Origin of the sequence: Pseudomonas capeferrum, assembly GCF_013523055.1 — a bacterium.
Lineage (GTDB): Bacteria > Pseudomonadota > Gammaproteobacteria > Pseudomonadales > Pseudomonadaceae > Aquipseudomonas > Aquipseudomonas capeferrum_A.
Window position 1 is genome coordinate 113,093 of record NZ_JAAMQM010000013.1, and the last position, 57,671, is coordinate 170,763.

Annotated in this window: 42 protein-coding genes and 2 pseudogenes (2 of these 44 running past the window's edge); 18 read left to right on the plus strand and 26 right to left on the minus strand. The window is 64.0% G+C overall.

Annotation, left to right across the window (positions count from 1 at the left end; genetic code table 11):
* The 11 genes from pilO to mnxG form a co-directional block, all read right to left on the minus strand.
* On the minus strand, positions 1-77 hold the start of the coding sequence (gene pilO / locus G7009_RS16140; RefSeq protein ID WP_181131057.1) for a type 4a pilus biogenesis protein PilO. 475 nt of this gene lie to the left of the window's left edge; the window shows 77 of its 552 coding nt (coding positions 1-77); its start codon is at positions 75-77; the stop codon falls past the left edge of the window.
* On the minus strand, positions 64-606 hold the full coding sequence (locus G7009_RS16145) for a PilN domain-containing protein (RefSeq protein WP_181131058.1): 543 nt from the start codon (positions 604-606) through the stop codon (positions 64-66). The genes pilO and G7009_RS16145 overlap by 14 nt, the downstream gene beginning before the upstream one ends.
* Before the next feature lies 1 nt (position 607).
* Positions 608-1,390 carry a hypothetical protein gene (locus tag G7009_RS16150; RefSeq protein ID WP_181131059.1) on the minus strand — a complete coding sequence of 261 codons (783 nt, stop codon included), beginning with the start codon at positions 1,388-1,390 and terminating at the stop codon, positions 608-610.
* The gene (locus G7009_RS16155) at positions 1,371-3,059 is read right to left on the minus strand and encodes a GspE/PulE family protein (RefSeq protein WP_181131060.1); all 1,689 of its coding nucleotides are present in this window, start codon (positions 3,057-3,059) and stop codon (positions 1,371-1,373) included. Before G7009_RS16155 ends, G7009_RS16150 begins: the two co-directional genes overlap by 20 nt.
* 68 nt (positions 3,060-3,127) lie before the next feature.
* Positions 3,128-3,661 (minus strand): response regulator, encoded by a 534-nt coding sequence (locus G7009_RS16160; protein WP_181131061.1) that lies wholly within the window; start codon positions 3,659-3,661, stop codon positions 3,128-3,130.
* Between the two features lie 263 nt (positions 3,662-3,924).
* On the minus strand, positions 3,925-4,569 hold the full coding sequence (locus G7009_RS16165; RefSeq protein ID WP_181131062.1) for a SurA N-terminal domain-containing protein: 645 nt from the start codon (positions 4,567-4,569) through the stop codon (positions 3,925-3,927).
* Between the two features lie 11 nt (positions 4,570-4,580).
* Positions 4,581-6,116, minus strand: a complete 1,536-nt coding sequence (locus tag G7009_RS16170) for a cytochrome c/ABC transporter substrate-binding protein (RefSeq protein WP_181131063.1) — start codon at positions 6,114-6,116, stop codon at positions 4,581-4,583.
* A gap of 5 nt (positions 6,117-6,121) precedes the next feature.
* Positions 6,122-6,793: an SCO family protein gene (locus G7009_RS16175; protein ID WP_181131064.1), complete on the minus strand. Its 672-nt coding sequence runs from the start codon at positions 6,791-6,793 to the stop codon at positions 6,122-6,124.
* Positions 6,790-7,458: an SCO family protein gene (locus G7009_RS16180; RefSeq protein ID WP_181131065.1), complete on the minus strand. Its 669-nt coding sequence runs from the start codon at positions 7,456-7,458 to the stop codon at positions 6,790-6,792. The genes G7009_RS16175 and G7009_RS16180 overlap by 4 nt, the downstream gene beginning before the upstream one ends.
* The gene (locus G7009_RS16185) at positions 7,455-9,431 is read right to left on the minus strand and encodes a cytochrome D1 domain-containing protein (RefSeq protein WP_181131066.1); all 1,977 of its coding nucleotides are present in this window, start codon (positions 9,429-9,431) and stop codon (positions 7,455-7,457) included. Before G7009_RS16185 ends, G7009_RS16180 begins: the two co-directional genes overlap by 4 nt.
* Positions 9,432-9,450: 19 nt before the next feature.
* Entirely contained in the window at positions 9,451-15,303 is a 5,853-nt protein-coding gene (mnxG, locus tag G7009_RS16190) for a manganese-oxidizing multicopper oxidase MnxG (protein ID WP_181131067.1), read from the minus strand.
* Positions 15,304-15,531: 228 nt separating this feature from the next.
* Between mnxG and G7009_RS16195 the strand changes: the two genes are divergently transcribed.
* The gene (locus tag G7009_RS16195; protein ID WP_181131068.1) at positions 15,532-16,110 is read left to right on the plus strand and encodes a nucleotidyltransferase family protein; all 579 of its coding nucleotides are present in this window, start codon (positions 15,532-15,534) and stop codon (positions 16,108-16,110) included.
* A gap of 741 nt (positions 16,111-16,851) precedes the next feature.
* Here the strand turns inward: G7009_RS16195 and G7009_RS16200 are convergent.
* Positions 16,852-17,865 carry an XdhC family protein gene (locus G7009_RS16200; RefSeq protein ID WP_181131115.1) on the minus strand — a complete coding sequence of 338 codons (1,014 nt, stop codon included), beginning with the start codon at positions 17,863-17,865 and terminating at the stop codon, positions 16,852-16,854.
* A gap of 474 nt (positions 17,866-18,339) precedes the next feature.
* Positions 18,340-20,016 carry an MFS transporter gene (locus tag G7009_RS16205; protein ID WP_181131069.1) on the minus strand — a complete coding sequence of 559 codons (1,677 nt, stop codon included), beginning with the start codon at positions 20,014-20,016 and terminating at the stop codon, positions 18,340-18,342.
* Positions 20,017-20,608: 592 nt separating this feature from the next.
* Between G7009_RS16205 and G7009_RS16210 the strand changes: the two genes are divergently transcribed.
* From G7009_RS16210 to G7009_RS16235, 6 genes are all read left to right on the plus strand, one after another.
* Positions 20,609-21,460: a LysR family transcriptional regulator gene (locus tag G7009_RS16210; protein WP_181131070.1), complete on the plus strand. Its 852-nt coding sequence runs from the start codon at positions 20,609-20,611 to the stop codon at positions 21,458-21,460.
* Positions 21,461-21,577: 117 nt separating this feature from the next.
* Positions 21,578-22,573, plus strand: a complete 996-nt coding sequence (locus G7009_RS16215; protein ID WP_181131071.1) for an aldo/keto reductase — start codon at positions 21,578-21,580, stop codon at positions 22,571-22,573.
* A 266-nt stretch (positions 22,574-22,839) separates the two neighbouring features.
* The gene (locus G7009_RS16220; protein ID WP_181131072.1) at positions 22,840-23,169 is read left to right on the plus strand and encodes a cupin domain-containing protein; all 330 of its coding nucleotides are present in this window, start codon (positions 22,840-22,842) and stop codon (positions 23,167-23,169) included.
* Positions 23,170-23,354: 185 nt separating this feature from the next.
* On the plus strand, positions 23,355-25,568 hold the full coding sequence (locus G7009_RS16225; protein WP_181131073.1) for a TonB-dependent receptor: 2,214 nt from the start codon (positions 23,355-23,357) through the stop codon (positions 25,566-25,568).
* Between the two features lie 252 nt (positions 25,569-25,820).
* Positions 25,821-28,238 carry a glucose/quinate/shikimate family membrane-bound PQQ-dependent dehydrogenase gene (locus G7009_RS16230; protein ID WP_181131074.1) on the plus strand — a complete coding sequence of 806 codons (2,418 nt, stop codon included), beginning with the start codon at positions 25,821-25,823 and terminating at the stop codon, positions 28,236-28,238.
* Positions 28,239-28,348: 110 nt separating this feature from the next.
* The gene (locus tag G7009_RS16235) at positions 28,349-29,641 is read left to right on the plus strand and encodes a carbohydrate porin (RefSeq protein WP_258197954.1); all 1,293 of its coding nucleotides are present in this window, start codon (positions 28,349-28,351) and stop codon (positions 29,639-29,641) included.
* Between the two features lie 495 nt (positions 29,642-30,136).
* Here the strand turns inward: G7009_RS16235 and G7009_RS16240 are convergent, their stop codons facing one another.
* Positions 30,137-31,069: a DUF808 domain-containing protein gene (locus G7009_RS16240; RefSeq protein ID WP_181131075.1), complete on the minus strand. Its 933-nt coding sequence runs from the start codon at positions 31,067-31,069 to the stop codon at positions 30,137-30,139.
* A gap of 636 nt (positions 31,070-31,705) precedes the next feature.
* Between G7009_RS16240 and G7009_RS16245 the strand changes: the two genes are divergently transcribed.
* The 6 genes from G7009_RS16245 to dkgB all read left to right on the plus strand — a co-directional run bounded on the left by G7009_RS16245 (position 31,706) and on the right by dkgB (position 38,900).
* Complete coding sequence (locus G7009_RS16245; protein ID WP_181131076.1) at positions 31,706-33,052, plus strand: hypothetical protein; 1,347 nt, start codon at positions 31,706-31,708, stop codon at positions 33,050-33,052.
* A 20-nt stretch (positions 33,053-33,072) separates the two neighbouring features.
* Positions 33,073-35,304: an Ig-like domain-containing protein gene (locus tag G7009_RS16250; protein WP_181131077.1), complete on the plus strand. Its 2,232-nt coding sequence runs from the start codon at positions 33,073-33,075 to the stop codon at positions 35,302-35,304.
* A 39-nt stretch (positions 35,305-35,343) separates the two neighbouring features.
* Positions 35,344-35,829 carry a curlin gene (locus tag G7009_RS16255; RefSeq protein ID WP_375139561.1) on the plus strand — a complete coding sequence of 162 codons (486 nt, stop codon included), beginning with the start codon at positions 35,344-35,346 and terminating at the stop codon, positions 35,827-35,829.
* 14 nt (positions 35,830-35,843) lie between these two features.
* Positions 35,844-37,289, plus strand: coding sequence for a curlin (locus tag G7009_RS16260; protein ID WP_181131078.1), 1,446 nt, complete (start codon positions 35,844-35,846; stop codon positions 37,287-37,289).
* A gap of 337 nt (positions 37,290-37,626) precedes the next feature.
* On the plus strand, positions 37,627-37,965 hold the full coding sequence (locus G7009_RS16265; protein ID WP_181131079.1) for a hypothetical protein: 339 nt from the start codon (positions 37,627-37,629) through the stop codon (positions 37,963-37,965).
* A gap of 131 nt (positions 37,966-38,096) precedes the next feature.
* Complete coding sequence (dkgB, locus tag G7009_RS16270) at positions 38,097-38,900, plus strand: 2,5-didehydrogluconate reductase DkgB (protein ID WP_181131080.1); 804 nt, start codon at positions 38,097-38,099, stop codon at positions 38,898-38,900.
* Between the two features lie 102 nt (positions 38,901-39,002).
* Here the strand turns inward: dkgB and pgm are convergent, their stop codons facing one another.
* The 6 genes from pgm to G7009_RS16300 all read right to left on the minus strand — a co-directional run bounded on the left by pgm (position 39,003) and on the right by G7009_RS16300 (position 49,051).
* On the minus strand, positions 39,003-40,640 hold the full coding sequence (gene pgm, locus G7009_RS16275) for a phosphoglucomutase (alpha-D-glucose-1,6-bisphosphate-dependent) (protein ID WP_181131081.1): 1,638 nt from the start codon (positions 40,638-40,640) through the stop codon (positions 39,003-39,005).
* Positions 40,641-40,728: 88 nt separating this feature from the next.
* Positions 40,729-42,990, minus strand: a complete 2,262-nt coding sequence (locus G7009_RS16280) for an ATP-dependent DNA helicase (RefSeq protein ID WP_181131082.1) — start codon at positions 42,988-42,990, stop codon at positions 40,729-40,731.
* Entirely contained in the window at positions 42,987-44,639 is a 1,653-nt protein-coding gene (locus tag G7009_RS16285; RefSeq protein WP_181131083.1) for a VRR-NUC domain-containing protein, read from the minus strand. Before G7009_RS16285 ends, G7009_RS16280 begins: the two co-directional genes overlap by 4 nt.
* Before the next feature lie 90 nt (positions 44,640-44,729).
* Positions 44,730-46,109, minus strand: coding sequence for an aminotransferase-like domain-containing protein (locus G7009_RS16290; RefSeq protein WP_181131084.1), 1,380 nt, complete (start codon positions 46,107-46,109; stop codon positions 44,730-44,732).
* A complete protein-coding gene (locus G7009_RS16295; protein WP_181131085.1) occupies positions 46,109-47,545 on the minus strand; it encodes a hypothetical protein in 1,437 nt (478 codons plus the stop codon). Before G7009_RS16295 ends, G7009_RS16290 begins: the two co-directional genes overlap by 1 nt.
* A gap of 483 nt (positions 47,546-48,028) precedes the next feature.
* Positions 48,029-49,051 (minus strand): zinc-dependent alcohol dehydrogenase family protein, encoded by a 1,023-nt coding sequence (locus tag G7009_RS16300; RefSeq protein ID WP_181131086.1) that lies wholly within the window; start codon positions 49,049-49,051, stop codon positions 48,029-48,031.
* Between the two features lie 201 nt (positions 49,052-49,252).
* Between G7009_RS16300 and G7009_RS16305 the strand changes: the two genes are divergently transcribed.
* On the plus strand, positions 49,253-50,167 hold the full coding sequence (locus G7009_RS16305; RefSeq protein WP_258197955.1) for a LysR family transcriptional regulator: 915 nt from the start codon (positions 49,253-49,255) through the stop codon (positions 50,165-50,167).
* Between the two features lie 60 nt (positions 50,168-50,227).
* Here G7009_RS16305 and G7009_RS16310 read toward each other — a convergent pair whose 3' ends face one another.
* From G7009_RS16310 to G7009_RS28245, 3 genes are all read right to left on the minus strand, one after another.
* Positions 50,228-50,503, minus strand: a complete 276-nt coding sequence (locus G7009_RS16310; protein ID WP_181131087.1) for a hypothetical protein — start codon at positions 50,501-50,503, stop codon at positions 50,228-50,230.
* A 156-nt stretch (positions 50,504-50,659) separates the two neighbouring features.
* Positions 50,660-50,977, minus strand: a complete 318-nt coding sequence (locus tag G7009_RS16315; protein ID WP_181131088.1) for an EthD family reductase — start codon at positions 50,975-50,977, stop codon at positions 50,660-50,662.
* 402 nt (positions 50,978-51,379) lie between these two features.
* Positions 51,380-51,646, minus strand: a complete 267-nt coding sequence (locus tag G7009_RS28245; protein WP_375139562.1) for a LysR substrate-binding domain-containing protein — start codon at positions 51,644-51,646, stop codon at positions 51,380-51,382.
* 412 nt (positions 51,647-52,058) lie between these two features.
* Between G7009_RS28245 and G7009_RS16325 the strand changes: the two are divergent.
* The 4 genes and pseudogenes from G7009_RS16325 to G7009_RS16340 form a co-directional block, all read left to right on the plus strand.
* Positions 52,059-52,352, plus strand: a pseudogene (locus G7009_RS16325) (efflux RND transporter permease subunit); the annotation flags it as partial.
* A 353-nt stretch (positions 52,353-52,705) separates the two neighbouring features.
* Positions 52,706-53,608, plus strand: coding sequence for a helix-turn-helix domain-containing protein (locus tag G7009_RS16330; protein ID WP_181131090.1), 903 nt, complete (start codon positions 52,706-52,708; stop codon positions 53,606-53,608).
* Positions 53,609-53,745: 137 nt separating this feature from the next.
* Positions 53,746-55,392 (plus strand): flavin-containing monooxygenase, encoded by a 1,647-nt coding sequence (locus G7009_RS16335; protein WP_181131091.1) that lies wholly within the window; start codon positions 53,746-53,748, stop codon positions 55,390-55,392.
* 48 nt (positions 55,393-55,440) lie between these two features.
* The gene (locus tag G7009_RS16340) at positions 55,441-56,445 is read left to right on the plus strand and encodes an alpha/beta fold hydrolase (RefSeq protein ID WP_181131092.1); all 1,005 of its coding nucleotides are present in this window, start codon (positions 55,441-55,443) and stop codon (positions 56,443-56,445) included.
* Positions 56,446-56,979: 534 nt separating this feature from the next.
* On the opposite strand, the pseudogene G7009_RS16345 reads toward G7009_RS16340, so the two are convergent.
* The 3 genes and pseudogenes from G7009_RS16345 to G7009_RS16355 all read right to left on the minus strand — a co-directional run.
* A pseudogene (locus G7009_RS16345) lies at positions 56,980-57,221 on the minus strand (DUF2274 domain-containing protein).
* Positions 57,218-57,400, minus strand: a complete 183-nt coding sequence (locus G7009_RS16350; protein WP_181131093.1) for a hypothetical protein — start codon at positions 57,398-57,400, stop codon at positions 57,218-57,220. Before G7009_RS16350 ends, G7009_RS16345 begins: the two are co-directional and overlap by 4 nt.
* Before the next feature lie 58 nt (positions 57,401-57,458).
* On the minus strand, positions 57,459-57,671 hold the end of the coding sequence (locus G7009_RS16355) for an SMP-30/gluconolactonase/LRE family protein (protein ID WP_181131094.1). Its footprint extends 666 nt past the window's final position; only the last 213 of its 879 coding nucleotides appear in the window; the start codon falls outside the window, past its right edge; it ends in the stop codon at positions 57,459-57,461.

Below are 57,671 nucleotides of genomic sequence, written 5' to 3' on the forward strand. Positions count from 1 at the left end.
AGCAGCAAGACCGTGGCCAGGCCGACGCGCCCCAGGCGCCGAGCGTGTTCGTGGAGAATCAGGCTAGGGACGCGCATGGCCTGTCTCCCAGGTCGCGGACAAATTGAACTGCACCGGATGTTCGGGTTGCTTGGCGACGATCTCGTGGTTGAGCAGCGAGACATCGCGCAGCTCGCCACTGCTTTCCAGCCGCTGATGGAAGCGCAGCATCGCCTCGAGGCTGCGCGCTTCGGCCGCGATACGCACCTGGCCCTTGCGGGCGTCCGGGGTCAGGGTCAGCAGCGCGACGTCCTCTTGGGGCAACGCTTCCAGCATGGCGAACAGTTGCTCCCATGGCCGTTGCAGCTGCTGCGAGACGTGACGCATCTGCGCCAGGTGTTCGGCCTGCTCGCGACTCGCGGCACTGTTGCGCGCCACATTGCTGGCGGGACGTCGTCCCAGTTGCTGCTCCAGCCGATGCAAGGACGCCTCCCGCTCGACCTGTTCCCCTTGCAGCAGGTAGAGGGCCGCCAGCACCGCCACCAGCAGTGCGCAGCCGATGGCGAGCACAGCCCACCCCAGCACGCCGCTGCGCCGCGGCTGGAACTCCAGGTCGAGGCAACGCACCTCAGGCCACCGCTCGCCACATGGCGCACAGAGGGTCCGCGTCAGTGGCTTGTTGGCACAACTGCACGGCTGGCAGGCTTGGCAGGTCCTGGCGGCCGGGGGCATGCAGGTAGACCCGTGGCAGATGCTCGCCATACAACTCGCAGGTCCGCTCGATCAGCGCTTGCAAGGCCTGGTCGCTGTCGGCGCAGCCTTGGGCCAGAACCTGCTGCCAGGCGCCACCGGCGGCCAGCAGCAAGACGCTGCGCCGAGGTTCGGCGAGGACGAAGAGAAAATCGCCCTTGCCCAGTTGTGTCGAGCAACGGTTGAATGCGGCCATCAGGTAAGGCTGTACGGAGCGCAGGTTGAGGTGGCTTTCCTTGCCCAGCGCCTGCAGCCCTTGCAGCAGTGCTTCGGGCAAGGCCGTGGCGATGCGCGCGGCACCGGCCGGCCCTGGCGACAACACGATGCGCCAGTCGTCCAAGGGCTGGCCATAGAGGTTTTCGAAACAGGCCCGGGCGTACCCCTGCAGCTCCTGGGGATGGCCGATGGCGTCGCTCCAGGGCACCAGGCAAAAGCGGCTGTAGCGGGCCGACAGCAAGACGCGCAGTTGGGCTTTTTGTACGCCGAACTCATCCAGCAGAACGCGCAAGGTCTCCAAGGCCGCGGCCCAGGCCGGTCGCGCCCCATCGCAGGCAAAGGCGCGGCTGCCCAGCCACTGGTGTTCGCGGCGATGCCAGCGACCCAGGCCAACCCCGTCGGCGCCGAGCACGGCACAATAACGATCAGGCGATAAATGTGACACGGTTGATCTCCTCAAGCGTGGTACGGCCCTCGCGGACCAGGTCCAGGGCGCTGCTGCGAAGCAGGCGCAGGCCGCGCTGGCAAGCCGCGGCCTTGATCTGCGACAAAGGACGGCGTTCGACGATCATCTGCCGCAGGTCGTCGTCCAGGTGCAGCAGCTCGGCGATGGCGGTACGTCCGCGATAGCCGCTGCCGCGGCATTGGCCACAGCCTTGGACCCGCACGAAACGCCAGCCCTGCACGGCCTCGCGGTTCAACCCCGAAGCCTGCAACAGCTCGTCGTCCGCCTCGCAGTCGCTGACGCAGTGGCCGCAGGCCAGACGGATCAGGCGCTGGGCCAGCACTGCGTTGAGCGCGGAGACGAAGCTATAGGGGTCGACCTGCATCTGGCTGAAGCGGCCGATCACATCGAAGACGTTGTTGGCGTGGATGGTGGTGAACACCAGGTGCCCGGTCAGCGCCGATTGCACGGCGATCTGCGCGGTATCCGGATCGCGGATCTCGCCGACCAGGATCTTGTCCGGGTCATGCCGCAGGATCGAGCGCAGGCCACGGGCGAAGGTCAGGCCTTTCTTTTCATTGACCGGAATCTGCAGCACCCCGGGCAGCTGGTATTCGACCGGGTCCTCGATGGTGATGATCTTGTCGGTGCCGTGGTTGATCTCGCTGATCATGGCGTAGAGGGTGGTGGTCTTGCCGCTGCCGGTCGGCCCGGTGACCAGGATCATGCCGTAGGGCTCGGCCGCCAGCCGGCGCAGGTTGCGCAGGGTCTGGCCCTCGAAACCCAGGGCCTGCAGACGCACGCCGTTGGCTCGATCGGCCAGGTCCTGCTTGTCGAGCACCCGCAGCACCGCATCCTCGCCGAAGATGCTCGGCATGATGGAGACACGAAAATCGATCTGCCGACCGCTGATGGCGACCTTGAAACGTCCATCCTGGGGCACGCGCTTTTCGCCGATGTCCAGCTCTGCCATGACCTTGATCCGCGAGATCACCTGGTCGGCGAACGCGGCGCCACTGGCTTTGCCGGCGCCATTGAGCACCCCGTCGATGCGGTACTTGATCACCAGGCCACCGCCGGTCATGCCCAGATGGATATCACTGGCGTGCATCTTCAGGGCGTCATAGAGGGTCGAGTTGACCAGCTTGACCACGCGGCTCTGGTCCTCGCTGATGCTCGCCAGCGACAGGCTCTGCAGGGCGTCGGCCTCGGCCCCGGGCTCGGCGTCGTGGCCCAGTGAATCGACGGCGTGAAAGCTTTCTTCATGTCGGGCCAGGAAAGCCGCCAGCTCGGCGGGATGCGCGAGGAACAGCGGCGCGTCTCCCAGGCTGTCATCGATCCAGGCCAGCCGGGTGATGTCGAAGGGATCGGCGAACACACCGATGACCTGCCCGGCATCCTCGACCAGGACGAATTCGCGTTTCAGGCACTGAGCGAGGCTGATCCGTTCGAACAACGGGCGGCTGGCGAACAGCGTCTGGCTGTCGAGTACCGGGTAATGAAGGGTGATGCCCAGGCGTTGGGCAAAGATATCGGCGCCATCGCCACTGAGGCGCTCGAGACAGGCGAGCAAGCGCTCGCTGCCGGCCTGGCCGCGAGCCTGGGCCAGCAATTCGCGAGGGTACCCCGGCAGTAGGGCCTGGGTGGCTGGGACAGACACTGTGGACATGGCCTGCGACTCCGTTCGGGGGCGCGTCGCAGGCTGGCTCGGTAAGGCCGGGGTGGCTGCGGGCGCCGTTATTCCCCGGTGAGCAGTCGGTCGTCGTCAGGTTCGGGGGGCTTGGCGCCATTGCGTCGGCGGTCGGCCAGGACCCAGCTGCCATCGTACAACTGCAAGGGGAACGATTCGTGGTTCCTCTGGCGTCGCTCGACGAAACCCTCGGCCTTGCTGTCCGCTGCCTGGTGCTGGCGCTCGATGCCCATCAGGTCGAATACCGCGCGCGCCAGCTCCGCCATCGGGAACGGCTTGAACAGGACATGGCTGACACCCAGCTCGGCGGCCCGCTCACGGACCTCGACGGTCGGGTGGGCGGTGATCAGCACGAAATGACAGTTCCTGTTCTGGCGTACGGTCTCCAGGACCTGAAACCCCTCCATGTCGGGCAAACGATAATCCAGCACGATCACGTCCGGTGCCAGGTCTTCGGCCTGGCCGATGCCAGCGGCACCGTCGTGGGCAACATGGACGTCCAGGCCTTGTACCTGCAGGTAAGCCTGCAGGTTCTGTGCAAGGGTCCGCTCGTCATCGACTACCAATACTCTGTTCACCAAGGTCGACTCCCAAGAACTGCCCGGTTTCCCGGTCTGCGAAGTGCGGCCTTGTAGAGGCTTGAGCAGGCTTCGTGCCAGGCTTGATCACTCATTTAGCACCACTGTAAGTCGTTGTTTTGGCTGGACGTGCTATCCATGTCCCATTACTGCGCTGCCCCCAGAAACGGGGAATGATGGCACAATGCCCCTGCACCGGGACCCATTGTTGGGGAATCAATGCCGTGAGGTTCAATGCCCGCTTCGTCGCATCGGACCGATCAGGCTCAACCACCCCGTTGCACCTGCGCCGTTTCGCGCAGTTGCTGTCGCACGGCTTGGCGCGCCTCGCTCCGCAGCCGATTGACGAGCGCTGTCCGAGCCAAGACCAGGCCGCGTTCCTGTTCGACCAAAGCGCTATCACTTTGGTTCGTCCTGGCGACCAGTCTTTCGCGGTTCGCCTGGTAATAGGCCTGGACCTGTGCGTCGGTCGGTGGCTCGATCGCCGTAAGCTCGGTATACACCTGCTGCGCCGCCATTTCGTGACGAGTGTAGTCGGCAAAGGCTGCCCTATCGAAGCCCGCTTCGGCCAGGCGCCGCTCGAACACCGCTGGGTCGCCGAACACCTGTTCCAGCTGCGTCAGGTACGCGTCGAGCGTGGCATCACTGACCTGCACGCCGCGCCGCTGGGCCTCTTGCCAGAGCAGCTCTTTGTCGATCAGTTCGTCCAAGGCCTGCTCGCGCAGGTGTCGGTACAGGCTGGGGCTGCGGATGCTCGCCACCGCCCTGCCCTGGGCCTGCAGGTATTCGGCGAAATAACGCTCCAGGCGTAGCACGCTGATCTGCACACCATTGACCCGGGCCACGGGCATGTCATCGGCCCACCCCAGGGGCACGAGGCCCAACATCAGGCAAAGCAGCAGGATTGGCATGGGAAGCTCCTTCAAGGTATGTCCGGTGCCGGCCGATAGGGCGCGACGGCGCGAAACCGCGGTCCCGGCAGGTCGACCGCTACGACGTGGGCGCCCGCCAGGCCATGGCGCAGGCCCGGACCGAAGCTCAGCGCCGGGGTCAGGCCGGTGGGTACGTCGTGCAGGCCCTCGAGGACGCGTACAAGGTGTTCGCGGCTCGTATCGCGCCCCATCTGTTTCAGTGCCTCGGTAAGCAGCTTGAGCGCGCACAGCGTGCCCACCTGCAAGGAAGCCTGGCGCCCATCCAGACCTTGGCGTCGCTGCATGTCGGCCAGGCTGGCGCGACCCTGTTCGGTCCAGTCGCCCGGCACGAAGGGATAGGCCAGGAACAGTCGCTGCGACCAGTGTGCCGGCAGACCTGGAAGAGCCCCGGCGACCTGGCTCGAGGCCGCGAACAGGTAGGGCGATCGTCCCGCCGCCTGCAAGGCGTTGGCCAGCTCGGCGAAGCCCCCGGCACGACCGACATAGAGGATGCCCTGCCCTTCGACTGCCCGCCCATCGAAGGCACGCAGCGGCGGCGGTGCCCAGCCCAGCAAACGCAAGCGCTGCCATAACGACTCGGCCAATGCGCCCTGGTCATCCCCGGCATACACCACCTGGAGCGCCCCCGGGCCCAGGGCGAGCGCCTGTCGGCCATGCGCGGCCAGGCTGAGCAATTGTTCGCGCAATCCGGGCAAGGGGTCGAAGATCTGCGGGCTACCGCCGCTGCGCGGAGTACTGCCGATCAACGGAACGCCAGCGCTTTCCAGCCGCTGGCTCAACACGCCATCGAGCAGGGGTGCCAAGGGGGCGATGAGGGCAAACACTTCTTCGCCATCGAGCAGCCGCGCCAGTGCCTGCTCGGCACTGGCCTGATCCGGGCCTGGGTCGAGCGTCACCAGGTGCAGGCGCCGACCGTGGATGCCGCCCTGCAGGTTGAGCTGTTCGAAGCCATCTTCCAGCACGGCGCGCACCACGCGCCCCGCTTCGGCCAGCGGCCCCTGGCTTGGCAGCAGAGTCCCCAGGCGCAAGGTCGCTTCTTCAAGACCGGGGTCACGCTCCTCGCCAAGGCGTTTCAGATAGGCGGTGAGGTTGCGCTGATCGGCCATGCTCAGGACGAAGCGTGGCATGGCCGGGTCCAGACGGTTGCCGGCCGGGTCGAGACCCTGCCCGATGGCACGCGCGACACTGGCATCGCTGTAGGCGGGATAACGACGACCGTTGACCTCGCGCTCGCCCTGCCCCAAGGCAAGGCGCTGCCAATCGAGGGTCGGCGGGCGCACGCCCCCTTCGGCGCGTCCGCGCCCATCGAAACCATGGCAGCTGGCGCAGGGCAGCACACTGGCCGGCACCGTCATGTCGCTGGCGCCCACTCGTGCGACCACTTGGGCATCGCTGCTCGACACGCCCTCGCGAAACAGGCGCTTGCCCGCCTGTTCCTCGGCGCTCAGGTCGAGGGCCAGGGCGGAGCCGCACCCCAGGGTACCGTAGAGCGCCATTCCCGCCAGGCATGCGAGCAGTCGGCGCATGGCGCTCACCGATCCGCCAGAGGCTGGGTCAGCAGCCGCATGCGCTGGGCGATCGCCGCTGCCGGGGCATCCGGGCGAATCTTGCTCCAGCGCTTGCCGGGGACATCCCCGGCGATCAACTGCGTCGAATGCTGCTCGGGACTCGGCAGGAAATGCCCCAGGCGACCCAGCACCAGGTCCACGCTGGCCTTGTCACCGGTGAGGAACAGCCAGTTCGCGCCGTCCACCCCCTGTTTCTCGGCGAAGGCCTTGAGCACCGCCGGGGTGTCATTCCCCGGGTCGCTGCTGATGGAAATGAACGTCACCTGGCTCGCCAGCTCCGGCCCCATGGCTTCGCGCACCTCGCGCAATTTGCGGGTAATGAGGGGGCAGGCTTCGTTGCAGTGAGTGAAGATGACATTGAGCATCACTACCTTGTCCTTCAACACATCGCTGTAGAAGCGCAGCTCGCGGCCGTTCTGGTCCTGGAGCACGGTATCGGTGAACCAGGTCTGCGCGTCGCGGGTGCCGCCCGGGCTGCCCGCGACAGGCTCGGGCGTCGCAGCAGGGGGCGCGTGGCCCTCATGGGCGAGCGCCACGCAAGAGAGGATCCACAGGCAGCCGACCAACGCCAGCCAGTCGATGCCTCGCATGTGGCGGCCAGGCCTCGCGGCGCGGTGTTCGTTCAGGCTACTCATGGTCGTGGCTCCTGATGGTCCGGCGTCCCGGCGATCGCGGTGTGACTGGCGTGCACGCGCCTGGCGCTGAGGCGATCGATTTCGCTGATCAATACCGCCGGGTCGGTGAAGCCGTAGTAGCGTGTCCAGTGGCCAGTGCGGCCGTCCCCCACCAGGATCAGCGGCGGATGCTGGCCGAGGTTGGCGCTGAAGCTGCCGAGGCCCTTCAGGGTCTCGGCGATGGCATAGGGCGTGCCGGTCAACCAGCTCCAGCCCGGCCCATGCTGGAATGCCTTGGCATAGCCAGCCAGGCGCTTGGGATCGTCACGCTGCGGGTCGACGCTGATCGACACCAGCTGTACCTCCTCGCCGACCCGTCCTCCCAGCGTCCGCTGGACCTTGGACATGATCGAGGAGACCACCGGGCACACCGTGGTGCAGCTGGTGTAGATGAAACCCATGACTACCAGGCGATCGCCTACCAGCTCCTTTTCCAGGCGCACCGGCATGCCTGCCTGGTCGAGCAGGGAAACGTCGGCAAAGCGCACGCTGGTTTTTTCCTGGTGAGCCTCGGGCGCGGCATGGTTGGCGTGCGCGGCGGGGTCATGACCGCCGTGCGCCAGCGCCAGAGGGCTGGTCAGCAACAGGCTCAAACCAAGCAATCTGCAAGACGAGACGGCGTTCATCGCATACTCCTGGGTTGCGCTTGGGAAACGGTAGGCACCGCGACCGGCAGGACGCGCAGGCTGGTGTAGTTGTTTTCGGCAAACTTGGCTCCCAGAGAGGGCGCCTGCACATGCAGGTACCAGGCACCGGCCTCGGCCAGTCGCAGCGACGCCTGGTAGACCCCCTCGCCGACTTCGTCGAGCGGCACGCTGCGCGCCAGGGACGAAGGTGCCAGGAAGTAGCGCAGGCTGATGTCGCGCAAGCCCAGGCGCGGCTTGCCGTCGTCATCGAGGATGCGCACCTTGGCCGTGAAGAGGCTGTTCTGCGGTAACGGTTTGTCGGCACCGATGAATTCCACGCGCGCGCTCTTGTGCTTGCTGGCGCCGGGCACGTCGACGATCTGCGTGCTGAAGCAGTGGATGATCTGTGGCTGGTTGAGCAGGAACGCCACATCGAAGGTGCCGGCGGCCGGCATCTTCACCGTCGAGCCGTATACCCCCGGCGCCAGCTCGCGCAGGCTGCGATCGATGACGATGGCCGCCCGCGCGTGGCTGCCACGGTTGTTATAGCCCGACATCGGGGCATTCATCCCCTCGGCGTAGAAGTAGGTGGTGTTATCCACCGGGTTGACCACGAACACCGAGTTGTCGTCACGGGCCACGCTCAGGCCCTGGGCCAACGGCAGGTCGCCGGCCTGGCGCGGCGCCGCGGGGCCGGCCTCGAAACCCTGCACGATCGGCTCGCGGCCTTCGCCCAGGCTGCCCAGGTTGATCATGCTGACCTTCGGCGAAGCCAGGCCGCGCACGTAGGCGTAGCCCTTGGTGAAGGTCAGTTGGTAGGGCTCGGCGGCCACGGGGATACTATGGATCAGCCGATCGGTGCTGGCGTCGATCACCAGCGCCTGGTTCTCCAGGGTATTGAGGACGATGCCGTAGCGTCCGTCGCCGCTGAAACGCATCGGCCCCAGGCCCTGTTCGGCGGTGACCGTATGCCGCGGCGTATGCTTCTGGGCATCGATGACCCGCACCGTGCCTTCCTCGCCATCGGTCACGTAGACCGCCTGGGACAGCGCCGAGTAGCTGACCGACAAGGGACGCGGCCCAACCGACAGGGTCTTCACCAGGCGCATCTGGGCGGCATCGATGACGCTCAGGGTGCCGCTGTCGCGATTGCTGACGAAGGCGTAGCGGGAATCGGCGCTGAAGGCGATCTCGTGATGTCCCGAGCCGGTGGCGAAGAATTTCAGGGTGCTGCGGCTATGCACATCGATCACCGTGACCCCACCGCGCGCGGGATCCTTGCTGTTGTTGCCCACCCACAACCGCCGCAGGTCCGGCTGCAAGGCGACCCGCACCGGTTGCTCGCCGGCGGGCAAGGTGGCCACGCGACGGAAGGTCTCGGTGTCGATCACCGCCACCTCGCCGCGCTCGGGCATGGACACGAAGACCTGCTTGTCATCGCTGCCGGCGACCCAGTCCATGGGCCGCCCCGGCAGGTCGATACGGGCCAGGGTGCTGGTCACGCCCCCGACCGATACCGTGGGATCGACCACCGTCAGGCTGGCATCATTGTTCAGCACCAGCAGGAAGTAGCTGTTGAGGTCGAGCAAGGGCCGCGCGCCGATACTGCTCTTGAGGAACAGCGCCACCCTGGCCTTGCAGCTGCTGTCACGATCTGCGCTGGCCGGCGCCGACTGCGCGGGGTCCAACCAGGCCCCCGGCGCCATGCCCGACAACGGCTGACCGCTGCGTTCGTCACTGACCTTGAAGCGGATGTTGGCAAAAGCGCCAGCCCGCAGTTCGCCACCCTCCAGGGGGCGTGCCTCGAATTCCACCGTGACGCCGTCACGGCTCAGCCGGTGCAGGCCCTGGGGATCGGCGAGCGGCTGCAGCAGCTCGCGTGGATCGCCCCAGAACACGGCACAAGCTACCCCCAGTCCGATCAGCGCCGCGCCCAGCACCCCCAGGTACGCGGGTCGATTCTTCTTGTCCATGCCCGGTACTCCCCCTTGTCTACTGCGCCACGGCCGTGGTCGGCGGTGCTTCGTTGGTCACCCGCAGCAGCCCCCACAACCCCGAGGCATTGCCGTAGGCGGCGTAGTCGCGGAATACATAGTCGCCCGGCACCGCGTTCATCCCCCCGGCGCTTGGCAACATGAAGCTGAAGTGCGCCGCGGGCAGCACGCTTTCCTGGGCGCCGATGTAGATCGACATCGGGTTGTAGCCAAAGCGCACCGAGCCGATCCCCGGCAGGCCCAGCGGATGGCCATCGAGGTCATTCTTCTCGGCCTGGTAGGCATGCAGCGGCCACAGGTGCCCATCGAGCTGGTAGGTGATGCCACGGCTGCCGCCACTGGGCATCAGCACATGGCTGCGCAGCGGCTGACCAGGCTTGGCCCAGAGCACCGGTGTCTGCGGGTCGCCGCCGACCAGGGCGTTGCTGTAGGCCATGTGGGCATTCGGTACATCGGCGAAGCCGTTGCCGTTGGCGTGGCCGAACGGAGCGTCCGGCGCCAGGCCGAAGCGCAGCCACAGCGGCTCGGTCTTGTAGTTCAGCGCCATGTTGCCGTTGTCTTTCGGGTCGCCTGGCACGCCATTGCCTTCAGTCGCGATGCCTTCCACCGGCCGCCCGTCGGCCCAGCGCATGTTCAACGCCCGCTGCCACACGGTGACGAAGTCGCGGTAGGCCGGCTGACCGCTGACCTGTACCGTGGCCGAAGCGCGACTGGCGCTATCCTCGGTCCAGGTAGCCGTCTGCGGCAGGATGGTCATGGCGCCCACCAACCCCTTCTGCGGTTGCTTGATGACATCCGCCGGGGTCAGGTTGAGCCCGCCGAACTCGATCGCCGTGGTGTTGATGTTGTCCACGGTGCGGCCCAGCTGGATCACCGGCTTGCCTTCACGCTCCAGGTGCCCGGCGTAGTATTGGTACACCTTGCTCGGGTAGGCTCCGGTGCTGCCGGCACGCGGGGGCACGGTCTGCGACGGGTTGAGACCGATGTTGGTGCCGTCGGACTTGGTGATGTCGTAGCTGAGCAGCTGGGCGTGCAGGCCGATATGGCTGGAAGGCCGCATCAGGTTGTTGTTGAACGCCGTGGAGCCTTCGCTGCCGTTACGATCGCGCTTGACCAAGTTCTGCATCACTGCGGTGCTGGCCAGGTCCGGCATCACCAGCGGCAGACGGTTTTCCAGGGTGACACTGATGCAGTCCCCTGCGTTGGCGCGCAGGACCAGGGGCTCGACCGGCACGCCGGGCTTGAGCTTGCCAGTGATCGGGTCAAGGTCGGCCTTGCGCACGTAGAGCACGGCGGTCGGGTCATGCAGCGGAGCACTGTGGCCGCCGACCGTGAAGCTGATGCCCTCCTCTTCGTCGAAGACGGTGGTTTGCGGGATACTGGTCTTGCGACTGTTGAACACCAGGGTGCCGCCATTGGCCTTGAGCGGTCCGCCGACATGCTGGCCGATGCCGGCCGGGTCGCTGATGCTCACCCCGTGACGGTTCTCCAGAATGTCGTTGGCCAGGGCGGCGACGATCTCGTAGCTGCGCTTGACCGTGGGACGCGTGCCGATGCCGTTGGGATTGGCCGTGGTGCGTGGGCAGATGCCGTCGAAGGCGACCGTGTTGCGCATGGCCACCGGTTGCGGGTTGTTGGACAGCGCGAACAGGTCGCCGCGCTGGGCGGTGTAGTTGCGCATGACGCCCCAGATGCCGTTCCAGTAGCCTTCCAGCGAGGCATCGAGGGCGTACAGGTAGTCACCATTGATGGCGGCGGAGCTGGAGATCATCGACACCGGCGCCATGAAGCCCATCTGTTCGGAGATACCGATCATCTGCGAGGCTTTCCAGCCCGAGTTGGAGCTGCTGCCGAAGCCGGAGCCGTTCTGCAGCCATTTCACGCCGTGCAGGGTGACGTTGTGTTCCTCCTCGTGTCCGCCGGCGTGCATGCGCAGACGCACGTTGTCGCCCGAATAGGTGCGCAGCATCGGCGTAAAGGGGTCACCGGGTTCGCTGCCTTTGTTGATGTGCGGTGGGAACAGCGTGGTGCCCCCGGTCGGCCCGACGGCCGAGGTGATCGCCGATGGCGCCAGGTTCATCGCCGGAATCGCCCGGTCGGTACGGCTCTGCATGGCATAGGCCAGGTCTCCGGCCAGGCCATCGGCCTGCATGCCCCGCTTGCCGTCCGGAGCGACCTTGTTGGGGTCGAACACCCGCAGCGCCAAGGGTTCGTTGCGGTAGTTGACGACGAACATGCCGGGGTCATCCACCGAGATCGCCTGTGGGCATGGCCGGGTCGGGCAGCCTGGGTTGAGGCCACCACGGGATTCGACCACCGACTCCAGCAGGTTCGAGGCCTTCTGCCGCACAGGGGGGTTGATGGCGTAGCGGAAGCTGTCGGGCGTGGCCGGGTAGGACTGCGGGTTGGGCACCCCATCCGGGCCGGCGCCGACATACACGCCCGCCTCATAGGCATGCTGGAAGTCGCTGTATTCCAGGAAGAACTCGCGATAGCTGTCGTTGCGGCCGTCGCCATCGTGGTCCCCGGTCTGGATCACCGCTTGCCACGAGGTCGGACCACCGTCCTGGCGGGTTGCCGGGTTGTACAGTTTCTCGCCGGTCTCGGCGTGGTACCAGGTGGAGTTGGCCGGTTCGGCCAGCACCGTGGCATACAGGCCCAGTTGCTGATGGGTCGATGGGCCGAGGTGGTCGTGGGTGAAGATGGTCCCCAGGCCACGGTCGACGTTGTGGACGTTGACCAGCGGGTCGGCGAACCAGCGCTGCATGGCCGTCCGCGCACCCAGCCAGTCACCCCTGCCGAAGCGGCCGAAGTAAGGATGCTGCTTGGCTTTCGGGCATTCGGCGCTGCCGTCGCGAGCATCGCTTTCGGTGCAACCGTTGAACGCGCGGATGGCGTGAATGCGTTCGACCACGCTACCGGGCGAAAGGATGCCGTCCTCGTAGTTCCAGCCGTTGGCCGCGCCGTCCGCCGCAGTCAGGTCCCACTTGGGCAGGTGGATATGCTGGCCGATCACGTCGGTCGGGGTGCGGACCTGGTAGTCGTCCATCTCGTAGACCGAAGGGATCAGGTTGGTGTGCTGGTACTGGGTGCAGTCGAAGGTGTTCATGCGCATCACCAGCGGCTCTGGCGGACGCTGTTTGGTGATCACCGGCCAGGCGTCTTCCCAGAGTGCGATGATGCGCGCTTGCGGGAAGTGGTAGCCGACTTTGTTGTACACCGCGTCGAACTGGATGTTGGCCCCCTTGTAGATGCGTGGGCGGTCGGCCGTGAAGGTGGATGCGCCGCGGAAGTTGATAGCGCCCTGGCCTTCGCCGCTGAAGTACTCGCCCGCGCCGGAAGACTGGGTCAGGCGTTTGCCGCGGTCGTCCATGCACGGCTCGTAGAACGGCGCGCCGGCAACGGGTGGCGCACCGTTGGTGCGGAAGTTGCGCGGTACCGGCTGGCTGCCCGGGACAAGGGCGTAGCTAGCGTGTTCGGCCTTGGCATGGAACCGCATCGCCGCCTGCTCGACCTCGGTGCCCTGCTCGGGCAGGTAGATGGGCTTGGCCTTGTGCACGACCTTGGAGAAGTCCAGCGCCGTGGTGGTGGTGACGGCCTCGCCGCCGGCCGATACGCCATCGAGCACGTGGCGGCTCAAGCCTCCGTCCCAACCTTCGACCTGGTTCGGGTCCAGGTTGGCCCACAGTGCATTGCCGCTGGCCTTGAGCTGGCGAGCCATTTCAGGGTCGAGCATGTCCAGGGGCGGGGTGGGCGGACGTTGGCCGACGCTGCTTTCCATGCCACCGATCCAGAACGGATAGCCAGGGTTCTTCAGGCTGCCATCGGCATTGCGGTTGCTTTCGCTGCGATCGACCAGGACCAGCGAACCGATGGCCCGTGGTTCGACGGATTCCTGCTCATGGTCGTCGTCCTCGCCCTCCTCTTCATCGTCGTCGTGATTGGCGATCATCGGCTCGGCCAGCTTGGGTATGACGGCGACCTTGCCGGGCATGGGCGCCATGGCCTTGCCGGGCAATGGCACGATCGCCGGGATCGGCGTACCAGCGACGATTTCCCCATCCGGCAGGGCGCGGGCGCCCGCGGCCGGCTTGCCGTTGCGCAAGGCGAACGGCGTGCTGTGGTAGCCATTGGCGCTGTCGCCACTGACGGTCAGACGCGTGCCTTCCTCGAACACGTCATGTATCCGCCACATGGCCCACATGCCTTGGGCGAAGTGCGGGTAGAAGTGGCAGTGGTAGATGGCATCGCCCGCCACGCGGTTGCGGTTGCCCGAGCCGCCGTTGGCGATTTCGTAGGTGTAGCCCGTGCCTGGACCGATGCCTTGTGCATCGATGTAGTCGGAGTTGTCGTCATGCGGGTTGAACAGCCACTGGTGGCCATGCAGGTGGAAGATGTGCTGTTCATGGCCGTTGTGGGTGTTGCGGAACTTGGTGAAGTCGCCGATATAGCTGTGGTGCACGTTGGCCGGCTCGGCCGGGTACAGGGCCATGCTGGCCTTGACGCCCACCGCGCTGGCGGGCGGCGTCTCGCCCGGGCGGATGCTCTCCAGGCCGACGTTGGCGGGCACGTCGACCAGCATGCCGACGTCGCCGACGGTATGCGCGCTGAGGAAGAACTCCTCGTAGGCGCACGACAGGCAGTCATGCATGGGCCCGACGCCGAGGCGGTTGGCCACGACCTCGGCGCCCATGCCACCGGAGCCATAGTTGATCATGAACGAGTCGCGGGCGGGTTCCAGCACATGGCCCATCACCGGGTCGGCCCAGTAGCCGGGGAAGGCCTGGGTGGCCGCGACCTCGTCGGCGAACTGCGAGGCGAAGTCGCGGAAGGCCTCGAGGCGGTTGGGTAGCGCCGGATTGCGTTTGCCGAGCTTTTCCAGTGGGTAGGTCGAGGCGGGGAAACTGCCGTCGGCGTTAGGGCCCATGACGATGGCATCGGTGTCGCTGCTGACGATCTGGTTGCCGTCGAGCATGGCGATGATCGGCAGGCCGGCCCGGCCCTCGCTGATCCAGGGTTCGACCTGCGGGTAGCGGGCTTCGTAGTTGACTACCGGTTGCCCGGTTGGCGCGCGACCGGTACTGGCCAGGCGCATTTCCTCTTCGGTGAGGGTATTGCGGTAGATACGACCGCCCTTGGGCACCACGACGACTTGGCCGAACAGTCCGTTGGCGACGTTGCCCGCCCCGCCCTGGCCACCGAAGGTAGCGCCCAGGCTGGTGGCGGCGAATGCGCCTTCGCGTTCGGCGTAAAGGGTATAACCGCGCGTACCGCCGGGGGCGATCAGGAAGTTGCCGTTGCGTCCCGCGTTGGCGGCGATGTCGGCGATGCTATTGACCGCCTGCATGCCGTTGACCTGGAAACCTACGTGACGGTCGGTGACCTGCTCGTCGGCGACGAAGTGTTCATCGCCCTCGTTTTCGATCTCCGGCCCCTCTTCCTCTTCTTCGCCTTCGACCTCGTTTTCTTCATGATCGAGACCGTGCTTGTTCGGGTTGGCCTGGTAGGCCAGCAGGTTGGTCAGGTTGACTGTCAGGCAGTCACCCGCGGCGACGCGCAGCACGATGGGGCGGGGACGCTTGTCCGGGCGCAACGTCACCTTGCCGGGGATCGCGGCGCCGCCTCTGGACAGCGGCACCAGGTGCTCGTCCACGACGTCCTGCTGGAGGGCGAATATCATGCCATTGGCATTCTGCGCGCCGAGACGGTTGAACATTAGTGGTTGGTCCAATGCGACGACGTTGGCTACCACGGTGCGCTGGCACTGCACAGCCGCCTCGCTGGTCGCCTGCCAGCCGAACATGGCCAGCACGAGTGAAGTCAGGACCGAGCCTTTCAATGGGGTCATCATGCTGCACCTCCAGGACTCAGGGGATCTGAGGCAGCTGGAGCAAGCGCCGTGCCATAAATAAAATTCTTTTATATCAAGTAGTTGTGATGACAACCGAAACGAGTTGGGGAGCTTCCCCCATGGGGTGCCCCTGTATTGGGGGGTGTCAGGGACGGTGTTTTCGAAAGGTTTCGCTGGCGCCGGGAACCCTTCAGACTGGCGTCAATGCTTCGAAGAGAGGAAAGAATGATGGAGACGATTACCGGACTGGTTCTGGCGGCGGGATTTTCCCGACGCTTCGGCGCGGACAAGCGAAAGGCCCCGCTGCCGGGGGGCCAGACCTTGCTCGCCACCAGCCTGTCGCAGGTCCTGGCCCGCTTGCCGGAGGTCTGGGTGGTGCTACGTCCCGAGGATGACCGCCGCGCCCTGGGCATTGCCGATGGCGTGAACCTGGTGCGCGGCGAATCCGCCGCCTTGGGAATGGGCCACAGCCTGGCCAGCGGCATCGAAGCGCTCGACCAGCATTCGAAGGCGAACGCCGTGGCCATCTTCCTCGGCGACATGCCCTGGATCGCTGACGAAACCCTGGCCCGGCTGTTCGCCGAGGCTGGGGCGGAACGTATCGTAGTGCCGGTTCACCAGGGTCAGCCGGGGCATCCGGTCATCTTCGGGCGTCGCTTCTGGCCCGAACTGCGAAGACTGACCGGCGATGAAGGCGCCAGAGCCGTGGTCAAGGCCCATCCGAACGCGGTGATTCGCGTCGAAGTAAGCGATCCAGGCGTACTGCGAGACGTGGATGTGCCCGCCGCTTTGATTACCACCTTGTAGGAGATCACCCAGCTCGTTGCGCTGCCCTGTCGCTCAAAGAACGTTTCTTGAGCCACCGCCGTACCTGTGGAGCAACTTTCTTGCTCAAAATTCGAAATGCATGCGTTCCCTGGACTGTCCTCAAAAAGTTGGACCCCCCATCTATCCCTTGGGGACAGTCAATCCCTGTGGGAGCGGGTTTACCCGCGAAGCAAGCCACGCGGTGAATGGCACGGGCTTCGCCCGTGTTCGCGGGCAAGCCCGCTCCCACAGGGATCACGCACTGGCAGCGACCGCCATCGCTATCGCGGGACCGCTGGCCGGGTCAGTACTCTGTGGGAGCGGCGGTTCGCCGATGCGACTTGCCCGCTAACACGGGCGAAGCCTGTGTCATCTACCGCGTGGCTTGCTTCGCGGGTAAACCCGCTCCCACAGGGAGCACGCACTGGCAGCGACCGCCATCGCTATCGCGGGACCGCTGGCCGGGTCAGTACTCTGTGGGAGCGGCGGTTCGCCGATGCGACTTGCCCGCGAACACGGGTGAAGCCTGTGTCATCTACCGCGTGGCTTGCTTCGCGGGTAAACCCGCTCCCACAGGGATCACGCACTGGCAGCGACCGCCATCGCTATCGCGGGACCGCTTGCCGGGTCAGTGCTCTGTGGGAGCGGCGGTTCGCCGATGCGGCTTGCCCGTTAACACGGGCGAAGCCCGTGTCATCTACCGCGTGGCTTGCTTCGCGGGTAAACCCGCTCCCACAGGGATCACGCACTGGCAGCGACCGCCATCGCTACCGTGGGACCGCTTGCCAGGTCAGTGCTCCTACGCCCAGCGACACCATTCTTCAACGCCACCAGTTCGGCCATGAACGACAGGGCGATCTCCACCGGCGTGTAACTGCCGATATCGAGGCCGATAGGCCCGTGCAATCGAGCGATCTCGTGAGCTTGCAAGCCCAGCTCGGCCAGGTATTCGCGTCGGCGCGCGCTGGTCTTGCGCGAACCGATGGCGCCTACGTAGAAGGCGTTGGACTTCAACGCGGTGAGCAGAGCCATGTCATCCAGCCGAGGATCGTGGGTGAGGGTCACGATGGCCGTGCGCTCGTCGGGATGGATAGACAGCACGGCGTCGTCGGGCATGCCCGCGATCCAGCGCACGTCCATCCCTGGCCACTCTGCGGCGAACTGGCTGCGCGGGTCGCAGACCAGGACTTCGAAGCCCAGCATCAGCGCCATCTCGGCAACGTAGCGGGAGAGCTGGCCCGCGCCGATCATCATCAGCCGCCAACGCGGGCCGTACACCGCGCGAACCTTCGAGGCATCCTGGTGAAACGCATCATCGAGGCTCGCGTCATGCAGCAATACCTTGCCGGTGCGCAGGTCCAGTTCCCGAACGGTCACCTGGTGCGATTCGCAGCGCCTTACCAGCTCGTCCAGCCAACCGTAGTCGTCGATCCGCTCCTCGGTAAGGCGCAAGGTTCCCCCGCAAGGCAACCCGAAACGCGATGCCTCCTGTGCCGTGAAGCCATAGGTCACGATACCGACTGCCTGCTTCGCGGGCGCGATGCGGCCAGCGGCCTGGCGTTCGATGAGATCGTCTTCGATACAGCCCCCCGACACCGAACCGATGACCGTCCCGTCGTCGCGCAATGCCAGCATCGCGCCTGGCTGGCGCGGCGCGCTGCCCCAGGTCTCGATGACCATGTACAAGCGCACGCCGTGCCCATCCCTGCGCCAGGCCAGCGCGGCGCGCAAGACATCCAGGTCGACGTTGTCCATCATGAGAAACCCTCCAGCCAGGTATGGCATTCGCCAAAGATACGGATGCCCACCGGCTAGGACAACGGTCGGGGGTGGGTTGGTTCGGAAAAAATCAAGATTCGAGGCATGGATTTTGGAACCGCCGCGATTGAACTGCGCCCCTGATGGTGGACACCTGTCCGCCATCAGGGGCGCAGTTCAAATACCTGTGGGAGCGGGTTCACCCGCGAAGAGGTCCGCCCTGCCACCCTCTGGGTCCGAGCAAGAACCGCGTCCTTGTTCGCAGGTAAATCGCATCGGCGACCCGCCGCCCCTGCCCCGTTCCGCCCATCGCGGAGCGGCATCGGTCACGGCTCCGGCCTTTTCCAGCGTCTTGACCATGGCGCTGACGTCGTCTTGATCGCCGGTCTGGCAATGGCTTCACTACTGTCTGCACGCTGACACTCGCCGCCGCCAGGCGCGCCCGTCCCTGACCAGGGCACGCCGTCGCGGTCAGGTGTGATGGATCGCGCGGTCCTTGGTCTCCGGCAGGAAGAAGATCCCGAGCACCGCCGTCATCACCGCGATGATGATCGGGTACCACAGCCCATAGTAGATATCACCGGTCGCCGCCACCATGGCGAATGCCACGGTGGGCAGGAAGCCGCCGAACCAGCCGTTGCCGATGTGATAAGGCAGCGACATCGAGGTATAGCGGATACGCGCGGGAAACAGCTCGACCAGCCATGCGGCGATGGGGCCGTAGACCATGGTTACGTAGATCACCAGGATCGTGAGCAGCAGCAGGACCATCGGGTAGTGGGTCTTGGCGGGGTCGGCCTTCTCGGGGTAACCCGCCTCCTTCAGCGCCCCACCGAGCGTGGCGACGAATGCGTCATTGCGCGCCTTGAAATCGGCGACCGGCATGCCGGTGCCCTCGAAGCTCGGGACCACCCTGTCGCCGATCCGCACCTGAGCGAGTGTACCGGGTTCGGCCTTCTCGTTCTGGTAGGGAATGGCGCGCTTGGCCAGCAGACTCTTGGCGATGTCGCACGAACTGGTGAATTTGGCCTTGCCCACCGGATCGAACTGGAACGCGCATTGCTCGGGGTCGGCGACCACGACCACGGGGTTCTGCTCCTGGGCGACGAAAACGTCGGGGTTGCCGTACTGGGTCAGGGCCTTGAAGATCGGGAAATAGGTCAGCGCGGCAATGATGCAGCCCGCCATGATGATCTTCTTGCGCCCGATCCGGTCGGACAGGCTGCCGAACAGGACGAAGAACGGCGTGCCGATGAGCAAGGAACCGGCGATCAGCAGGTTGGCGGTCTGGGGATCGATCTTGAGTGTCTGCAGCAGGAAGAACAGGGCGTAGAACTGCCCGGTGTACCAGACCACGGCCTGGCCGGCGGTGCCGCCGAGCAGCGCCATGATGACGATCTTCAGGTTGTCCCAGCGCGCGAAGGATTCGGTCAGCGGCGCCTTGGAGGCCTTGCCTTCGGCCTTCATCTTCAGGAATACCGGCGACTCGCTGAGCTGCAGGCGGATGTACACCGAAATCACCAACAGCACGATCGACAGCAGGAACGGAATCCGCCAGCCCCAGGCCTCGAAGGCTTCGGTGCCGAGCACGGTGCGGCAGGCGAGGATCACCAGCAACGACAGGAACAGGCCCAGCGTGGCGGTGGTCTGGATCCACGAGGTGAAGAAGCCGCGCTTGCCGGGTGGCGCGTGCTCGGCCACATAGGTCGCCGCGCCACCGTACTCGCCGCCCAGCGCCAGGCCTTGGAGCAGGCGCAGAGTGATGAGGATGATCGGCGCTGCCACGCCGATACTGGCGTAACTGGGCAACAGGCCGACCACGGCGGTGGACAGACCCATGATCACGATGGTGATAAGGAAAGTGTGCTTGCGCCCGATCATGTCGCCCAGGCGACCGAACACGATCGCGCCGAACGGCCTGACCGCGAAACCGGCGGCGAACGCCAGCAAGGCGAAGATGAAGGACGTGGTTTCGTTGACGCCGGCGAAGAAGTGCTTCGCGATGATGGCGGCCAGGGAACCGTAGAGGTAGAAGTCATACCACTCGAACACGGTGCCCAGGGACGAGGCGAAGATGACCTTGCGCTCCTCCTTGGTCATTCCGCGGTTGGGCACAGGGCCCGTGGAAGTGCTGTCGATTGCCGCCATGGTTGTCTCCGTCGTGTTCTTCCAGGCCGGAGCACCTCACTACCGCATCCGTACGTACCCAGGCCCAAGGGCTGATGTCATCGAGTCAATGACTTGCGTAACGCTTGAACGCAGGCTGACGGCCACGCATCGCTGCGCGGTCTCTTGAAGCATAAACGCGCTTGGACGGATGTCCACTGGCGGCAAGTGCATCGTCGGGATCTGCGACGGGCTGGGGGGGTAGGGAGTATCGGTTGAGTTGGGCAGCGGGCTCTGGTCCTGGGCACGCTGCCTGGGTTTTTCGTATGGCTGCAGGCCCTGTCGCGGGACAAGCCCGCTCGCCACCGGTCCGCGGTGCAGCAAAGACATATTCCAGGTGGCATACCGTGGACCGGTGGCGAGCGGGCTTGTCCCGCGACAGGGCCTGCAGCCATACGAAAAACCGTAAGTCGAACGATAAGCTCCAGCACCGACCTGGCATGTTTCCCTCGAACAACAGGCACTGCCTCCCCACAATGGATGCCATCGACACACACCCAACCGGCCTCGATTCGCAACGGGCTCGCCTGCCCCACTTCCGGGTTACCATAGCCGCCCTTTGCAAGAGGTACCTATGTTCGATTGGGAAGACCTGCGCCATTTCTGCGCATTCGTACGAGAAGGCTCGCTGTCGGCCGCGGCCAGGACACTGGGTGTCGACCATGCGACCGTCGGCAGGCGGATCTCATCGCTTGAGGCCTCGCTCGACCTCAAGCTCATCGACCGTCGCCCGCGGGCCTTCGTGCTGACCGAAGAAGGCCTGCGTGTCGGCGAGATGGCCGAGCAGATGAACGCATCGTCCTTCGCCCTGGAACGCTATGCCGACTCGGGCCAGCAGCGGGTCGAAGGCGAGGTGGTGCTCTCGGCCCCTCCCGCTTTTCTCGGCAGCCTGATTGCACGGCATATCGGTGCGTTGTACAAACGCCATCCGCAATTGCGCCTGACCTTGGTGGGCACCAAGGCGCGCGCCTCGCTGGCCCGTCGAGAGGCCGACATCACCATCGGCCTGACTCGGCCCACCGAGCCGACCCTGGTGACAAGCCTGCTGGGCCGCCTGGATTTTTCCTTGTATGCCAGCCCGGACTTTCTGCGCTCGGGCGCCGCACAGGTTTTCATCGGCTATGACAAGACGCAGTCGAGATCGCCCCAGCAGCGCTGGTTGCTCAACCACGCCCAAGGGCGAGACTTCGTGCTCCACAGTAACGACCTGCGGATCCAGGCACTCGCGGCCGCGGGAGGCGCCGGTATCGTCTGTCTGCCGGCGTTCATGGCCGAGGAGTATGGACTCGAGCCCGTGGCCATGGATACCGAGGCCCTGAGCCTCGACATCTGGCTGACGGTGCACGAAGACGTACGGGACACGCCTCGCATCAAGGCGGTGACCGAGTTCATCACCCAGCGCGTGGCGCCCATCTACCGCATGTGAATTTTTGCATGATCCATCTGCGGGCTTGTGGAATTCTGCATCGATCGACGCTGCGTTAGGCTGCTGCAACGGTGTCGTTCAAGACACTGGTCGATCATCAGCGGAAGGAGTCAGCGCATGAAGTACGTCAAGTTGGGTAGCACGGGGCTGGACATTTCCAGGTTGTGCCTGGGAGGCATGACATTCGGCGAGCCAGATGCGGGGACTCACCCGTGGACACTTGGTGAAGCCGCCAGCCGCCCGATCATCAAGCATGCCGTGGAACAGGGCATCAACTTCTTCGATACCGCCAACAGCTATTCGGCGGGAACGTCGGAGATCATCCTGGGCAAGTTGTTGAAGGAGTTCACCCGTCGGGATGAAACCGTCATCGCCACCAAGGTCTTCTTCCCGGCCAACATGTGGGAAGGCTCCACGCGACCGAACGAGCAAGGGCTGTCACGCAAGGCGATCATGGCCAATATCGATGCGAGCCTGACCCGACTGGGCGTGGACTATGTCGACCTGTACCAGATCCACCGCTGGGACTACGGCACCCCCATCGAAGAGACCATGGAGGCCATGCACGATGTGGTGAAGGCAGGCAAGGCGCGCTACATCGGCGCTTCCTCGATGTATGCCTGGCAGTTCGCCAAGGCCCAGCAGGTGGCCGCGGCGCATGGATGGAGCCGCTTCGTCTCCATGCAGAACTACCTCAACCTGGTGTACCGCGAGGAAGAGCGGGAGATGATCCCGCTGTGCATCGATCAGGGTGTCGGCCTGATGCCCTGGAGCCCGCTCGCACGGGGTCGCCTCACTCGCCCGCATGGCCAACAGACGGAACGGACCAGGACCGATATTTCCGGGCAATCGTTCTACAAGGGGACGGAAGCGGAGGACGGTCGTGTCATCGGGGTAGTCGAGCAGATCGCCGCCGAGCGCGGCGTGCCGATGGCGCAGGTGGCGTTGGCCTGGGTATTGGGCAAGGCAGGCGTGTCGACGCCCATCGTCGGGGCCTCCAGGGCCGAGCAACTGGATGACGCCATCGCCGCGCTCGACCTGACGCTGACGGCCGAGGAGAACACGCGTCTCGAGGCGCTGTATGTGCCCCACGCGGTCACCGGGTTTTCCTGACGCGGTATCGCTTCCCGAGAACCCGCGGGTGGCTCAGGTTCGGCTCTTGGCCTGAGAAGAGAGATCCATCCTTCAAGTGCGCGACAGGCTGCCCCGCGGACCGGGGCGGCCAGAGCCACGCTTTAGATATTGGCCGGCGTGTCCAATCCTTACCCCTCATGAAAATATCGGAAGGTTCCTACAGCCGACGATGAGCCTCGGTAAGCGCGGGGATGGGAAATCTCGTTCATAGTGGAACGCGTTCATCTTGTCGCGAGCTCTCGACCATGCCTTGCAACCTGTTCTCCGTCCTGCCCGACGCCAACCCCGCCAGCCCCGAGTGGATCGATGCCTTGCTGACACGTCCCGGTCTGCGCATCGAACGCATCGTTTCAACGGGGCAAGCCAGCCCGCCGGGCTTCTGGTATGACCAGGAAGAAGGCGAGTGGGTCGTGCTGCTCAGCGGCAGCGCCGGTCTGCGCCTTGAACACGAAGCGCAGACACGGGTGCTCGCGCCTGGCGATCACCTCGACATACCGCCTCATTGTCGGCATCGCGTCGAGTGGACGGACAAGGCTGTTCCCACGGTCTGGCTGGCAGTCTTCTACGGACCTTGAGCGTCTCGGCGGGATGAACCGCCCGGGCGTCGTTTCGGCTTGACGCCGAACCTGTCGAGCGCCCGGATCACCTAGAACCATTGACCACATCTGTCACTGCGCGGACACGTGTTGTGCGTCCTGCCGCGCGCGATTCAGCGGTGAATGATTCTCGATACCAAAAAGCCTTCTGGATAAAGATCACAATGAACAACAGGAATGCTCCAACCTGCCCTGCCCGCCCCTACATGTTCGGCGCCCTCGGGCTTGCCGTCGCCTCCATATCGCCCTGTGCCCTGGCAAAGGACACTGGGTCGCTCACTCTGGACCTGAACGAGATCCACATCGATGCCGAAGCCGACAATGGCTACCGCGCCGAAACCTCGGCTTCCAGGAAATACACCGCCCCCCTCCTTGACACGCCCCAGACCATCACCGTCGTACCCACCCAGATCATCCAGGAGCAGCAGGCCCTGAGCTTGCGCCAGGTGCTGTCCAACGTCTCGGGCATCACTTTCAACGCGGGCGAAGGCGGTGGCGGCTCGGGTGACAGCATCAACATCCGCGGTTTCTCGGCCAACGGCAACATGCAGATCGACGGGCTGCGCGACAGCGCCCAGACCACTCGCTCCGACACCTTCAACGTGGACAGGGTGGAAGTCATCAAGGGACCCAATTCGGTGTTCGGGGGTGCCGGCACTACCGGTGGCACCATCAACATCATCAGCAAGCAGCCGCAGTACCAGGCGTTCACTCGACTGGGTGGCAGCATTGGTAGCGACAGCTACCGGCGCCTGACCCTGGACAGCAACCAACCCCTCGAAGGCGTGGGCCACGACAGCGCCGTGCGTCTCAACCTCATGGCGCACCAGAACGACGTGGCTGGCCGCGCCCGGATCGACCGCGAGCGTTGGGGCGTGGCGCCCGTGATGCGCCTGGGGCTGAGCGAGTCCAGCCGTCTGACCTTGAGCGCCTTCCACCAGGTCGATGACAACCTGCCCGACTACGGTGTCCCGGCGCTGGACGGCAAGAGGCTCCAGGGGGTCGGCCGCAAGGACTATTTCGGCTGGAGGAACCTGGACAAGGAAGAGGTCGAACAAAGCACTTTGACGGCCTTGTTCGAGCACGACTTCAGCGACAACCTGCGCCTGCAGAACATGACTCGCTACGGCAGGCTGGACCGCGATACCGTGGTATCGGCCTCCCATGTCAGCACCGAAGGCTTGGCGCCGGGGCGATACCGTCCCGCTGGGCCCCAGGCCTACGGGCGTGACGCCAGAACCGACCTGTGGATCAACCAGACCCTGGTCACCGCCAGCTTCGATCTGCTGAACCTGCGTCACGACCTGGTCACGGGTCTCGAAGTCTCCCGCGAGACCCTCGATCTCACGACCTACGGCCATGGCCTGCGCAGCAGCGCCTACCCGAGCGAGGGCTATGACCTGAGCAACCCGCCTGGCCAATGGTCGGGGCCTGCTAGCAAATCCAGGAGCGGCAGCACGAGCACTGCGCTGGACAATCAGGCGTTGTTTGTCTTCGACACATTGGCACTGCACGACCAATGGGACCTCAATCTCGGCCTGCGCTATGACCGTTTCAAGGGCGAGGCAGCGGTCTATTCGGCCGACCGTCTGCGCACCTCCAGCCTGGAATCCACCGACGAGAAACTCAGCGGGCGCGTGGGTATCGTCTTCAAGCCTACCGACAACGGACGTTTCTACGCGGCCTGGGGCAATTCGTTCAATCCCTCGGCCGAGGCACTGGCCGGCAATGGACGTGGCCTGAGCGCGGCTACCGAACGCCTTGCTCCGGAAAGAAACGACACCTGGGAGCTGGGCGCCAAGTGGGCGCTGCTGGACCAGCGTCTCGAGCTGGACGCCGCCATGTTTCGCGTCGTGAAGCACAATGCCCGCGAACCCATGTCCGATGGATCGACCCAGCTCGCCGGAGTACAGCGCGTACAGGGCGTGGAGCTGGGCCTGACCGGGCATGTCACCGAGCGCTGGAACCTGTTCGCCACCTACACCTTCCTCGACAGCGAGACCTTGAAAGCCGCGGACACCCCCGCGGGCATCGCGCGGGAGGGCCAGGCCCTCGCCAACACTCCGCCGCGCTCCTTCAACCTGTGGCAAACCTATGAGTTGCCGAGTGGCTGGACCCTGGGCCATGGCGCCCGCTACATCAGCGCGCGCAATGTCACCTCGAGCACCAGCGCCAAGCTGGATGCCGCCTGGGTACACAACGCCATGCTCGCCTACCGGGTCAACGAGCAGATGGACTTGCAGCTGAACATCAACAACCTGTTCGACAAGGAGTATGTCGAGCGTGTACGCCAGCAGAACGGCACAGGCGCCCGGTCTTCGGCCATCGAATACGGAGACGGCCGGGCGGCCATTCTCACGGCGACCTACAGCTTCTGAGCGACAACCGGATGCGAGCGGGAGCGGTGCCCGCGCGTATCGCCCGGATGCCATGCGTCTAACGATGGAACCTTGCTAGAGTGTCTATCCAGGGCTAGCGTCTCCTTTTCCGCGCCGCATTTTCGGGGCCTTCGTTCCAATGCAGCGGCTAATTGTCGCTGCGACAACAAGTGCCCGAGAAATATGTACTAACTTGTTAATTAGCTTGCTAAGAGTATAAACTGAACGCATTCCACCTTCGAGATCCCTGGCATGAAACACCCTACGCGCACTTCTGGCGCCTCTACATTCATCCTGGTCGGCCTGGGCGTGATCATCGCCCTGCTCGGCTTCGCCCTTGCGGCCGGCGGCTTCACGCTGGTCGACCTGGGTGGTTCTTGGTACTTCCTTATCGGCGGCGTGGCCATGGCCATCGCCGGACTGCTCATCGCCTGCCGCAAACGCACCGGCGCCTGGCTGTTCGCGGCCTTCCTGGCCGCCACGGCGATCTGGAGCCTGGTCGATGTCGGCCTGGTATTCTGGCCGCTGTTCTCGCGCCTGTTCATGTTCAGCGCGATCGGCATGGTGGTGGCCCTGGTCTACCCGATGCTGGTCCGTGCCAACGGTGGCATCACTGGCCGTGGCGCCTACGCCATTGCCGGTGTCATGGGCGTCGCCCTGATCATCGCCGCGGGCAATATGTTCGTCGCCCACCCAAGCGTTGCGCCCAATGGCAAGGGTCCTGGCCTGACGCCGGTCGAACCGGCCCAGGCGCAGAAAGACTGGGCGCACTACGGCAATACCGAAGGCGGCAGCCGCTTCGCGGCGCTCGACCAGATCAACCGCGACAACGTCGACAAGCTCAAGGTGGCCTGGACCTATCACACCGGTGATGTCGCCCTCAGCGACGGCAACGGCGCCGAAGACCAGCTCACCCCGCTGCAGATCGGCAACAAGGTGTTCATCTGCACCCCGCACAACAACCTGATCGCGCTCGACGCCGACACCGGCAAGGAGCTGTGGAAGAACGAGATCAACGCCCAGTCCAAGGTCTGGCAGCGTTGCCGCGGCATGGCCTACTTCGACGCCACCGCGCCTCTCGCCCAGCCGACCCAGCCCGACAGCTCCCCGGTCATCGCCAGCAGCGTGCCGGCCGGCGCCAACTGCCAGCGTCGCCTGTTGACCAACACCATCGATGGCCGCCTGATCGCGGTCGACGCCGACAACGGCGAGTTCTGCCAGGGCTTTGGCGAGAATGGCCAGGTCGACCTCAAGGCCGGCCTGGGCAACGTGCCCGACTCCTACTACCAGTTGTCCTCCGCGCCACTGATGGCCGGGACCACCGTCGTGGTAGGCGGCCGTGTCGCCGACAACGTCCAGACCGACATGCCCGGCGGCGTGATCCGCGGCTTCGACGTGATCACCGGGCAGATGCGCTGGGCCTTCGATCCGGGCAACCCGGAAGATCGCAATGCCCCGACCGGCGACGGCAGCTACGTGCGCAGCACCCCGAACAGCTGGGCGCCGATGTCCTACGACCCGGCCATGAACACCCTCTTCCTGCCAATGGGCAGCTCGTCCACCGATATCTACGGTGTCGAGCGTAGCAAGCTGGACCACACCTACGGCGCTTCGGTCCTGGCACTCGATGCCAGCACCGGCAACGAGAAGTGGGTGTACCAGACCGTGCACAACGACCTCTGGGACTTCGACCTGCCGATGCAGCCGAGCCTGATCGACTTCACCAAGGACGATGGCCAGAGCGTCCCCGCCGTGGTGATCGGCACCAAGGCCGGGCAGATCTATGTCCTCGACCGTGCCACCGGCAAGCCGCTGACCCAGGTCGATGAAGTGCCCGTCAAGCCGGGCAACATCCCGAACGAGCCGTACTCGCCAACACAACCGAAGTCGGTCGGCATGCCGCAAGTCGGTGCCCAGCACCTGACCGAGTCGGACATGTGGGGCGCGACCCCGTACGACCAACTGCTGTGCCGCATCGATTTCAAGAAGATGCGCTATGACGGCCTGTACACCGCGCCGGGCTCCGACCTGTCGCTGAGCTTCCCGGGCTCCCTGGGCGGCATGAACTGGGGCAGCATTTCCACCGACCCGGTGCACGGCTTCATCTTCGTCAACGACATGCGTCTGGGCCTGTGGGTGCAGATGATTCCGGCGCAGAAAGACGCTGTGGCGGCTTCCGGTGGCGAAGCGCTGAACACCGGCATGGGCGCCGTTCCGCTCAAGGGCACGCCGTATGCGGTGAACAAGAACCGCTTCCTCTCGGTCGCCGGTATTCCCTGCCAGGCCCCGCCCTTCGGCACCCTGACGGCCATCGACATGAAGACCCGCCAGGTCGCCTGGCAAGTGCCGGTCGGTACCGTGGAGGACACCGGTCCGCTGGGCATCCGCATGCATCTGCCGATCAAGGTCGGCCTGCCGACGCTGGGCGGTACGCTGTCCACTCAGGGCGGCCTGGTGTTCATCGCCGGTACCCAGGACTTCTACCTGCGCGCCTTCAACAGCGCCAACGGTGAAGAGGTCTGGAAAGCCCGCCTGCCCGTCGGCAGCCAGGGTGGCCCGATGACCTACGTTTCGCCCAAGACCGGCAAGCAATACGTGGTGATTACCGCCGGTGGCGCCCGCCAGTCGACCGACCGCGGCGACTCCGTCATGGCCTACGCCCTGCCATAAGGCCCGCGCCCGCCCCTTGCGGCGGGCCAGCCTGCAACGCGGCATCCGCTCTGGATGCCGTGTTTTTATCTCTTTTTATCGAACCCGCGTTTCCTTCAGGAAGGTCCCGCATGTCATCCGCTTTTCGTTTTACCCCCAACCGCCTGACGCCCTGCCTGTTCCTGGGCCTGACCTGTGGCACCGTCCTGCCCGCCCTGGCCGACGCCGACCTGTTCGAGCGCAGCACGCTCACGGGCGACTGGGGCGGCCTGCGTCATCAGCTTGAAGAAGATGGCGTGCGGATTACCGGCGACTACAGCGGCGAAACCGCCTACAACGCCCACGGAGGCCTGCACCGCTCCGCCCGCTACTCGCAGAACATCAAGCTGGGCGTGCAGTTCGACCTGAGCAAACTGTACGGCCTGGACAACGGCGGCAAGGTGCAGCTGACGATCAACGATCGCCGCGGCAACAGTGCCTCCGAAGACCTGGTAGGCAACCGCCTGCCGATCCAGGAAAACTACGGCGGCCTGTACACCCGCCTGACCGAATTGAGCTACGAGCGCACCCTGTTCACCCCTGCCCTCAACGTCAAGCTCGGCTACATGGCGATGGGCAACGACCTGGGCGGCCTGGACAGCGGCATCCTGTGCAACTTCATGAACGCCGGGTTCTGCGGCCATCCCCTTAACATGTCCGGTGGCAGTGGCTGGGCCAACTACCCCAACGCCCACCTGGGTATACGGGCCAAGTACGATTTCTCGCCTGCCTGGCAACTGCGCGCGGCCGTCTTCAACGTCGATCCCGAAAGCAACGGCAACCCGAGCCGCGCCTGGCATGTGGGACCCAAGCACACCACTGGTACCGTGGTACCGGTCGAGCTGATCTACAAGCACCTGGGCGAACTGCCCGGCGAGTACAAGCTGGGCTATTACTACGACAGCTCCAACGTCAAGCGTATCGGCAGCGACAAGGACGTGGCGGGCCGTGGCGGGCACTACCTGCTGATCGACCAGGCGGTGTGGAATGACCCCGCGTCGCCGGGACGCAGCCTGCACGCTTTTGGCCAGTACAGCGCGGCCAGCAGCGCGGCGTCGCCTTTTACCAAGTGGTACGGTACCGGCGTGGTGCTGTACAAGCCGTTCGCGGGACGACCTCGCGATACCCTGTCGCTGGGGTATGGCCGCGCGGTGCCGAACCCGCGCAGTCGTGATGTGCTGGAGACCGCGGCCCTGGCCAACGATCGGCAGTTCCCCAACCTTGATAGCGCCGAACAGCTGATCGAACTGAGCTATGGGTATCAGGCCACGCCCTGGTTGAACCTGCGTCCGGATGTGCAGTACATCATCGAGCCGGGGGCGTTTTCGGGTACGGACATCGATAACGCACTGGTCTTCGGGTTGCAGGTGAAGGCGTCGTTCTGACTCAAGTAACCGCGTGGGGGCGGGGCTTGTGATCGATGCCAGTCGGTTGAGGAAATTACTGATTGCCCGATAGCGGAGCATTTGGCCTCCGAGATCTGCTGTGTTGCTGATGGCCTATCGCGGGACAAGCCCGCTCGCCACTGGGCTCGCCGCTCCGCACACCGGTGGCGAGCGGGCTTGTCCCGCGATAGGCCATCAGCAACACAGCAGATCCCAGCTCATCACCGAAACATGTCTTCACTGCACCGCACAACGGTGGCGAGCGGGCTTGTCCCGCGATAGGCCATCAGCAACACAGCAGATCCCACCTCACCACCGAAACATGTCTTCACTGCACCGCACAACGGTGGCGAGCGGGCTTGTCCCGCGATAGGCCATCAGCAACACAGCAGATCCTAGCCTTGAGAACCTAATTGCTCCCCGCCTGACTGGCACCGGGCCTCGCCGGATTGCCAGACCATCCGCGAAGGCCGTCATCGACGAGCGCTTGGCCGTTCAACTGCCCGACTTGCCACTGATCGCCATGACGCCCTTGACCACCACGGCGACCGCCATCCCGATCAACGCACCCACGACGCAATGAATCCCGAGCGTGGACACCGTCGCCCAAACACCGGCATTTTCAACCAAACCCTCAACAAACTCTCTGAGCGGCGCAATACCATCGGCCACAAACGTCCCGCCCACCAGGAACATCGCCACGGTCCCGATCCAGGACAAGGCCTTCATCAGCAGCGGCGCCGCCGACAGCAACCCGCCCCCAAGCTTGCGAACGAACGTGCCCCATGCCCCGGTCGCCCTGGACTTGGTGAGCACCAACCCGGCGTCGTCCATTCGAACGATACCCGCCACCAGCCCGTACACCCCAACCGTCATCACCACCGCAATCAACACCAGCGTCACGATCTGCTGGAGCAAAGGCGCTTCGGCCACGATGTGCAACGTGATGACGATGATCTCCGCACTCAGGATAAAGTCCGTGCGAATCGCCCCGGAGACCTTTCGTTTCTCATAGGCCGCGAGCTCCTCGGGCGTCTTGGGCTTGGTCTTCGCGGGCTTGCCTTTACCGTCATCCTGACCAGCGCTCTCCTCACGACCGAGCTTGTCCTTGATCGCCTCGAAGCCTTCATAACAAAGGTACGCCCCGCCAGCCATCAACAGCCACCCGACCGCTGACGGGAGCACGGCGTTGAGGATCAACGCGCAAGGGACCAGGATGGCCTTGTTTCTCAGCGACCCCTTGAAGACCTTCCACACCACCGGCAGCTCGCGGTCGGCTTTCATGCCGGTGACCTGCTCGGCATTCACGGCCAGGTCGTCGCTGAGAACGCTTGCCGACTTTTTTGCCGCGACCTTGCTCATGAGGGAGATGTCATCGAGCAAGGTGGCGATGTCATCCAGTAATGCGAACAGGCTACTACCAGCCATGGGTGATTCCTTGTGCAGATTGAACGGGTCAGGAACAGGACCGGATGCAGACCGGCGCATGCGGTCGGAGGGGCAAGAACGGGTATCGATTCCTGATAGAGCTCGGGAATCGAGACTTCGTCCCGATGGGTTCCAAAGCGGTAGGTACTAGACCGTCATGGGCCGTTGCCGTTCGGTTCGTCGTGTGGGTCACGGGAGTTGTGTATGCAATGTTGGCAGTGGTGAAAAAGGTCCTCTTCCTGTTTACAAAGTCTGGCGCGATGGTTGCGAGCCTTAAAAGTCCTTTCAAGGGGTGGTATTATTATAGGGCTTGTCATGACCCCGCGACAAAGCGGGCAACAGGTTGACGCAACAACGACTCAAGTAGCTGATCGAACCAGGATCTCGGCGACAGGATATTTGCCTTCGAGTCGATGGCAGATAGCACGCTGTCATTTTTGCATTGATGCAACGCCCCATTCCCCCCCAATGCTGGGGAAGTCAGCCCAGTACCCTCATGGCGTCTGGTTTCCCGAATCACTCCGGCACCTGTCTGCACAAGGCTTGCAGCCCGGAAGTAGCAGATTGGTACGCTTGTTGCCGCACCCTCCGTAGACGCCCCCAAGTCCATGGGCTCGTTTGCAAGAGGATATGCTCATGCACCGATCAGCACCCCATCCACTGGCGCTCGCGATCATCGCCAGTCTCCTTCAGGTTCCGGCCCAGGCGGCACTCTACGCTGTCGATCCCGGTCCCTATCTTCCCGAGAACGGCAAGTTCGCCGCCTGGTACCAGGACACCCACGGCAGGGTCCTCGACCTGTGCCTGTCCAAGGCGGTCAGCTCACGCGCAGCTGGCGCGCCAGGCGCGCCGGCGTACATGTGTACCCTGCTGCCGACCCCTGAAGTGTTCGATGACACCCAGCCGATCGCCTTCCCCGAAAACTTCCCCGACGAAGCGTTCTGGTTCACCGCCGATGCGCAGATCGTCGATGCCGCGCGCGGTATCGACCTGAGCTTCGGCACGGCCATCGAGGCGGCCTTCAACGTCGAGGAGCCTATCGACGGCGACCAGGTGAGTTTTGCCAGGGTCCGGATCCGGGTCGATGTGCCAGTGGCAGGCACCTACGTGGTGACGCACCCCTACGGCGTCGAGGTCTTCGACGTGCCCGCCGGGGGACGCCGCGCGATCAACATGACCCGCGATATCGGCATCGGCTCGCCCGGCACCTACACAGGCGCCCTCAAGGGTGATGTGGGGCCCTTCCTGCGTAGCCTCAACGGTCCCTACACCGAGACCAATCCGGCCACCGGCGCCGGTGAACGCTATATCGGCGATCCCAACCTCGACGAGCCCGTGACGGGCAGCCCGTTCAACACCAACTATGTGCGCATCGAAGGGCCCAACGGCATAGACCTTCGCACCGAGCTGTTCTCGGTATCGGGCAAGCTGTCCGACGTGCAGCGCCCGACGCCGGTGATCGCCCAGCGCGGGACCTACTCGCGGCATAACGTGGACGGTGACCTGCGCGCTCAGCAGGACGTATTCGTCATGGCACCGCCGGCTCCCGCGACCGTTACCCTGAACACTCAGACACCCCCCCTGTCGCTCACGGAAGCGGACAGCACCGGGGCGTGGTACGCGCAGTCGGCACTGAACCCGACCTTGCCGTCGACCCTGCAGGTGACCGCGGACAATTCGCTGGCGATCGCCAGCAGCAGTCCGACCAGCGTCAACCTCGCGCTGACCGATCTCGTGGTCATCAGCCGCGCCGAATACAGCCTTGCCAGCGGTCAACTGACGCTGGTCGCCAGCACCAGCGACGAAACCAGTCCCCCTGCCCTCACCGCCCGCACCGGCAACGGCGCCACCATCGGCAGCCTCAGCGGCAATGGCGCGGTGAAGACGTTGAGCACCGGGCTCTCGCCGATCCCGCCGGCCACGGTCACGGTGACCAGCGCCAATGGCGGCAGCGACAGTGAACCCGTGGTGCTGGTGCCATGAACAGTCCTCAAGGAGGCATCATGAACAATTGGCCTCGCCTGGCGCTGTGCGCCGCCGGGCTCTCTTTCACGCTCACGGGCACTGCCTGGGCCGCCCTCTCGGAAGTCGATCCGGGGCCCTACACCCTGGCTACCGGCCGCTACCCGATGTGGTACAAGGACGCCGGCGACCTGTCCTTGGAACTCTGCCAGTCGCGGGCTACCAGCTCGCGAGCTCCGGGCGCGCCCGCTGCGCCCGCCTACATGTGTACCCTGCTGCCGGAGCCCGGTATCTACAATGATGCCTTGCCGTTGGTCTTCCCGGACAACTGGCCACCGGAGATGTTCTGGTTCCTGGCCGAGACAGAGATCCCCCAGGTCGGCAACAGTGGCTACGAGCTGGAAGTCTATGTGGCAGGCATCGAGGCAGCCTTCGCGGCCGAGAACCCGGTCGATGGCGATCAGCAAAGCTTCGCGCGCATCCGGATCCGCGCTTCCGTGCCGCGCGCGGGTACCTACACCATCACCCACCCGTACGGCGTGGAAACGGTCAACGTGACGGCCCCCGGACGTCGCGCCATCAACATCACCCGTGACATCGGTATCGGCGCGCCAGGAGATTTCAGCGGCGTGCTGCGTGGCAACCTCGGTCCCTTCCTGCGCGGGGTGGGAGGCCCCTATGTCGAAGTCAACCCGGACACCGGCGCCAGCGAGACCTTCATTGGCGACCCGAACATCATCGAAGCGGTGACCGGCAGTCCCAACGACACCAACTTCGTCCGTATCGTCGGCCCCGCCGGCACTATCCAGACCAACACCTTCACGGTCTCGGGCAAGGTCCTGGACGCGCGGGCGCAGACGCCGGTGGAGCTGGAGCGCGCCACTTACCAGCGCAACGCCAGCGGCACCCGTGTCGAAGTCTTCGCCAAGGCGCCCAACAGCGCCAGCCTCTGCCTGCGCAACGGTCTGGCGCTGGTCGGCACACCGCCTTCTCCCTGCCAGTTCAGTCTGCTGGCCGATAACAATGGCCTGTTCTTCAACCAGCAGCTGAGCAACACGGCACCGCCGCCGGTGGTCGTGGTCACCGCCAGTAGCGGCACGGGCAGTACCCGGCCCACCGCGCTGTCGAGCAAGCTCAGCGACGTGGTCAAGGTGCGAACCGCGAGGTATGACTGGGCGAGCAAGCGTCTGGTGATCGAAGCCAGCTCCAGTGACGAGGTGCGGGTTCCCGACCTAGTCGCGCAAGGCTATGGACGCCTGTCCAAGTCCGGCACCCTGCAGAGCCTGACGGTCAGCGACATCGCCCAGCCGCCGGCGGTCGTCACGGTCAAGTCCGCGGCCGGCGGCAGTGATGTCGAACCTGTCGTGGTCGTCGGCACGGCACCGGTAGAAGCCGAAAACCAGACGCCGCTGGCCCAGGCCGACACGGGCAGCACCAGCGTCGGGGTACCACTGACCCTCAACCTGCTGACCAATGACAGCGATCCGGATGGCAACGTCCCGCTGAGCGTCGCCGACCTGACCCAGCCGGGTACCGGCCTGGGCGCGGTGGTGCTCAATGGCAGCACCGCCGTGACCTACACCCCGCCGCCTGGCGCCACCTCGGCGCTGGTGGCCACCTTCAGCTACCGCGCCCAGGACAGCAAGGGGCTGAAGTCGGCACCCGCTACGGTCACCGTCAATGTCGCGCCGAACCAGGCGCCGACCGCTGTCGCGGAGACCGTCACCACCCTGGGCGTGCCGTTGGTGATCAATGTGCTGGCCAACGACACTGACCAGGAAGGCAACCTGCCGTTGTCGGTGGCGAGTGTCACTCAGCCGCCGGCCGGCCGGGGCACGGTCAGCACCGATGGCGCGCAGGTCACCTATACGCCACCAGCGACGGTCACCACGGCGTTCAGCACCAGCTTCAGCTACGTGGTGCGAGACGCGTTGGGAGCCTTGTCGGCTCCGGCCACGGTCACCGTTCAGGTCTCGCCACGTCCGGCGCAGGAGACCTTCGCGGTGACGGCCGCCACGGTCACGGCCCGTTCCAACAACCGCTTCAACTGGGATATCAGCGGGACCTCGTCGGTGACCACGGGCAACACCATCACGGTACAGGTCACCACGGCGAGCGGACTGGTCACCCTGGGCAGTACCACGGTGCCCTTGACCGGACGCTGGCGGTTGGCGGTGAGCAACAGCACCACCGCCGTCCCCACGGCGAGCCCGACCGCGACCATCCGTAGCAGTCAGGGCACCGTGCGTACCGTGCCGGTCATCGTGCAGTAAGGCCAGGCGCGAACAGCCAGGCAAGTGAAGGAGAGTGTCATGGAAAAGGTCTTGAGGGCCGTGCTCGCTCCGCTGCTTTGCCTGGCGTTGCACGGCCAGGCGGCCCATGCCGACGACCTGGCGGACAACGCCGATCTGGCGGTCGGGTCCGACCTGGGCGAACCGGTGATCGTGCGTCTGCTGCCCGTCGGCAGCGGCCAGGTGGCAGTCATCGAGCAGCAGGGCGCGGGCAACCGCGCCACGCTCGATCAGAACGGCCAGGCCCTGCTGGGCAAGATCGTCCAGTCCGGCGGTGCGCAGGAAGCGTTCATCCTGCAGGAGGGCAATGACCTGCAGGCCGGGATCAACCAACAGGGGCGTGGCAACAGCGCGTCGATCCGCCAGAGCGGGAGCGGCAACAGCGCCAGCATCGAGCAGATCGGCAACCACAACAGCGCCAGCATCGAGCAGGCGGGCACGGGGCTGTCGAGCGCCGTGTCCCAAGCCGGCAATGGGCAGCAGATACACATCACTCAATACCGTTAACCCGGAGGCACCACATGTTCAAGCACGCTCCCTTAAGCGCCGCCATTGTCCTGGCCATGGCGGGCCAGGTCATGGCCGACGACAGCGTCTCGATCCAGAATCAGATGGGCGATGAAAACATCGCCGAAGTCCTTCAGTCGGCCTCGCCGCTGTCTTCCGCCACCCAGAACCAGACCGGCCTGGGTAATAACCACATGGCCTTGCAGGATGGCAGTTCGTCGCAGATCCAGCAGAACACCAATGGCGAGTACAACGCCGGCTACGCCGAGCAGCTGTACGAAAACGGCAGCACCGTCCTCCAGCAGCAGACCGGCTCCCTGAACGACAGCTTCACCAGCCAGTCGCTGGGTTCGGGTAACCAGGCGCAGCAGATCCAGCAGGGCATGGGCAACCACTCCCTGATCTGGCAGGACACGCAGGCCGCCAGCCAGGGCACCACGGTCCAGTCGGGCGAAGGCAACGAGGCCAACATCGAACAGTTGTTCGGCGGCGCCAACAACAGCAGCAAGATCACCCAGAGCGGCTATGGCAACTACAGTGCCGCGGAACACCTGACCCATCAGGACGGGCAGATCGAGATCTTCCAGGAAGGCGCCGCGAACTGGGCCTATGGTGACCAGCGTGATGGGGTGGGCGGCACCATCGGCATCCAGCAGAACGGTACCGGCAACTCCGTGGAAGTCTGGCAGGACAATCAGACCGCCAGCCAGGCCAGCGTGACCCAGCTCGGCCAGACCAACGAAGTCATCCTCGACCAGAGTTTCGGTCGCGACAACGTCGCCACCTTGATGCAGAACGGGGAGCGCAACGCCAACTGGTCCGATCAGTACGAATCCACCCAGTCAGTGACCAGCATCACCCAGGCCGGCAAGGACAACCTGCACTTCACCTACCAGACGGGCGACAACCACAACCTGAGCATCACCACGACCGGGCAAGGCAACAAGATCATGGCCAGCACCTGGAAAGGCGAGAAGCCAGGCGGCCAGTTCGGCAGCAGTCAACGTGCCGAGATCAACCAGAACGGGGCCGGCAACAGCGTCAACCTGACCCAGGACGGCGTGGCACAACTGGCCCGGCTCAACCAGCAGGGCACCGCCAACCAGATGCAGACCCACCAGGCCGACAGCAACAACGAGCTGTACTTCGAGCAGAACGGCAGCGACAACCTGCTGGTCGCCGACCAGCGTGGCAATGACAACTACGCCACCGGCAGCAGCACCGGCGACGCCAACAGCATCACGGTGGACCAATCCGGCAGCGGCAACCAGAGTTCGACCTGGCAGCTTTACGGCAGTGGCAACCAGGCCACCATCAAACAGACCGATGGTGCCAATGTCGCCTTCGTCACCCAGGGCGGCAATGCCAACCAGGCAATCGTCAACCAGAGCGGCGCCAGCATGAGCGCAACCGTCAATCAATACGGCAACGCCAACCAGGCGAAAGTCATCCAACAATAACCTCTCCCCTTTGCGCCGCGGTCACTCCCTTGTGCCGCGGTCATTTTTTCCATGTGGCCGAAGGCCGAGCACCGACGGTCTACGACCTGACAGGACAAGTCATGGCGACGGGCCAACTGTCAGTGGGCCCTCAATGGCGTGAAACAGCAGCCTCTATTTGATCGTGGTCATTACCACTTTTTCAGGCTCGATGTAACTTTCGGAAATTTCGCTCAATGCTTGAGGAGGCGTCTGCTTGCCCATGGCCATTTGGCACAAAGATGATCCCGGGCAGATTCGCCAGGCGCCCCGCCAGCATCGCTGCCTGGCGTCCGCCCATTCCAGACGAGGCCCTACCATGCCTGCGCAAGACGCCCAGACCGCCGAACTCCAGCAGACCCTGCGCCAGTTGCTCGAACATGATGTCCTCAACCCCGATGAAGATCCGCACCTGAGCGGCGTGCTGTTCTTTTGCGCGACCGACGAACGGACCCGCCAGTTGATCGAGCGCATCGAGTTACTGGCCAGCGAAACGCTGTTCGACGCCAAGGGCCGCGCTCTGCCCGAGCGCATGCACGCCGCAGCCGTGGAGGGCGTTCGTATCAAGCGCAAGCGCAAGGCGCCGACCGATGAGACGGTGATTCGCATCGCGCTGCCGGACAAAGGCTACATCACCGTGAGTACTGCGCGGCTGTGAGCTGTCCGAAAGTCAGTGCCAGTAGCATCCTTGCCCAGGGGTCAAAGCTCTCGTGACCGAGGGGCTCTGTTTCCACCGACGCTGCAAGACCATACTGCCGCCCTGTCCTTCATCATCAGGAGATTGCCTTCATGATCGTTCCAGCCCTCGGATTGGGTACCTTCCGCCTCAAGGACCAGGTCGTGATCGACTCGGTGCGCCAGAGTCTCGAGCTCGGCTACCGAGCCATCGACACCGCACAGATTTACGGCAACGAAGCCGAGATCGGTCAAGCCATCGCCGAGAGCGGCATTGCCCGCGATCAGCTGTTCCTGACCAGCAAGATCTGGACGGATAATTTCGCCGCCGATCGCTTGATCCCCAGCCTCGAGCAAAGCCTGCGAAAGCTGCGCACCGACCACCTGGACCTGACCTTGATCCATTGGCCATCACCTGGTGGCGCGGTGCCTGTCAGCGAATTCATGGGGGCGCTGATGGAGGCGCGCGAGCGAGGATTGACCCGTCATATCGGCGTGTCCAACTTCACCATCGCCCTGCTCGAAGAAGCCATGGCGGTAGTGGGCGACCAGGCGATCGTCACCAATCAGATCGAGCTGCACCCCTACCTGCAGAACCGCGCGCTGGTGGATTTCATGCACAAGCATGGCATTGCCGTGACTTCGTACATGACGCTGGGCTACGGCAAGGTCCTGAACGACCCGGTCATCCAGGCGATCGCCACGCGCCACGCTGCCTCGCCGGCCCAGGTGACTCTGGCCTGGGCGATGCAGCTGGGTCACGCGGTCATTCCGTCGTCGACCCGGCGGGAGAATCTTGCAAGTAATCTGCAAGCCACGGCGTTGCGCTTGAGCGATGAGGACATGGCGCAGATTACCGCGCTGGATCGAGGGGATCGGTTGTGCGATCCGGCGAGTCTGGCGCCTGCGTGGGATTGAGGTGGCGGGCATGCTCGCGGCGCATGCTTCAGGCAATGCCCAGACCATAAAGAAGGCGGCCCTGCTGACAGGGCCGCCTTCGTTTCAGCGCATCACCCTATCTCAGGCAATGGCTGCGTCCACCAATATCTGCGCTTCGCTCACCAGGCGCTGCAGGTGCGCCTCGTCGATGAAGCTCTCGGCGTAGATCTTGTAGATGTCCTCGGTTCCCGATGGACGCGCGGCGAACCAACCATTGGCGGTCATCACCTTGAGGCCACCGATCGCCTGGCCATTGCCTGGCGCGTGACTGAGGATCTGCTCGATCGGCTCGCCCGCCAGTTCCGTCGAAGTGACCTGCTCCGGCGCCAGCTTGCCAAGCAGCGCTTTCTGCCGTGGGTCGGCCTTGGCCTCGACGCGGGTAGCGAACGGCGTACCCAGGTCAGCGGTGAGCGCCGCATAGGCCTGGCTCGGCGTGCGTCCGGTACGGGCAGTCATTTCCGCCGCCAGCAAGGCCGGGATCAAGCCATCCTTGTCGGTGGTCCAGACACTGCCGTCCTTGCGCAGGAACGAGGCGCCGGCGCTCTCTTCGCCGCCAAAGCCGAGGGAGCCGTCGAACAGACCTTGGGCGAAGTACTTGAAGCCCACCGGGACTTCATGCAGTCGACGACCGAGACGGGCGGTGACGCGGTCGATCAGGCCACTGCTGACCACGGTCTTGCCCACGGCCGCGTCGGCGCGCCACTGCGGGCGATGGGTGAAGAGGTAATCGATGGCGACTGCCAGGTAGTTGTTCGGCTGCAGCAAGCCTTCGGCCGTGACGATGCCATGACGGTCGTGATCAGGGTCGCAGGCGAAGGCCACGTCGAAGCGATCGCGCAGGCCGATCAGCCCTTGCATGGCGTGAGGCGACGACGGGTCCATGCGAATCTGGCCGTCCCAGTCGACGGTCATGAAGCGGAAGGTCGGATCGACCTCGGTGTTGACCACTTCCAGGTCGAGCTTGTAGTGCTCGGCGATGGCCGACCAGTAGCGCACGCCGGCCCCACCCAGCGGGTCCACGCCCAGGCGCAGGTTGGCCTGGCGAATCACGTCGAAGTCGATGACGTTCTCAAGGTCCGCCACGTAGCTGGAGACATAGTCGTGGCGATGGGTCGTGGCCGCCTTCAGGGCCTGGCCATGGTCCATGCGCTTGACGCCTGCCAGCCCAGTGGCGAGCAGCTCGTTGGCCTTGGCCTCGATCCACTTGGTCACGTCGCTGTCGGCCGGTCCGCCATTGGGCGGGTTGTACTTGAAGCCGCCACTCTGCGGCGGGTTGTGCGACGGCGTGATGACCACCCCATCGGCCAGGCCCTGCTCGCGACCGCGGTTATGGCAGATGATGGCGTGAGACACCGCTGGGGTCGGGGTGTACTCGTCGTCCTTGGACAGCATGACCTGCACGCCATTGGCCGCCAGCACTTCAAGCGCGCTGGCCGCCGCCGGGGCGGACAAGGCGTGGGTGTCGGCGCCGATGAACAGCGGGCCCGTGATGCCCTGGGTTTCGCGGTACAGGCAGATGGCCTGGGTAATGGCCAGGACGTGGTGTTCGTTGAAGCTCAACTCCAGAGAGGTGCCCCGATGACCCGATGTACCGAAAGCGACACGCTGTGCCGCGACGGCGGCATCGGGACGACCGGTGTAATAGGCGGTCAACAGGCGGGGAATATCAACCAGCACGCTGGCCGGTGCCGGCTTGCCAGCCAAGGAACTGAGCGTCATGCATACCTCGAGATCTGGGAATGGTGGTGGGTTGGAACACGCAGTGTACTGGGAGTTGCAGTGCCGTGCGACGGCGAGCGTTCAGACCTCATTCATTCCCATATCGCCACCAGCTCGGGAACATCTGCTGGACCCGCGGCTCGGCGAAACGCTCGTCGATCAACAGCAGAACGCCGCGGTCCCGTTCCCCGCGAATGACCCGCCCCGCCGCCTGGATGACCTTGCGCACGCCCGGGTACAGGTAGGTGTAATCGAAGCCCGCGCCAAAGAGTCGCCCCATGCGCTGCTTGAGCTGCTCGTTGACCGGGTTGACCTGCGGCAGGCCGAGGGTGGCGACGAATGCACCGATCAGGCGGGTGCCCGGCAGGTCGACGCCTTCGGCGAAGGCGCCGCCGAGCACGGCGAACCCCACTCCTTGACCGTCCGCCACGAAGCGCGCGAGAAACGCTTCGCGCTGCCCCTCGTCCATGCCCGGTGCCTGGGCCCAGCGCGGGATGGCCGGATAGCGCTCGGCAAGATGGCCAAGCACCTGATCGAGGTATTCGAAGCTGCTGAAGAAGGCCAGGTAGTTGCCTGGCATGCGCTGATACTGCTCGGCGATCAGCTCGACGATCGGCGCCAGTGACGCCTGACGTTCGCGGTAGCGTGTCGATACCTGGCTGACGATCCGCACCTCCAGCTGCTCGGCGCGAAACGGCGCCGCCACCTCGAGCCAGGCCGTGTCGCTCGGCATCCCGAGCAGATCGGCATAGAACCGTCGAGGTCCCAGGGTGGCGGAAAACAACGTGACGCTACGGGCCGCGCTCATGCGTGGCCCCAGCAACTTCGCGGGTACCACGTTGCGCAGGCACAGGCTGGCCAGGCGCCGTTTGCGCGGCCCCATGCGCAGGCTGACATCGAACAGGAAATGACCGTCGAACAGCTCGCTGACCCGGCTGAACTGCAATGCCTGGTAGAAGAACTGCAATACCTGTGGGTCGACCTCGGTAGGCGACTGGTTCAAGCGGTCCTGGACCAACCCGATGAACTGCTGTACTGCATTGACGAACGCGTCGGGCAACCGCTCACTGGCCTGGTAGGGCGCCACCTGGTCCTTGTACAAGGCGTTCCACTGCCGATTGAGCCGGTCCAGCGCACTGCCCAGCCCTTCGGGCTTGCTTTGACGCAAGGCCAGCAACTGGCCCTGGTCGAGGGTGGCGCTGTACATCTGTCGGCCACGTTCGACCAGGTTGTGCGCCTCGTCCACCAGTACCGCGACGCGCCATTGGTTGGCCTGGGTCAGGCCGAACAACAAGGCATGGGCATCGAAATAATAGTTGTAGTCGGCAACCAGCACATCCACCCAGCGGGCCATCTCCTGGCTCAGGTAATAAGGGCAGACGTCATGAGCAAGGGCCACTTCGCGCACGCTGGCCTGATCGAGCATGGGCCGTTGCATGGCAGCCTCGCGAGCGGCGGGGAGACGGTCGTAGAACCCCTTGGCCAACGGACAGGATTCACCGTGGCAGGCGCTGCCCGGGTGTTCACAGGCCTTGTCGCGGGCAATCAGTTCCAGGCTGCGCAAGGCCGGTTGCGTGCCCGCTCCGGTGACCTGGCGCAATGCATCCAGCGCCAGGGCTCGGCCAGGCGTCTTGGCCGTGAGAAAGAACACCTTGTCCAGGCGTTGCGGCACCATCGCCTTGAGCAACGGAAACAGTGTGCCCAAGGTCTTGCCGATGCCCGTGCTGGCCTGCGCCATCAGGCAGCGACCGGTGCTCACCGCCTTGTACAGCGTCTCCGCCAACTGCCGCTGGCCCTGGCGGAACTCGGGATAGGGAAAGCCCAGGGCCTGCAGGCCCAGGTCGCGCTCGCCCAGGCGCTGCTCCTGGCTTTGGGCCCAGGTCAGGAACACCCGACACTGGGTCTCGAAGAAATCCTTGAGGGCAGCGGCGTCATGATGCTCGCTGATCAAGGTCTGGCGGTCGGTGTCCACATCCAGGTAGACCAGCGCCACCTCGATGGTTTCCAGCTGCCGCGCCTGGCACAGCAGCCAGGCATAGACCTTGGCCTGGGCCCAATGCAGTTGGCGGTGGTTGGCGGGTTGCCGGGTCAGGTCGCCGCGATGGGTCTTGATCTCTTCGAGGCGGTTACGTCGCGGGTCGTAGCCATCGGCGCGGCCACGCACCCGCAAAGTGCCGTAGTGTCCTTCGAGGGACACCTCGGCCTCATACCCCTCGCCGCGTCCTGCCGTGACCCGGCGATGCCCACTGATGCCTTCGAGCGCCGTGGGTGATGGGGTGAAGCGCAGGTCGAGATCGCCGACCTTGGCACTGAATTCGCACAACGCACGCACGGCAACGACATAACTCATGCCGCCTCGCTGCGCCAGCGGACATGGCAGACCGCGACCGGCAATCCGTGCTCGCGGCAGAAGTCCAGCCAGCGCAGCTGGTTGTCCTGCAAGCGGTCACCGGGCCCTTTGACCTCGACCATGCGATAGCCGCCCTGCTCCGGCCAGAACTGGATGAGGTCGGGCATGCCGGTGCGGTTGTTGCGGATGTCCTGCAGCAGTCGCACGAAGCTGGCCTTGAGGTGCGCGGCCGGCAGGCAGGCCAGGGCCTGCTCCAGCACGTCCACCGTCAGCGCCGACCAATGCACGAAAGGCGACTGCAGCCCCCGCTTGGCCAGGTAACAGTCGCGAATGGCCTGCAGGTAGCGGCCATCGTCGAGCCGGCTCAGGCAGGCCTCGAACAGCTCGCTGCGACGCTGTCGGAAATCCGCTTCGTGCAGGTCCTGTGGAGCGGACTGGAACGGGTGGAAAAAGGCACCGGGCACAGGCGCGAAGATCGCCTCCCAGCAGAGCAGGCCGAACAGGCTGTTGAACAGGGCGTTCTCCAGATAGTGCACCTGCCCGCCGCTCTCGGCGAGATAACGCCGAACCGCTTCCTCGACGCCGAACACGGCATGCTCGATCGGCAACTCCAGCTCCAGCAAGGTCATCGCCGGCGCTCGGCGCCTGGTCTGCGGGGCGCCGCCCAGCTTGCGGGCCAGGCGTGGCAACATGCGCCCCAATGCCTGGACTTCCAGGTCATTGGCGGGCGCCTCGCTCATCAGCGTGGCCAACGCATGCGCCTCTTGCCAGCGCTCGCTACGTTCGTACACCCGCACTTGGCGGATGCGTGTCTGAGGATGCTTGCAACCGCCATAGACCGCCAGGGCCTGGTCCCATTCCCCCAGGCGTTCGCACTGCTGCCCGAGGCTGAACAGCAGGCGCGCGCGGCGTCGACCGAGCCAGGGGTTCTCGCTGTGCAGGCCATCGAGCGTGGAAAGCAGCTGCAGCGGCGACTCGCCTTGTTCCAGGCGTTCGGCGCAGTGATGCAGGGCCATGGCCAGGTCCACGTCCTCACGGCTGCGCAGGGCGCGCGAATCAGCGCTGAAGGCCACTTGCTCGTAGCGCAGCAAGCCGATGTCGGCGAGCACGAACTCCGACCAGTCCTGATAGAGATTGCCGAAGAACAGCAGGCGCAGTCGATCGCACAGGGATTGCAGTCGCCAACGCACGATGCGCTCGGGGAAGTCCGGGAACCATTGCGACAGAGGACGCGCGGGCAATTGCAGAGGCTGCAGCTGGGCCAGCAGGTCGCTCTTGGCGGCTCGCGGTCGACTGAGGTGGGCGGCGAAACAGCGGGCCAGCTCTTCCTTGCGCAACAGGTTGAACAACTGCTCGAGCTCCAGCTCGACCTGATCGTCTACCCAACCTCGTTCGAGCAATGGCCGCAGCGCGGCATGGGGGCAGCCGATCTCGGCATAATCCAGCTTGTCGGTGCGAAACAGCTCGCCCTTGCGCATGACCATGCGCACCAGCAAGCCCTGGGCCGGACCTGGCAATTCACCGAACAGGCGAATGAACGCCTGTTCCTCGGAATCGAGCAGGTCGGGATAGCGCAGCTCGACCCAGTCGAGTACCTGACGGAAGTTATAGAGGTAGTAGAACGGATCTTCGACGGAGTGGGCAATCACGGCGCAGGACAGGCAGGGGAACGTTGCACTGGTTATACATACAGATCCCGCGCACTGGCAAGCGCCGCGGATAAACGGTCGACGGCTGGGTCACGTTCGCTGCTGGTCAAGCTCCGCGCCGAGCAGCTCCAGGGCCTCGCCCAGGTCGTCCAGGGAACCTCCCGCCCACGCCAGCAACAGGTGGTGTCGATAGCGACCCCGCAGGCAGAACAGTTCGCCTGGCGCGGCGAACAGGATCTTTCCCGGTACCGGCCGCAGGGCCTGGCGCAGGTTTTCGACGGGGGCATTGAGACGGGTCCAGAGCCCTCGACCGCCAAGCGGACGCGTGAAACTCAGATGACCGCCGAGGTGTTGCGTCACCTGCTCGCACAACGGATCGGCGCGTGCCACCAGCTGACCGCGCAGCGCGTGCAGGTGGGTATCGATTTCGCCACGCGCGAACAGCGTGCCGAGCGCTTGCTGGCGCAATGGCGGCAGGCGAAAGGCACGCAGGCCGAAAGCCCGGCGCAAGGATTCGTCACGGCCCAGCAGGTAGGCATAGGGTGCCTCGGCGCCCATCGTGGCCTCCAGCGAGCCGAATACCAGCAGCCGATGCGGATCGACCCAATCACGCATGCGCGACACGGGCGCCGCATTGAAGCAATGGTCACTGTCCAGGTCATTCTCCAACAACCACACCTGATGACGATCCAGCAGGCGCCCGATGGCCTGCTGACTCTGCACGGGCATCAACTGCCCGCTGGGCGTACTCAGGCATGACGGCAGCAGCGCCAGCCGTATCGGCTCGTGGCTGAGCAACCGTCCAAGGTCCTCCGGGTCGGCGCCACCCTGCTCGTCCAGGGGCAGCTCGACCACCCGGACCCGGGCACGCTGCAAGGCCTGCAGGATACGCCGACAGCAGGGCGAGGCCACGACCACGCTGCTGCCTGCAAGGCCCATGGCAGCGAACAGCGTTTCGAGCAGCGCCTGGAGATCCGGCGCCAGGTACACATCCTCGGCGCTCCAGCATTGCCGCGAGGATCGGGTATGGCGCACCGCCAATGCGTTGCGCAGCAAGGCTTCGCCCAGAAGCCGCCGCCCGCCGATACCACGTGAAACCTCGCGTGCCAGGCGTCGCTCCTCGGCCAGCAGCGCTCGGTCCAGGGCAGGCATGGCCGGCATCGGCAGATCGCAGGCCAGGGGCGCCCCTCGCTCGGTTCCCTGCACCGACGCCTCCAGGCCGGTATCGGCCGCCAGCGCGGTAGACGAATACACGAAGTAACCCGACTTGGGCACCGAGCGCACCCTGCCCTCATGCTCGAGCCGTGTATAGGCATATTGCACCGTGGAGATCGACACGTTGAGGCGTTGCGCCAGATCACGCAACGAAGGCAGTCGCCCGACCGGATCCAGCGCGGCCTGGACGATCAGGGTTTCGAGATAGCGATAGACTCCCTGGTAAGCGAACTCGCGCCGCACGCCGCGGGGCATCAGGAAGCTGTCCGCCGGCTCGATGAGCGCCCGCGCGACCGCGCTGACGGACTGACGTAGTGCAGCTCGGCATCACGCCGGGTGAGCAATGTCAGTAAACGTTGCCAAGTGATCGGCAAGCGCGGATCGGCATAGAGGCGTTGCAGGTGCGGGAGCGACAAGCCACTGGTATCGGTCAGCCACTGGCCGACTGCCTTGGGGCACCGCTCCCCGCGCAGGGCCTTGTGCATGTACGGCACGGCGACGCGCATGCTCGGATGACAAGCTTGCAGGTAGGCGTCCAGCTTACGCCCGTGCATCGAGAACGGGGTGAACAGCAGGCAGGCCAATTGGGTGTCTTCGAGCCCGTAGCCTTGCCGAAAATGCGCCTCGGCCTGCTTGTGCACCGCATCCGACTGCAGGCCGCCCTCCTCCCAGAGGGCTCGTGGCAGCGTGGCACGCAGGTAACGGACACCTTCTTCATAAGTCCGTTGTTCGATGAGCTTGGCGCGCAGGCCATGCAGGTGCGCCAAGGGTACCGGGTCGCGGGCAAACGTCGCCAAGCGCCAGCCATGGACAGTCTCCAGCGGACCCAGCATGCGTTCGAGCCAATCATCCCGCTGTACATCCACAAGCAGGTCGTCGATGGCGACCACGTGCAATGCAGCCTTGCCAGAAGCGCCGGCTGACCGAGCGTTGCCCGGACCTTCGCGCGTGGCCCCTGCCCAAGGCAGGAGCGTCCGCGCTCGTATCAGACTGTCGGCCAGGCTGCGTTCACAGAAGGGCCTCGACCGCGCTACCGCGAGCCCCAGAGCCTGTAGACAACGACGGCTCCAGGCCAGTTGGCGACGGCGATGCCGCGCGGGCACGCCCGTGACGAAGGCATCCACTTCGTCGACCCCGGCCAGCGCCAGCGCGTAGCCTTCGGCGAGTGACAGCAGGCGCCGACTGCCGAACAGGTCGTTCGGGCTGCCCTTGCAAAGGTGGCCGAACATCAGCAAGGCGTCGCGCTCGCGCGTGGGCTGTTGCGCCGAAGCCGGCCATTGAGCGCAGAATGGCCGAAGCTCCCCGTCCGAGGCCATCAGCAATCGGACCCGAGGGTCATCGTGCAGGAACAAGGCATTGAAGCAGTGCTCGTGGTGGTGCATCGCCTCGACATAGCGTCCAGGCGACGGTACCGCGACCACACGCAGGTTGAAGGTGTGCTGCAGACGGGTCGCCAGGTTGAGTTGCGCGGCCCGCAGGCAAGCCAGGGTATGCGCGCTGCTGCGATCCCCGCTGTCCAGGACCAGCAGTGTGAAGCCGCCCAGCGCGTCAGGGCCTCCGGCAGCGTTCACCAGGCGCTTGATGAGCAACTGCAGCGATGCACGTTGCGCGTGGCTCATGTGTTTGAGCAATCGTTGCAGGACTTGCTGGAAGATATATTGAATGGCCTGATCATGAATATGGCTCGACATGTCACAGTCTCCTGAAGCGCCTTTGATCCGCTGAAGAAATAGGCGTGGGCAGATGGCGCAACAAGCTGTTGATATTTCCCGCAGCCTTGTGCGTCTACATAAAGTGACAAGTTACTGCCGCCATGCCATTGAAAGGCCCTGCCCGCTCCGTCTTGCGCCTTTCCTCGACAAAGGCCTCCCGATCGAGCCGAATTCGCTCATGACACGCTCCTTGTGCTTACCGTCATTGCGCCATTATCGAGCCTTGCGTGACGATTAAAAGATACAGATCAGGGTAAAAAAACCATTCAGAATTCGTCATGCACTTGAATATATCGTCCACCCAGGGTGAGTTATTCCGATGCAGGGAGGATAGATCAGGAAGCAAGTAACTTTGCCTGAGGAAGATGTCAGCCGGAGATTTAAATGCTGTAGGAAACTTCAACAAAAAACCCGAGCAAGGCTCGGGTTTTCGATTTCATCGGCACCAGGAATGAAGGACTGTCACCCCTTGCCGAGGTCCAGTACCACACGTCCGCCGCAAGGGCACTCGTCCATGTAGCGATGGGCTTCGACCACTTGCTCGAACCCATAGACCTTGACGATCTGCGGCGTCAGCAGCTTGTCCGAGGTGAACTGGTTGATGTCACGCAAGGCTCGCTGCAAGGCGACCGCGTCCTGATGGATGCCCAACTCCGGCTTGCCCGTGAAATTGCTCAGACAGTGCACGAAGAACTGGATGTTCTTCTGGAACGCCGCGCACGCCGGGAAGGGTGTCTGGTTGCCCCCTTGCAGGCCATACAGGACAAGGCTGCCGCGCGGAGCCAGGACATCGCCGAGCAGCGACATTTGCGGACCGCCCAGGCCATCGAGCACCATGTCCACGCCACGCCCATCGGTGTACTTGTCGACTTGCAGCAGCAGATCCTGCTCCTCGGTGACGATCACCTTGTCGGCGCCCAGCCGCATCAGGCATTCGCGTTGTTCCGCGTCCTTGGTGGCCGCGAAGACCCGCAGCCCCAGCACCTTGCCCAGTTGCACGAACGCAGGACCCGCGCAGTGGCTGGCGTCGGTGACCAGCGCGCTCTGCCCGGCCTTGGCGCGAGCCAGGTCGATATAGGCAAAGTAAGCCATCAGCAAGGGCGTGTAGTGCACGCTGGCTTCGACTGCCGTGAGGTGTTCGGGATAACGGGTCAGGGCCGCGCGCGGCAGCACGATCATTTCGCCATAAACCGGATGATCATTGGGGCTGGTGGCCGGAAAACTGGCGACCCGATCACCGACGGCCAGGTCCTCGACACCCGCGCCCAGCGCCATCACCACACCGGCCATCTCATGGCCGATGCCGGCAGGCAGACGCGCCTGGGAAGGGGCCAGGTTCTGGCGCCAGAGCACGTCGTACCAGCTGACACCGATCGCCTCGACACGGATCTGCACCTCGCCGGCGGCGGGCGTGCGCTCGACCTGCTCTTCGCACTTGAGCACATCGGCCGCGCCGAACTTGTGGAACCGGATCATGCGGGACATCGCATACCTCGCCTAGTGAACCTCTAATACCACGGACTTTATCCGGGCTTTGGCGGTTAGACCATCGGTGGCCATTAATAGTCGACATGTCTGTCGTTGATCGGGCCTTCGCTACCGCGCATTGGCACCTGGAAATCGGTGCAGGGTAACAGCCTTTGGCCTTAAGATTCACCCCTGCTCCTCTTCAGGCCAAGCCCATCGATGAACCGTAACGACCTGCGCCGCGTAGACCTGAACCTGCTGATCGTCTTCGAGACGCTCATGCACGAGCGCAGCGTGACCCGTGCCGCGGAGAAGCTGTTCCTCGGCCAGCCGGCGATCAGCGCCGCGCTGTCGCGCCTGCGCAGCCTGTTCGACGATCCGTTGTTCGTGCGCACGGGGCGCAGCATGGAGCCTTCGGCGCGGGCCTACGAGATCTTCGCCCTGCTTTCCCCGGCGCTGGACTCGATCTCCACCGCCGTGAGCCGCGCCGCCGAGTTCGACCCGGCCACCAGCAACGCGGTGTTTCGCATCGGGCTGTCCGATGACGCAGAGTTCGCCTTGCTGCCACGGTTGCTCAAGCGCATCCGCGCCGAGGCCCCCGGGATCGTCCTGGTGGTCCGTCGGGTCAATTACCTGTCGATACCGACGCTGCTGGCCTCGGGCGAAATCTCGGTGGGGGTTTCCTATACCAACGACCTGCCCGCCAATGCCAAGCGCAAGGTCCTGCGTCGCAGCAAACCCAGGCTGCTGCGCGCCGACAGCGTGCCTGGCAGCCTCAGCCTGGCAGACTTCTGCGCCCGCCCCCATGCGCTGGTGTCCTATGCGGGCGATCTTTCCGGTTTCATCGACGAAGCCCTCGCCGAAATCGGCCGCAAGCGTCATGTGGTGCTTGCCGTGCCGCAGTTCAACGGGCTTGGCAGTCTGCTGAGGGGCACCGATATCCTCGCCATTGTCCCTGACTACACCGCCGACGTGCTGACCGCCGGGGGCGGCTTGCGCGCCGAAGAGGTGCCGCTGGAGATGCGCGGCTTCGAGTTGCACATGGCCTGGCGAGGTGCGCAGGACAATGATCCGGCGGAGCGGTGGTTGCGGTCGCGGATTCAGATGTTCTTTGGCGACCCTGAGAGCCTTTGATCATCCGAGGGTATTCCAAGAAGCCAAGCGGGGTGACAAATTGATATTTGGTCGGCCTGCTCAGGCAGTTTCTATCGCCGAGTGCTGATGTCGCATGGCTATGCTGTAGCCGTCCGTAAGCCCCACGCCCGGCCAGCCGATAAGACGGAGTTCATTTTCGATCAGGTCCAGAAGGTGCGCCGAGCAGCGTCTGCAGTTTATCAATGCAGCCAAAATGGCGTCCTGAGCCTGCAAGTGGTCGGTGAAGGGTAGGTTCGTGGGCGTCAGGTAACACAGCAGCGATTCACCGGACGTGTGCCGGGTCAGGTCGTCACCGAGAAATCCGCGCTGGGGCATCAGCAATATATCGCAAGTACAGTTCCACTATTTGCCAAGTTAAGCGATAGCCTGGACTTACCAAATTTGTACGTGAACCCGCGAGTGCTCCCCCGCGAAGGGAAGCGATGCCCCTGTTGTCTCACGGAAACTCAAGACCTGATGCAGTTTCCAGGATCAGTTGACCTCCACCACCTCGCTAAACTGCATCACCGGCGCGATATCCGTATAATTTGTGATGTCCTGGTATATCTTTTCTGCATGCGGGCCGAAGCTTTGTTGGAAGGTTTCAAGCGATTCGCAGAAAAGGTGGCACATACCGATGTAGGGTGGTGGGGTGCCTGGTAGACCTCCTGAAACGCCCTTGTCTATCGTGAACGTTCTCAACCCCTCGCCCATGAGCGACTTCACCAGTGGCAGGTGTGTATCGCGGTAGTAGTCATGGTCAAACCGGGCGTTTTCCTGGTACGGGTACAGAACACTGATTTTTATCATCGAGTCCAACTCCATAAGTTAGAATAGCTTTTCACTCCCGGGTCTTGCACCCGCTTTCACTACGCCTTAGCTAGAGCCCTCTGGGAGCGTCGCTTGCGTAATTGGTTTTCAATAGACACCCCCAGCAAGGTTCATATGGAATGTAGAGTGACACGCGCACGGCTTACAGGTTCGCAACTGCCATAAAAGCGGGTAGATGTGGCCATTTTCCGAAGAATCAGAAGCCCCAGGTTTCGTGGTAGAAGTACGCAGCCCCTACACGCGCTCCAGTGTAGCAAGGCTCTTCTGAAAGCGACAGGGACTCTGAAACCTGCTGTCCCGGCACCATATCACCCGATTGCACATCCACTCGCTCATCGCGCTGAGACTGTTGATACAGCCCTATCGGCTAGGCCGCGACGGTTACGTCTGCTCGGGCTTCCACAACTGGTCTCTTTGCATCAAGGCGGTTACCCAGTCGGTGAATGCCATGACTCGCGCTGATAAATACCTCGTATACGGGTAAACCAAGGAGGGCGGGATCGACTCTAGACGCCAATCGGGTAGCACCGCTGTCAACAACCCTCGAGCGAAATACAATTCCGCTTCCGCGCGGGGTAAAAACGCAACACTCAGATCGGATAACGCAGCAGCGGTATAGGCCCCGCCGCTGTTGAAGTACATCGACACGGGGACATGAAGTAAATTTTTCCACGGGCACCATCCGTGCGCGGATCACCGTGGACAATGCCGACCGCATTTTTACACCGGGCCTTTACGCTAAAGTTCGTCTAGCCACGACCGAGAAGCGCGACGCGATCCTTATTAAGGAAAATCCATTCTCACGAACCAAGACAAAAAATACGTGCATGTTGTGAATCCCAGCAATATCGCTGAACGGCGAGACATTAACATTGGAAAATTCATGATGGCTTAAGAGTTGTAACAAGCGGATTGCGCTAAAACGAAGTCATTGTTACTTCTGGCCACCAGCACATTCCAGCTTCGGGTTACGCCGGCCTACCGAATGACCAGAAGACTGATAGACATGCAGCCAGTGTGCCCTCCCCGGCAGACGCCGGCTCAGGTTAAAGGCACTGTCATGGACTTTTCAAAATTCTTCATCGATAGGCGTACTTTCGCACTTGTTCTGTCGGTCGTCATTTTTCTTGCTGGCTTGATCGCAATTCCGCTTCTCCCGTCGGGTGAATATCCGGAGGTGGGGCCCCCTACTGTGGTAGTGAAGGCCAACTATCCAGGCGCCAACCCAAAGGAGATCGCTGAATCAGTCGCCACTCCGCTGGAGGAGAACATCAACGGGGTCGAAGATATGCTGTACATGAAGCCCGTTGCCAGTTCCGATGGCAGCCTTCAGGTCACGGTAACCTTTGGCCCAGACCCCGCGATGCGTTACAACGGCTATCCGGCGGCAGATATCATCGGAGATGCAGATCCGTCGATGCTCTCCTCTGCGCAGGTGATCAAGGAGATTGAAAAGAGCGCCCTCGTGAGGGCGCTCTTTTTTCCACATGATTCAACTCACAGGTCGAGCATTGCCGCTCACCGAAAACTTTCCTCGGTGCTAGCGGCCAGCCTGTCAGGTAGTTTGGCGCTGGGTACATCGCGGGTGAATTGAGGGCGTTGATTTCCACCCTTCAAGGGATAAATATCCACCTTGAGGTTGAAGCCGTGGGCTTCCCTTGGAGGCTATACCTCTCGATCAGAAGCCCATAGGCTGAGAGGTGCGCCATGACAACACTGATCACCCCATACCAGGTACCCGACTGGGTGCACCCCGTGACGCTGGGCGGCAGTGACGCCCACGGCTGGCGCGACGTAATCCAGCGCTCCTATCAGTTGGAGGCGCTGGAGCTGGCCGGTCCGGGCATCGATCACTACACCATCATCCTGCAATGCTCAGGCCCCGCCACCTTGGAACGACGCTGTGGCACACGCTGGCAGCGAAACCCTTACAACCTGGGCGACGTATCACTGTTGTCCATCGACCAACCGGCGGAGTGGCGCTGGCAAGACCGGCTGAAGGTGTCGCACATTTACCTGAGCCGGGCGCTGGTAACGCGGCTCTCCCACGAGGTGTGCGGCCATGGTGTGTCCCATGTTCGGCTGCATGACCTTGTCGCGGTCAGTGACCCGGTGCTGTCCAGCATTGCCACGACGATCACCGCAGAGGCCCAGTCTCCCGCCGCCGGCGGCGCGTTGTATGCCGAAGCCCTGGCCACGCAACTCGCCGTGCACCTGCTGCGGCACTATTCAAGCCTGGAGTTCGTGGCCCAACGCGCCCCCTCCAGGCTCGAAGGCAAGCGCCTGCGTACACTGCACGCCTTCATCGACGAGCACCTGGACAGCCCGCTGTCCATCGCCTGCCTCGCCGATCAGGCCGGCATGGGCGTGTGGGCCTTTTCGCGGGCATTCAAGGAAGCCACGGGCAGCTCACCCCACCTGTACCTGATAGCCGAGCGTGTAAAGCGGGCCCAGCGGCTGCTCGCAACCACGGCCTGCACCTTGAGCGAGATCGCCAGCCTGTGCGGTTTTTCGGACCAGGCGCACATGACGCGGCTTCTCAAGGCCCGCCTTGGAGTCACCCCAGGCCAACTGCAGCGCGTGGCGGCCCACACGGCCGGAGTCTGCTGAACCCCTGAATATTCAAAAATCCCACCGATTGCTTCAAGCCACCCCGCTCCGCCCTGCGTACGCTCAGGTTGCCAGCCGGAACTGCACCAGCTGGCACCGACGCTTCGCCGACTATAAAAACAAGAGCTGGAGGACGTATGAACAACGCGACTGCGCGTGACACATCTGCTTTGCCCATTCACACCGTACATACCTACGACGCCGTGATCATCGGCGCGGGAATTGGCGGGCTCTACCAACTGTACAAACTGCGCGAAGCGGGGCTCAAGGTGCTGGCCATCGACGCCGGCACTGGCGTGGGCGGTACGTGGTACTGGAATCGCTACCCCGGCGCACGGGTCGATTCCCCCAGCCACGTCTATCAATACTGGTTCTCGGAAGCACTGAACAACGCCTGGGACTGGAGCGAGCGCTTTCCCGCACAACCCGAGACCGAGCGCTACCTGAACTTCGTCGCCGACCGTTTCGATCTGCGCAAGGATATTCAATTCAGCACGCGCGTGCTGTCGTGCACCTTCGACGAGGACAAGGCCCGCTGGCAGGTCGTCACCGACCAAGGCTCACTGATCGACGCCAAATACCTGATCTCCTGCGCAGGCACCTTGTCTACCCCCCTCAAGAATTTGTTCGAAGGTGAGCAGGACTTCCAGGGCCAGGTCTACCACACCGCCCGCTGGCCCAAGCAGCCGGTGGACTTCAACGGGAAGCGCGTGGGCGTGGTCGGTACTGGCGCCACGGGCATTCAGGTGGTCCAGACCATCGCCCCGCAGGTGGCCTCGCTTACCGTGTTCCAGCGCACGGCGCCCTACACCATTCCCATGCGCAATCAGCGCTACACCGATCAGGACCGGGCCAAACTCAAGACGCGCTTCCACGAGATCAAGGCCCTGACCCGCAACAGCTTCGTGGGCTTTGACTTCGACTTCAACCATGGCAGCTACCACGACGCCACACCCCAGGACCGTCGTGAAGTCCTTGAAATGCTCTGGGATGACGGCTCGCTGGCGCTGTGGGCCGGCTCCTATGGCGAAATTTTCAACGACGAAGCCGTGAACAAGGAAGTCTCTGCCTTCGTTCGGCAGAAAATGAGCGAGCGCATCAAGGATCCGGCGCTGATCAAACAGCTGGTACCCACCGACTACGGCTTCGGTACCCGCCGCGTACCCCTGGATACGGGTTATCTGGAAACCTTCCTGCGGCCCAACGTCCAGATCGTCGACATCAAGGCCGCCCCTATCGAGCGCATCGTCACCAACGGCGTACAGACCGCCGACGGCAAGGTTCACGAGCTGGACGTGCTGATCCTGGCCACCGGTTTCGATGCCTCCACCGGTGCCCTGACGCAGATCGACATTCGCGGCCGGGACGGCCAATTACTGCGTGAGGAGTGGTCCCAGGACCTGCGCACCACCCTGGGGCTGATGGTGCACAAGTTCCCCAACCTGTTCCTCACCGCGGCGCCGCTGTCTCCCGGTGCCGCCCTGTGCAATGCGCCGACCTGCCTGCAGCATCAGGTGGAGTGGATCACGGACTGCATCCAGTTCCTGCAGGCCGGTGAACGCCAGTCCATCGAGCCCACCCTGACCCAGCAGGACCAATGGGTGGCCCACCACGACGAAATGGCTGCCTCCTCGCTGCTGGCCAAGACGCGCTCCTGGTACACCGGCGGCAACGTCGCCGGTAAGCCCAAGCGCCTGCTGGCCTACGCCGGTGGCGTCAACGTCTACCGCGAGCACTGCGACGCCGTGGCGGCCCAGGGCTATGCGGACTTCCGCATCAATTGACCCCTGGCGCCGGCCTGACTGCCGGCGCTTCACCCAAAGGGTAGCCTCATGAACCAGCATCCCTATTACAACCCCGAGCACCATGGCGACTACGCGCTGATCAACATCGGCGACCTTGACCTGGCGTGCGGGCAGACACTCCACGATTGCACCTTGGCAGTGGCCACCCACGGCCGCCTCAATGCCCGCAAGGACAACGCCGTGCTGATCCCGACCTGGTATTCGGGCACCAGTAAGATCATCGAAGACGTGTTCATCGGTCCTGGCCGGGCCATTGACCCGGATAAGTACTTCGTCATCGTGGTCAACCAGATCGGCAATGGCCTGTCCAGTTCACCCCACCACCGCGCGGGCTCGGCGGCTTTCCCAGCCATCGGCATCGCCGACGATGTCAGCGCCCAGCACCGCTACATCACCCAGCACCTGGGGCTGACCACGCTGGCCCTGGTGATGGGCGGCTCCATGGGAGCGCAGCAGAGCTTCGAGTGGGCGGTGCGCTATCCCGACATGGTCCAGCGCATGGCCGCCATCGCGGGCACGGCGCGCACTAGCGGTATCAACCAAATGCTGGCGGACGCCATCATCGACGGGCTGCGTTCAGGCGACGCCAGCGCCGACCTCAGCCAGCACGCGCGGCTGATGACCCTGTACGGCCTGAGCGCGGATTTCTTCGAGCAGCAGCACTTCAAGCCCCTGGGTTTCGACAGCGTCGAGGCGTTTGTGAATGGCTTCATGAAGCCCTACTTCCTGCCCATGGACCCAGGCAACCTGACCACCATGCTGCAAAAGTGGCGCGCCGCGGATGTCAGTCACCTCGCGGGCGGCAATCTGCGCGAAGCCTTGGGCCGGATCACGGCCAAGGCGCTCATCATGCCCATCGCGCAGGACATGATCTTCCCGCCCTCGACCAGTCGCGAAGACGCCGAGATGATCAAGGGTGCTGTGTTCCACGCTTCCAGCAGCCCGGCCGGCCACCTGGCATTGTTCGGCATCGATGGCGATTGGGTGCGGGAGGTGGATGGCCAACTGACTGAATTGCTGGGCCGAGGGTAAACCGCCGATGGCCACCGCATCCCTACAACTTGGCCTGCGCCCACCTTTTGCCCGGCCTGCACGCAGCTAAAATGGACGCGTTCGCTTCAGTGCGACGCCGGGCAGGCCTTGCGCCTTACCACCGCTCCACTAGGCTGTCCGGTTCCTTGGTCAAATACCCTTGATATTCAGGCGCCCACCCGGGCGCCTTTTTTTCGCCACCGGCTCACCGCCGTCAAGCAGCTACAAGCTCTTGGCGCAAAAAAATGGCCAGTATCAAGCCTTCCGTGAAAAATCACGCAGGGCTTGAAACCATATACGGGACAATAGGTTAGCTCTGTTTCGTGCCACCTGCATGGGAGGCGGCGTTGTGGGCTAGGAGCCACATAAGAGCCTGGAGAAAGCAAGCCGGGTCGCGCTGTAGCGGTGACGATTGCCAAAGGTTGGCGGGCTTGTTTGGTCATCATAGTCCATACCTTCGCGTCCTATCCAGAACGAAGAACGCGCAGCGTTGGGCTGCGCGTTCGAGGGGAACAGCGTGGTTGCCGTGCATCGTCAGCTTGGTTTTGGTGGCGCGACCTTGCTTGTACTTCCCTTCCTGAATCCTCGATCCTCCGCCATGAACGCTTCGAGCATGTGCGGGATCAGGGTCGCCGCATCGACGGCCTCGCCATACGCCTGCGCGTGCAGCACGGCGTAGCGGTCGAGTCGGCTTTCAGGCTGGCCGGGCAGGCAAAGGTCAGTTTCGTGGATTCCGTTTTCGGTAGCGGCCCGAGCCGCAGCTTGCGCGTCGTCATCGTGAAGTCCCCTTGTTGAAGAAGCGGGCGTGAAAGGCATCCTTGTTTTTCTCGAAGATCTCGTAGATCCCCACTTGGTAGATATCGCCGCTTGAAACAAAGCGCGAACTCCGCTCTGCCTGTGAAACTTGAGCATGCACGGGCGCCATGATTTGCCAACCCAATACGCCAGTGATCAAAAACCAAGTCCACTTCCTTATTATTCAGGGTCGATCCAGCGCGGCCCGCGACACGGCGTTACTCCTTAAAAGGGTGACGTTGAATACCAGCAATTTCGGGACGAATGGCATATAGGTCTCCAGCGTCCGGATATTCGGCCAGTTCCGATGGCGTCATGGCAAAGCGCGCCGTGGTGACGTATAGCGTGCCCAGGTCTTCCCCGCCGAAGCAGCAACTGGTGGGGCGTGGCACAGGCATGACGATGCGATCGCTCATGCGTCCGCTGCTGTC

Bases quoted from the DNA above. Each gene is read 5' to 3' on its own strand.
- G7009_RS16235 (WP_258197954.1), top strand. From the start codon at position 28,349: ATGTCATCCGCTTTTCGTTTTACCCCCAACCGCCTGACGCCCTGCCTG.
- G7009_RS16245 (WP_181131076.1), top strand. From the start codon at position 31,706: ATGCACCGATCAGCACCCCATCCACTGGCGCTCGCGATCATCGCCAGT.
- G7009_RS16295 (WP_181131085.1), bottom strand. From the start codon at position 47,545: ATGTCGAGCCATATTCATGATCAGGCCATTCAATATATCTTCCAGCAA.
- G7009_RS16195 (WP_181131068.1), top strand. From the start codon at position 15,532: ATGGAGACGATTACCGGACTGGTTCTGGCGGCGGGATTTTCCCGACGC.
- G7009_RS16330 (WP_181131090.1), top strand. From the start codon at position 52,706: ATGACAACACTGATCACCCCATACCAGGTACCCGACTGGGTGCACCCC.
- G7009_RS16290 (WP_181131084.1), bottom strand. From the start codon at position 46,109: ATGCCCCGCGGCGTGCGGCGCGAGTTCGCTTACCAGGGAGTCTATCGC.
- G7009_RS16165 (WP_181131062.1), bottom strand. From the start codon at position 4,569: ATGCCAATCCTGCTGCTTTGCCTGATGTTGGGCCTCGTGCCCCTGGGG.
- G7009_RS16155 (WP_181131060.1), bottom strand. From the start codon at position 3,059: ATGTCCACAGTGTCTGTCCCAGCCACCCAGGCCCTACTGCCGGGGTAC.
- G7009_RS16280 (WP_181131082.1), bottom strand. From the start codon at position 42,990: ATGAGTTATGTCGTTGCCGTGCGTGCGTTGTGCGAATTCAGTGCCAAG.
- G7009_RS16175 (WP_181131064.1), bottom strand. From the start codon at position 6,793: ATGAGTAGCCTGAACGAACACCGCGCCGCGAGGCCTGGCCGCCACATG.
- G7009_RS16300 (WP_181131086.1), bottom strand. From the start codon at position 49,051: ATGTCCCGCATGATCCGGTTCCACAAGTTCGGCGCGGCCGATGTGCTC.
- G7009_RS16265 (WP_181131079.1), top strand. From the start codon at position 37,627: ATGCCTGCGCAAGACGCCCAGACCGCCGAACTCCAGCAGACCCTGCGC.
- G7009_RS16335 (WP_181131091.1), top strand. From the start codon at position 53,746: ATGAACAACGCGACTGCGCGTGACACATCTGCTTTGCCCATTCACACC.
- G7009_RS16225 (WP_181131073.1), top strand. From the start codon at position 23,355: ATGAACAACAGGAATGCTCCAACCTGCCCTGCCCGCCCCTACATGTTC.
- G7009_RS16180 (WP_181131065.1), bottom strand. From the start codon at position 7,458: ATGAACGCCGTCTCGTCTTGCAGATTGCTTGGTTTGAGCCTGTTGCTG.
- G7009_RS16250 (WP_181131077.1), top strand. From the start codon at position 33,073: ATGAACAATTGGCCTCGCCTGGCGCTGTGCGCCGCCGGGCTCTCTTTC.
- G7009_RS16215 (WP_181131071.1), top strand. From the start codon at position 21,578: ATGAAGTACGTCAAGTTGGGTAGCACGGGGCTGGACATTTCCAGGTTG.
- G7009_RS16305 (WP_258197955.1), top strand. From the start codon at position 49,253: ATGAACCGTAACGACCTGCGCCGCGTAGACCTGAACCTGCTGATCGTC.
- G7009_RS16205 (WP_181131069.1), bottom strand. From the start codon at position 20,016: ATGGCGGCAATCGACAGCACTTCCACGGGCCCTGTGCCCAACCGCGGA.
- G7009_RS16260 (WP_181131078.1), top strand. From the start codon at position 35,844: ATGTTCAAGCACGCTCCCTTAAGCGCCGCCATTGTCCTGGCCATGGCG.
- G7009_RS16340 (WP_181131092.1), top strand. From the start codon at position 55,441: ATGAACCAGCATCCCTATTACAACCCCGAGCACCATGGCGACTACGCG.
- G7009_RS16240 (WP_181131075.1), bottom strand. From the start codon at position 31,069: ATGGCTGGTAGTAGCCTGTTCGCATTACTGGATGACATCGCCACCTTG.
- G7009_RS16315 (WP_181131088.1), bottom strand. From the start codon at position 50,977: ATGATAAAAATCAGTGTTCTGTACCCGTACCAGGAAAACGCCCGGTTT.
- G7009_RS16255 (WP_375139561.1), top strand. From the start codon at position 35,344: ATGGAAAAGGTCTTGAGGGCCGTGCTCGCTCCGCTGCTTTGCCTGGCG.
- G7009_RS16200 (WP_181131115.1), bottom strand. From the start codon at position 17,865: ATGGACAACGTCGACCTGGATGTCTTGCGCGCCGCGCTGGCCTGGCGC.
- G7009_RS16210 (WP_181131070.1), top strand. From the start codon at position 20,609: ATGTTCGATTGGGAAGACCTGCGCCATTTCTGCGCATTCGTACGAGAA.
- dkgB (WP_181131080.1), top strand. From the start codon at position 38,097: ATGATCGTTCCAGCCCTCGGATTGGGTACCTTCCGCCTCAAGGACCAG.
- mnxG (WP_181131067.1), bottom strand. From the start codon at position 15,303: ATGATGACCCCATTGAAAGGCTCGGTCCTGACTTCACTCGTGCTGGCC.
- pgm (WP_181131081.1), bottom strand. From the start codon at position 40,640: ATGACGCTCAGTTCCTTGGCTGGCAAGCCGGCACCGGCCAGCGTGCTG.
- G7009_RS16170 (WP_181131063.1), bottom strand. From the start codon at position 6,116: ATGCGCCGACTGCTCGCATGCCTGGCGGGAATGGCGCTCTACGGTACC.
- G7009_RS16185 (WP_181131066.1), bottom strand. From the start codon at position 9,431: ATGGACAAGAAGAATCGACCCGCGTACCTGGGGGTGCTGGGCGCGGCG.
- G7009_RS16230 (WP_181131074.1), top strand. From the start codon at position 25,821: ATGAAACACCCTACGCGCACTTCTGGCGCCTCTACATTCATCCTGGTC.
- G7009_RS16310 (WP_181131087.1), bottom strand. From the start codon at position 50,503: ATGCCCCAGCGCGGATTTCTCGGTGACGACCTGACCCGGCACACGTCC.
- G7009_RS16220 (WP_181131072.1), top strand. From the start codon at position 22,840: ATGCCTTGCAACCTGTTCTCCGTCCTGCCCGACGCCAACCCCGCCAGC.